Here is a 49,883-nt window from a genome sequence, read left to right on the forward strand (position 1 = left end):
GGCCCCCCGTGTAAGCTGCCGCCCCGTGCAAGTCCGACTGCTCAGCGTCCTTCTCGCGGTGGCGCTCGCCCCGGTGGCGGAAGCCTCCGAGGATCCGCTCCTGCCCTGGCTCCAGGCCCGGGTGCGCGAGCACAACGCCTGGTTCGCCGCTCCGCCTCCTTCCCCCGCCACGGCCGAGGGCCTGACCGGCACGTCCGCCCTGTGGCGCGAGCGCAAGGGCGGCGGCGCGGGCCTTCCGAACTTCGTGCCCCCCACGTCGCTGGCGCCGCTCATCCGCGCGGTGGAGGCGGGCGTGGTGAACATCACCACGGTGGGACCGGGGGCGCTGCCGGGCGCGGTGAAGCGCTCCACCGGCTCCGGCTTCGTGCTGACGCCCGATGGGCTCGTCGTCACCAACAACCACGTGGTGGCCAACGCGCAGGGCCCGGTGATGAACCCGTCCCGCCCGGGCGTCACGGCGGGAGAGGGCGGCCCGCGCGAGGTGCCCCTCCAGCAGGTGTCCGTGCGGCTGGCGGATGGCCGCGAGTTCCCCGCGGAGGTGGTGGGCCGCGACGCGTCCACGGACGTGGCGCTCCTGCGCTTGAGCGGGGCGGGACTGGGGAGCCTGCCGGCGGTGTACCTGGGGGACTCGGACGAGCTGGAGGTGGGCGACTGGGTGGTGGCCATTGGCAACCCGTTCGGCCTGGACCACTCGGTGGCGCACGGGATGATCTCCGCGAAGGAGCGCGTGCTGGGCGTGGGCCAGTTCGACGACTTCATCCAGACCGACGCGCTCATCAACCCCGGCAACTCCGGCGGCCCGCTCTTCAACATGAAGGGCGAGGTGATTGGCGTGAACACCGCCATCATCAGCGAAGGCCAGGGCATCGGCTTCGCGGTGCCCATCAACCTGGTGAAGGACCTGCTGCCCAACCTGCGGGAGAACGGGAAGCTGGAGCGCGGGTGGTTGGGCGTCGTCATCAACGAGGACGGCGAGGACTCGGCCACCACCGCGCCGGTGGTGAAGGACGTCTACCGGGGCAGCCCCGCGGCCGCCGCGCACATCCGCCCGGGAGATCGGCTGATCGCCGTGAACGGCCGGCCCATTGGCAGCTACCTGCAGCTGCTCCGGAAGGTGGCGCTGCTGGCGCCGGGCACCGAGGCGAAGCTGACGCTCCTGCGCGAGGGGGCGACGCAGGAGGTGGCGGTGCGGCTCGTCGCGCGGCCCGCGCAGGAGGCCACGGAAGGGCTGGCCCACCGCACCGGCAGCAGCACGAACGACCTGGGCCTGGTGCTGCGCGATTTGACGCCGGAGGTGGCCGCGCCCCTGGGCTACGAGGCGTTCCTGGGCGCGCTGGTGTCCGGCGTCGTCCCGCGCAGCCCGGCGGAGCAGTCCGGCCTGCGCGCCGGCGACGTCGTCACCGAGGTGAACCGCCGCCGGGTGAAGGACGCCGCCGGGGTGAAGGCCGCCCTGGAGCGGGGCAGCGCGGGGGCCAGCATCCTCCTGCGCGTGCAGCGGGGCGACGCGCTCCAGTACATCGCCATCGCCCGCTGACGGACGCCTTCCGCCTACTTCTGGTTGGCGTCCTTGCCGTTGAGCCACAGGCCCATCTGCCCGCCGCTGCGGCCCTCGGTGACGAGCACGCCCTCGACGCGACTGTTGACGCCGTAGATCTTCCCGCCGCCCTTCTTGGGCAGCGTCCACACGCTCTGCGGCGTGAAGACGACCTGCACGCGCACGCCCCGCGTGCTGAACACGCGCGCGAAGGTGCCGCCGTTCCACATCTCCGGCGCCGTGCCGCTCACCACCAGGTTGTTCATCACCGGGTTGCCCTGCGCGTCCGTCTTCTTCGGCGCCCCGTGCGTGACGGCGTACTTCCCGCCCCCGAAGAAGGGCGTGATGTTGATGGTGTACTCGCTGGTGCCGGGGTTGAAGTCGCCCGCGGACAGCATGGTCGCGTCGTCCTCGGTGATGATCATGTACAGCTTCTTGCCGGTGTACTTCTTGCGGAAGGCCTCCGCCTGGGCCTTGCACTGGGGGTCCACGAAGGCCCCGTCACACTCGCCCACGTACTTCTCCAGGAAGGCCCCCAGGCTGCCCAGGGCCTCGGAGTCGTCGCGCAGCTTCGCGAAGCGCGCGTCCACGTCGGCCAGGGCGAGCGTGGGCACAAGGAGGGCAAAGGCGGCGGCCAGGATGCGGTTCACGAAGGGAAACTCCTGAAAAAAGGGGGATGACGCCTCGGGATGGTGCCACTCCGGCCGCGCCGGGGGCAGCGCTTTCCCATGGGTGAGGCCAAGTGGGGCGAGGTGGATGTAGGTGGAGAAGTTGCCTACATCTGGCTACCGTGTAGTTTGCCCCTGTCACCCCCTGTTTCGGAGGCACCCCCCGTCATGAACACCCAGCCGCAGGAACGCCGCACCCACCTCCGATTCGACAAGATCTTCACGGTGTACCTGTCGACGCAGGACGGGATGATGCGGGGCATTGGCCGCAACATCAGCGCGCGGGGCATGTTCATCGAGGTGCGCGACTCCCTGGGCCTGGGGGAGAAGCTGAAGGTGACGTTCGCGGGGGAGGACGGCACGGAGATGACGTGCCTGTGCGAGGTCCGCTACCAGGTGGCGCTGGCCTTCGGGCGCAAGGACGGGCAGCAGGGCAACAGCCGCGGCGTGGGGCTGCGCATCGTGGCCTACGAGACGATGGACGACGCGCCGCTGCTCCTGGTGGACCGCGAGCGGGTGATGCACTGAAAAACCGCGGGGCACGGCCCTTCCCCTGACTGGAGGGAAGACACCGTGCCCCGGGCGTGGGACCTGGACTGTGGCGACGCGGGGCTACTGCGAGAAGCCTTCGAGCAGGTAGTGGGCCTCGATGCGCTTGAGCGCGAGGATCATCGCGGCGCAGCGGCTGTCCACGGCCTTGCCGATGCAGTACGGGCGGCTGTCGTGCATCTCCGTCTTGCGCGGCTGGTTGCGCGAGATGTCGCGGATGATGCGGTAGTTGCGCTTCATGGCGCGCTCGAGGCGCTGATCGACCTCCGCCTCGCTCCAGCGCTCCATGCGCTTGTTCTGGATCCACTCGTAGTAGCTCACCGTCACGCCGCCGGCGTTGGCGATGATGTCCGGGATGAGCTCGATGCCGCGCTTCTGCAGGACGCGGTCGGCCTCCGGGGTGGTGGGGCCGTTGGCGCCCTCGGCGATGAGCTTGACCTTGAGGCGCTCGGCGACGTCGGCGGTGATTTCGCCACCCAGGGCGGCGGGGACGAGGATGTCCGCCTGCACGTCCCAGAGGTCCTTCTTCTCGATGCGCTGGGCGCCGGGGAACCCGATGACGGAGCGCTTGAGGTTCTTGGGGTCGGCCACGTAGGCGGCCAGCGCGTTCACGTCGATGCCGTCGCCGTTGAAGATGGAGCCGTCAGCGTCGTTCACCGCGAGCAGGCGCGCGCCCATGTTGCCCAGGATGATGGCGGCGTGGCTGCCCACGTTGCCGAAGCCCTGGAGGACGAAGGTCTTGCCCTTCACGCTCTCGCCGCGGTCGGCGTAGTAGTCCTCGATGCAGAACGCGACGCCCTGGCCGGTGGCCTTGCCGCGGCCCTCGGAACCGCCGATGCGCACGTCCTTGCCGGTGACGATGCCGCGCAGGTTGTGGCGCTCGCGCTCACCGTCGGAGAACTGGCGGTAGAGCAGCGCCATGATCTCCGGGTTGGTGCCCACGTCCGGCGCCGGGATGTCGATGTTCGGCCCGATGAGGCTCTTGAGCCGGTACATGAAGCGCAGGGTGATGGCCTCGATCTCCTCGCGGCCGTACTCGCGCGGATCCATCTGGATGCCGCCCTTGCCGCCGCCGAAGGGCACTTCCGCGATGGCGGTCTTCCAGGTCATCTCCGCGGCGAGCGCCTTGAAGAGGTCCAGGGACACCTCGCGGTGGTAGCGCAGGCCGCCCTTGTAGGGGCCACGGGCCTGGTTGTGCTGGACGCGGTAGGCCTTGAAGCGCTGCGACTCACCGGGGACCAGCTGGTACACGAGCCCGTCCGGCAGGCGCAGGTGGCCGTGGCGGATGGCGACGTCGGAGCCCAGCAGGGCGCGGCCGTTGAGGATGATGTTGCCGTTGGCCAGGCGCTCCAGGCCCTCGGGGTTGCGCACCTGGGTCACGGACAGGTCGGAGAAGGACTTGGCCTCCTCGGGAAGCAGGGGGACGAGCCGGTCCTTGAGCTTCGCGGTGACGTAGAAGATGTGCTCGTAGTCGGGCTCTTCGAGCTCCAGACGCACCCGCTTGTCCAGGCCGATGAGATCCGCCGCGTAGTGGAAGATCTCCATCGCCTCCGTGTAGATGGTGCGCTTGGGCGAGGGGGCCGGGGCGCGCATGAAAGTCTCTTCGCTGGCCATGATGGAATGTGCTCCTTGAGGGCCCACCCTGAATGGGGGCCACAGGCGAAAGCCGGGCCCTTATGCGCACAGGCTCAACAGGGGGTCAACCGCTGCGGAGCCCGCCATTTCTCCAAATTGTGGAGAAATCCCGCGCACTTAGGCGACGCGGTGTGTCACTCCGCCGGATGCGCTGTGTCATGCGTGTCAGGCCTTCTGGAACGAAGAAGCCGGGGTGACGGCGCAGGGGCGGGCAGGCTCGGAAATTCTGCTTGCGGGCCCGAAAACCGGATGGTACTTACGCGCCGCTTTCACGCGTCGCGCCGACATAGCTCAGTTGGTAGAGCAACTGATTCGTAATCAGTAGGTCTCCGGTTCAAATCCGGATGTCGGCTCCAGAAGAAAAAGGCCGGTTGCCCCTGGGGCAGCCGGCCTTTTTCGTTTCCAATGCTTCTCCGTCGTGGCGTGGCCTCATTGCGTCCGACCCTGAAGGAACAGCGAAGCTGACCCTCGGGGATGGCTACGGGGGGGCTGGGGGCTCCTGCTTCATGCTGCGTCCGAGCAGGTTCGCAAGCCCGGAGTGGGAGACCTGATGCACTCCGAATCCCCACATGAAGGCGAGCAGGCGATCATTCAAGCCTCCCCACGCTGGCGCCTCCATCCAGAGAACCTTCATGCCCGAGAGGGCCGCCATTCCCAACACGAGCACCAGGACGAGCAGGTCCAGGGTGGCGAGTTGCCGCTCCAGCTGCGCACGCCCTTCCGCGGGGGGGGTGCCCTCCAGCCTGGGCACGAAGAGCCGTACTTCCTCGAAGAGCGATGGGAGGACCTCCTCCGCCGGTTGCGCAATGCCGTCGTCCTGGGTCTCCGGCGATGAGAAGGACACCATCGGTCCCGCATGGGCTCCTTCCGCCGCATGGGCGCCGCGGGCTGCATCCAGCGCGGCGGATGCCGGTGAGCTTCTCGGAGCCTCTCGGAGCGAGGAGACCTCCTCGAAGGCGCTGCGGGCTTCATCCAGCGCCTGCATGGACTCCGGCAGTTTCCGCTCGGAAGCGCACCGCTGGACGCGCTCCGCGGTGTCTAGCACCTGCTGCCAGCCCTTGCGCTGCTCGGGCGGCTCTTCGCCTACGCGCTGAAGCCGGGTGCGTGCCTGGTCGGTCAGTGCGCGCCCGAGGGTCATCAGGTAGCGCGTCAGGCCGCTTTCGTAGGCCGCCACTGCTGCTTCCACGGAAGGGGGCGGGACCTCGCGAAGCGGCTTCAGCAGCAGGGTGACCTTGTCCCTGAGGGATACCCATGCGTCATGGCCGATCCAGGAGGGCGCCGGTGTCCGCAGGCTCTCAGCGAGCCTTTCCGCCAGCACGGAGGCCTGAGCAAGCCGGGCGGCATCGAGTTCCTCGAAGGCGGAGCGCAGATCCTGGTCCAGCAACTCGCCCACCTTGTCGAGGCGTGGCCCTACCTGCAACTCGAGCTGCAGGGCCAACTCGGAGGAAGGCGCCGACGCCAGCGCGTGCAGCTCCGCACGGAAGAGCGCCAGCCGCTCGGAGAGGTGCTGCCGCATCCGTGCGTCCAGCTCGGAGGGAAGGCCGGCCAGCGTGGTCTCGGCGATGCTCAGGTCCTCCGAGGTGGTGCGCGGCTCGCGAAGAGAGCGCTCCACCGTGCCGAGCCGGGCCTGGGGCTCGGCTCGCAGGTCCGCCGGGCGCATCTCGTCGATGGCTCGCCGCAACCGCAGCCAGTTCCGGGTGCAGGCCACCTTCCTCTCGAGGAGGTCCAGCCGCCCTCCGATACCACCGAGGACTGCCCGGCCCGAGACGTCCGCGAGCACAGCGTCCACCTCCTGCATGACGCAGGCGAGGAGCTCCTGGTCCCTGGAGGAAGGTGCCGGCGAGGCCTTCAGCTCCTCCAGCGCCCGGGCCAATCCCAGCACCCGGTGCTGAAGCACCATGCGGGGGCGCTCGTGCGCCACGTACTTGCGAACCAAGAAGGACAGCACGACGCCGAGCGCGATGATCAGGAAGGCCACAAGGGCGTGCTCCCGGAGGTAGAGCACGAAGGGCAGGTCGACGGCCGGGGCGTCCGCGGCGCTGACGCGGAGCGTGCCCTCATAGCGGCCGGGCCCGGGCAGGCCGGAGAGCCGCAGCCGCAACGGAAGCGTCATCCTTCGGTCGAGCACGAAGGGGACCTCGATGGGCTGACCCTTCGCATCCAGGACGCTCGCGTCCGCGAGGACCTGAAGCGCGGCGTCCTCGGACCCATCCTCCTGGAGGACCAGCCGCGCGAGCACCGGAGGAGAGAGGATGACAGGCCTACCCTCCTTCTCATGCAGGGTGAACTGGAGGGTGGCCTCGCCCGGACCTCCGAAGAGAGGCGTATTCCCCCGCACGGGTGCCACGTCGACGCCGACGTTGAGCGCTGGCCGCGGACGGCTGAAGACGAGCCGGGCTGAGGATGGTGCGGCTCCCTCCTGGAGGAGTGTCAGCGTCGCCTCATAGGTGCCTGGAGCGGGGATGTCCGCCTCGAGTTTGAGGGGAACGGAGCCTCCGGGTTCCACCGAATGCTCCTGGAGCGCCTGTCCGTCCGCGCCCACCACGCTCAAGGGGGACACCTGTGCGCCTGATTCATCTCTCAGTCCCGTGACCAGCAGTCGCGCCCTGCTCACCGGCGCGTTCGCCGTCTCATCGAGAGAGAGCGGGTGCACAAGCCGGGACGCGCCGGGCTCCAGCTGGACTCGCAGCACCTTCCCGTCGAGTCCCCCGAGGCGGAGGGCTCCGATCCTGCCGGGCAGGGAGGCCCCGGGCTCGACCGCTGGGGCGTCCCCTGCCAGCAGCACCACCATCATGGATAGACAGATGCCCACGTGCCGTGCCGGCCGGTGTTGATGATTGTTCATGTGTTGATTTGATTTTCCGAAAGGAATTGGGTAGCAGTGGGTGATACGGTTTATTGAATGAAAGGAATTGGTCAGCCACATGAACCTTGAGCTGCTGTTGGCCCATGCCGATGACCACCGCCCCGTGCTGGAATCAGGCCTCCGCGCCGACTCCCTCCAACACGCCCCGGGCCCGGTCTTGCAAAACCAGACACCCACCCACCTGTGGGACCCGGGGGGAGATCCCAATGACCTGGCCTCCCAGCGCTGGGGAGTGATTGCACCCGAGGGCGCCGCCGGAGACAGGCTGCTCGCCATTCTCGAACCGCTGCGCCGCTGGCGCGCGCAGCAGCAGGGCGCTCCTACCCGCTGCTACCGCGTCCCCCCCGGGCTGGAGGGCCCCCAGGCCGTGCGCTGGAAGAACACCGTGCTTCGCGACGAGTCCATCCCCGAGCAGGAGTGGCCCCGTTACCTGCTGGTGCTGGGGGATCTGGATCAGGTGTCGCTGGAGCTGCAGCAGGCGCTCGGCAGTGATGTCTTCGTGGGCCGGCTTGCCTTCCGTGAAGAGCAGCAGCTCGCCGCCTATGTCGACAAGGTGCTGCGCTGGGAACGCGCGCCGTCCCCGGAGTCCCAGGCGCGCTCGCTCTTCTTCACCGCGCATGATGGCACCGCGGCCACCCAGGTGGGCTACCACCAGCTCGTCCTCCCCAGCCTCCAGGCTTGCCGCGCCCGCCAGCAGAAGGGGGACTTCCACGCCGACATCCACGAGGTTGGCGGGCCGGAGGACTGGTCTCCGCAGGAACTGCTGGAGCAGGCGGCCGCTGCGAGGCCCGGCGTGCTGCTGTCCGTGAGCCATGGGCTGGGCGCGCCGCGCCAGGGTTGGTCCTCCGCCACCGAGCAGCAGTCCCTCCAGGGCGCCATGTGCCTGGGGCCGGGCGAGCATCTGCGGGCCGCGGACGTCGCCTCGCGACCGTTCCTCCCCGGAGGACTGTGGGTGTACCTGGCCTGCTTCGGCGGCGGCACCCCCCACCACAGCCCCTACTTCCACTGGTTGCGGCGCCTCCAGGAGTCCGGCGCGCGCATCGGGCGGCCCGAGGCCGTGCTCGCCTCTTTGCCCAGAGCGGGCCAGCCCCCCTTCATCGCGGCCCTGCCGCAGGCCGCGCTGGCCAATCCCAACGGGCCCCTGGCCCTCGTGGCCCACGTGGACCTGGCGTGGAGCTATGGCTTCTCGGACGTGGACACCACGTCTTCTCGCGGACGTCCCTCGCGCTTCCTGGGGTTGCTGCGCGAGCTGGTGGAAGGACGCCGCGTGGGAGTGGGCCTGTCCACCCTGCTGCGTTTCGCCTCCGAGGCCAACCTGGAGCTCACCATGATGGAGGACCGGGACGCGACCGAGCTGGCCGCCGGGCGTTCCGCCGCGAGGGACAGCGCCCGGCGCGGGCACCTGTGGATGATGCGCCAGGATGTGTCGGGCTACGTGCTGCTGGGGGATCCGGCGGTGCGGCTGCCGCTGACCCCGGCCGTGGCCCGTGACGCCACGCCCTCCCTGCCCGAGGTCTCGGCGCTGCTGGGGCTGCCGGCGCCAGCGCTCGCCCCGGCCTCCAGCCCATTCCCCCTCGGGCCTGGTGTGCAAGCCATGGAGGAGGCCGTGGTGGAGATGATGACCGGGGCGGAGGCCCCCAGGGCCATCGCCACCCGGCTCGGGGTCTCGCTCGCCGAACTGCGCCACTGGGAGCGTGTCTTCCGAGACGCCGGCCGTGCCGCGCTGGCTTCGCTCTCCCGTTCCGGGGGGTAGGTGGAGCAGGAGAAGGGACGGGCGGGTGCTCACGGCTCCCGCTCCAGTGAGAACCCGAGCCCGGTGTTGCCCAGGGTCGCGGTGCTCTCGAAGGGGAGGTAGCCCTCCTTCTCCACGCGGAAGCGAACCTCCGCCTCGCGCTCGGCGCGCAGCTCGAGGTGGAAGAGCCCCTGTTCATCTGTCTCGACCCGGAGGGCGTCGTCCCGCTGGGAGAGCAGGAGCGTCACCCGGGCTCCCATCAGGGCCCGGCCCTCCTCGTCCAGCACCTGTCCGCCCAGCGGCTGCACCCTGGGCATGGCACGCACGGCGCTCGTGGTGAGCAGCCCCGCCGCCGTGGCGCCGAGCCCCAGCAGCAGCCGTCGCCTCAGCAGGGAGGCGGCCCGGGGTGGTTCGAGTGGGGAGAAGAGCTGGAGCGAGGCCCACTCCAGGCCGCCCGTCCGGAGCAGGGCGCGCCGGGCCTCCAGCAGCGCGGGGCGCACCGAGGGGGGGCCTTGCCAGTTGGCGTAGAAGGACTCGGTGAGGCGCACGGAGCCCGCGACCGACAGCGGCAGGCGCGAGGACACCACGGCCTCCAGGCCCACCCGGTGCAGTCCCTGCGCGACGCTGCCGAGCGCGTTGCCGGGCGCACCGGCGTGGCCCCCATAACAGGCGCACAGCACCACCAGTCGCAGCCACCCCGCGTGGGGTGCCAGCACACGTCGCAATGCGGCTGCGTCCACCACCTCGGGCTCGCCCTGTGCTCCGTCCCAGACCAGCCCGGAAGTGCCGCCCGCCTGCCGCGTGCCGTGGCACAGCAGATGGAGGGCGGTGACGGGACGTTTCGCCTCGACGGCCTCGCGCAGGTGCTGCTCCAGGGCGGTGAGCGAGAGCCGGGCCACCACGTCCTTCTCTGGCTCGAAGCCGTAGCGATGGCCGCGGGAGGCCTGTGTCAGGGCCTCGCGGTGCTCGCGCCAGGGCACTTCGCCAGCGGCGGCGGACCAGCCGAAAAGCACCCGGTCCGAGCCAGGAAGCCGCCGCGAGGGCAGGGGCGCGGGATGCACGCCAGGCCACTCGTACTGCACGAGGCACCCGGGCAGCTCTCCGAGGTGCTGCCCCGTGGTGCGCAGCGCCACCAGTTCCCACGGCAGGCTGTACAGCTCGGCGGCTCCGAAGCGGAAGGTGAGGTACACCGGACGGCCCGCCTCCACCGCTTGGAGGAGGGCCAGCTCGTGATGGGCCCAGCCTTCGTGGGTGCTCAATCCCTGCTCAAGGAAGGTGCGCAGCCGCTCACCCAGGTGCTGCAATGCACCAGGCTCCGGCCGAGGTCGCAGGAGCTGGGCCATCGCGCCCAGCACCTGCTCGTCCCAGGGGAACTCCGCGCTGCCGAAGCCCTTCGTGCTCCGGAAGACGTAGTCCTGGCGCATGCAGCGGAAGGCGTGTGGATCGCCTGCCCCTTCAGCGCGGGCGACCTCGATGGTCAGCGAGTACGGTGCCGTCTCTTCGGGGGGCATGGGAGTTGACGCCCGCTCAGGGGGAGTACACCTCGGTGGTAGCCCAGTAGGCTCCGCCGGCCCCCGAGATGAGCACCTGGCCATTGTCCATCAACGTCGCTGTGTGTCCGTCGTGAATGGCAAGCATGGTGCCGGCAGACGACCAGGTGCTGGCAACCGGGTCGTACAGTTCGGCCGCCAGGCTGGTGGCGCCGCCTGTGATGAGCACCTTGCCATCACTCAGCAGCGTCGCCGTGTGGTCGCTGCGGGCTGAGGTCATGGAGCCGGCCGACGACCAGGAGTCGGTGCCCGGGTCGTACAGCTCGGCGGTGTCGAGGGTTTGGCTGCCGTAGTACCCCCCTGTGATGAGCACCTTGCCATCACTCAGCAGCGTCGCCGTGTGGTCGCTGCGGGCCGAGGTCATGGAGCCGGCCGACGACCAGGAGTCGGTGCCCGGGTCGTACAGCTCGGCGGTCTTGAGGCGACTGTTGCCGTCGTATCCCCCTGTGACGAGCACCCTGCCGTCGCGCAGCAGCGTCGCCGTGTGGTCACCACGGGCAGAAGACATGAAGCGCAGCGGTGACCAGGAGTTGGCGACTGGGTCATACGTCTCGGTCGACGAGGTGTAGCCATTGCCGTTGCCACCCGAGGCGAGCACCTTGCCGTTGCTCAGCCGCGTCGCCGTATGGGTCTTGCGGGGCTCGGTCATGGGGCTGACCGACGACCAGGTGTTTGTCGTCGGATCGTACAGGTCAGCCGTCCGGAGATAACTGCTGCCGCTGTACCCGCCTGTGACGAGCACCTTTCCATTGCTCAGCAGCGTTGCCGTGTGATCGTCGCGGGCCGAGGTCATGAGGCCAGCTGACGACCAGCTGCGGGTGGACGGGTCGTACTTCTCAGCGGTTTGAAGGCGGCCGGTGTACGCCCCCCCTGCAATGAGCACCATGCCGTTGTCCAGCAGGGCCGCCACATGCCCGATGCGGGGCGAGATCATGGAACTCGTCGCAGCCCAGGCGCAGGGGGGCTTCTCGTTGATCCGCCCATCACAGTTGTCATCGAGCGGATTGGTGCAGTCCTCCGTCCGTGGGAGGACCTCTTCCGAGCACGTGCCCCAACTGGTACCCGCCGCATTGCACGTCTGCGCGCCCGCACGGCACTCACCCACCCCCGCAGTGCCTGCGGGCCCGCTGTAGCAAGGGCGGGCCGTACCGGGCTCGCAGCGCGAGCACTCCTCATCCACCTGACCATCGCAGTCATCATCCAACGCATTGCCGCAGGACTCGGCTTGGGGCCTCACCTCCGTGCACGCCCCCCATGTCCCGGAGTTGTCGCAGGTCCGGGTCCCAGCGAGGCAAACTCCTACCCCCGCTGTACCCGGCGGGCCGCTGTAGCAACGCTCGGTGATGCCTGGCCAGCACTGGCAGGCGACTCCATCGCAGTTCTCATCGTCGGGCCAGGAGCAGTCCTCGACCTCCGGGAGCACCTCCCCCTCACAGGCCGACCAGACTCCCCCCGCCAGGCATTGCTGTGCACCCGCCTGGCACTGGCCCACGTCCTGGCTGTTGTCGGGGCCCTGATAGCAGGAACGCCGCTCGCCCTCCTGACAGCGGGGACAGCCTTCGTCGATGGACCCATCGCAGTTATCGTCCAGCGCGTTCTCGCAGCGCTCGGGCTGGGGGAGCACTTCCCCCACACAGGAGTCGCTCCACCCGGCGCCCTCCGTATCGCAGTAGCGCTTCGCGGGCCGGCAGATTCCCTGGCCCACCCTGTCGCTGGGCCCCGAGTATGCGCAGTCGCGCGCGGTCCCCGGTGTACACCGTTGCGTGGCCACCCACAGGGTGACGGCAGTCGGTGGGGCGCCCTCCTCCTGACAGGTACCCGCCTCGCTGACCACCAACGAGGTGCTCTTGGCGCTGGCCTCCACCCGAAACTCCCTGCCCCGCATCACCTCCAGCAACGCCAGGCCTTCGCCATTCGTCAGCGCGCGGCTGATGCTCACATAGTCCACCCCCTGTGCCATCACCATGCGGCCCGCCACCGGCTGGCCATTCTTCTGTACCAACCGCACCGCCACACACCCCGTCTCCACCCACGCGGGCTCAGGCGCCTGCAAGGGATTGTCTTGAGCGGCCAGGGTCGAGCGCCACCAGAAGGGCAGGGCCACCTGGATCAGGGGCGGCGGGCTGCTGCCCAGGGAACACTGCCACCTGTCTTCCATGAAGAAGCACGTCTCACCCAGTGGCACCCAGAACCCACTGCGCCAATCAGGCCGCCAGAGAGGCACCGGCCGAGGGGTCTCGGCCAGGGCGCTCACGCGGCAGGAGAGCTCGGGCTCTTTCAGCGAATTGGCACGGATGGAGCGCGGCAACCCGCCGCCAATCTCGATGCGGCGAGCGAAGGACGAGACCTCGCCAACCCTGGACCGCGGCCGGGCGATCCCCGGCCCCTTCTGCTTGAAGACGAGCGCGAACATCCCCAGGCTCTCCAGACTCACGGGAGGCGCGTCAGGTTGGATCAGCCCCTGCTGCATGCCCGGGGCCCCCTGCAGTCCCCCATTCTCCAGGTCCACCGGGACGAAGAACGCCTCCACCTGCCCCTCAATCGACAGCCCCTCGGCATCCATCAGCGGGCCGCCGGGATGGACGGTGACCTGGATGCCGCCACGCTCGAACCGGGCGCCCTGGCTGGTGTCGAAGGTCGCGACGGGCTCTCCCAGAGGCATCAGTTGGAGGCCGGAGCCGGCCTGCACTCGCTCGCCCAGCGCCAGTGCCATGAAGGTGGAAACGAAGCCTGGGGCCTCCACCTGCAGGAGGTGTTTCCCCGGGGGCAGATCCTCCAGCAGCACCTGCCCGTGCGCGTCGGGCTTGAACCGCGGCCCTGGCGTGTTGGACTGGGCGCTCTTGCCTGTGTCCAGGCGCAGCTGCGCCTGCGGCACGGGCTCTCCCGTCACTGATTGGATCTTCAAGAACAGACTGGTATTGACGACCTCGGGCACCGGCGGCGGGTTCGAGGGCTCAGTGGGCGCGCATGACATCCAGGCCAGTGCCCCCAGCAGCACCGCCCCCTGGACCAGGAACTGACGGCGAATGCCAGCCACTCTGGCTGACGTGAGATTGAATCTCATGGCTTGTTCACCTGAAGGGTGTTCTGTGTTTGCACGATGAGCCCCACCGGCTCGGGTTGACCCACCACCACCGCCTGCTCCAGCTCGCCGTGGAGGAGGAACCGGGCCCGGGCGAAGAACCAGTCCAGCTCGCCCACGCGCTCGTGCCCGCGGGAGATGTTCCGGAGCGCCGTCACGGCCCCCTGCAGCCGGAGGCGGACGCCAAGACCTGGGGACGTGGCCCCGTTCAGCGTTCCCATCCGGGTGGAGGCGTTGAGGACTCCGGCCAGCACGCTCGTGAGCAGGCCGTCCGCGTCCGCCGGGGCCCTTGCCCAGGCCGAGGTGACGAGGTGGATTTCACAGGGGCAGCGCTCGGTGTAGCCGCGCGCACGCTCCCCGCGCAGGAGCACCCAGACCGCCGTCTTCGCCTCCTCCGGGGCTCGGTGGAAGCGCAGGCTCCGGCCCTCGAGTGTGTATGCGTCGCCTGGAGGAACTGGACGGCCGGGGGGAGACTCCACCTCCGCCACTTCGCCCCGGGCCTGCTCGGGCAGGAGGAACTCCTGGGTCTGCCCATCCGCGCTGAACTGGAGCTCCTGGGTGAACCAGGCAGGCTCGCGCAAGGCGCCAGGCTTTGTTCCCTCTGGCGGTGTCAGCGAGAGTCCTTCGGCGAAGAGGTCTACCCGCCGTGCCAGCTCCGCATCCGGAGCGGGACCGGGCCCAAGCGTCACCTGGAGCCGAGGCAGGAGGGTCTGGAGCGCATCCCGGTAGAAGGCTTCGACAGCGGCCAGCATGGCTTCTCCCATTCCGTACTTCCAAGACGCCAGTGAGCTGGGTTTGTGATTGCGAATCGTGGAGCGCCGACAGTGTGCGACCCGGTCGCTGCAGGGACGGCTCTTTGCTGCCAGGAACAGCTCTAGCTGGGGGTGAACAGCTCGTACGTATCGCTCCGGGGGCTCGTCACCCGGAGCGCGGAGAGGGTGAGCTCCCCCGCAACCTGGGAGCGGACCACCACCTCCAGGGGCGTCCCGGCCTGCGGCCCGGGCAACCCACCCAACGTCCGCTCATCGAGCGAGACCCGTCCCCGCGCATCCGGTACGACCGGAAGCACGTGGGTGCCCCACCGCAGGAGCACGCTGGGGGGCGGTGGCGTGGCCGGCTCGAAGAAGCGCGGACGGCAACACGCCCAGGGCTTCAAGGGAGGGGCCTGAAGCGGGGGCGGCTCGCGCTCCAGCCAGGGGCCCTTCTCCAACTGGTAGAGCGCCCCCAGCGGTGCCGCCGCGGCCGAGGGAGGGGGCGCCGGTGGAGCGTCCAGCGTCCACAAGACCTGGCCCTCCGTGAGGGTGAGCACCACCCACCAGGTGCCTTCCACGGTCACCGGCGAGGGAAGGTCCACGGGCAACCAGCGCGCGCCCCAGGGCGGGTCGCCCTCCGACTCCAGCTCGAACTCCACGGTGGTGGAGTTCAGGGAGACCTCCGCGGGCCGGTTGCCCACGTCGGAGTGGAGTGTCACCGTCCCCCGGGCGGCCCGCGAGAGCAGCCGCAAGTGGAGATCGATACCCAGCAGCGCCTCCTTCCTCCGGACAGTGAAGGCCTGCGCCGCCACGAAACCCGGGCCACAGAGCTGGGCCTGCTCCGGCAGCGAAGGAGGTGCCGGGGTGAGCGGGACGCGCTCCTTGCGCGATTGAGCCTCCACCGTCAGCTCGACACTCCGGAGCGGCCGATCCGTGGGGACGTCAATCGGGCTGACCACCTCACCTCCGTAGGGGAGGGAGCCGCTCCACTGGCCGGAGCCATTCTTCCACGTGGTGACCACCACGGCGGTCTCCAGGGAGAGGCGGGCGCGCCGCAGCCTACCGGCCGCCGAGGAGCGCAGGTGCACCTCCACGGGGCCTCCCTGGAGACCTGCTGGCCAGGCCTGGCGCAGCGCGATGGACAGCTCGTCCCGCAGGATGAGCTCCTGTCGGGGGGGAAGCGGCTGCGGGTACTGGAAGAAGGGGCTTTGCGTCCCGATACAGGCCCAGAGATCCGCGGGCCTGGCGGCGGCCTTGAGCAACACGCCCTGAACGGAGGCGCTGGACTCCTTCAAGGGATTGCCGGACCCGGCGCCCGCATCCTCCACCAGCTCCAGCATCAGTCGGCTCGCCATCAGCGCGGGCAGCTGCTGGCCCTCTCTCCCCAGCGGGATGACGTCCATGGGGAGCGGTGGGAACCAGGGCCCTCCGTCCGAGACCTTGAGCCGGCCCCGGCGATTGGCGGTGGGGCTGTCAATCTGGAGGAAGGTCAGCGGCCGGCGCACCCCCCAATCCACGGTGAGCCAGCGGATTTCCCCGTCCGTGGGCAGGCAGGTTCTGCCAGCGCTGGTCGCCACCGCGGCCGGCGGTACCCCCTTCATCAGGTCCAGGGTGACATCGTCCCCTGGCATCTGGAGGCACAGCTCGGCCCGGAGCAGCTCCACTCCAGGCGGGACGTCCAGTGTCAGGGTCGGGCCCAGGCCATCCACTGGCAGGGTGGGGCCCGCCGGGACACTCTTCCCGTCGTATCGCAATGTCACTCCAACGCGTATTTCAGACATTCGTCACCCCCCTTGCCAGCTCAGGGCGTCTCCGCTTCCACTGTCTGGCTTTCAGGCTGCGGCGCCGCGGTCCCGGCGCTGCTCTCCGCCATCAGCTCCCTCATCACCTGCCTCGCCCCGTCAATCCGCAGCAGCGTTTGCGTGAGGCTGGTGCGCTTCGTGTCCAGCTCCGCCAGCAGCTTCTGCCCCTTCTCGTATTCAGCTTCGAGCGTCCGCAGGCGCTCCTCGAAAAACCTGTTCATGACGCCCCCTGTTCACCAGCCGATGGCGAGGAAGTGGAAGTGACGATAATAACCAGTGCCGAAGCCATCACCCAACCGGATGAGTGCCGTGGAACGGTCGACGCCCAGGATCACCGCGTTATCCAGGGTGCTGGGCGTATTTTGCACAGGGCCCGCCTCCCCCATGTAGGAGGCCTGGGTTGCGACCATCGTGGGAGCGGCCGAGAAGGGAGGGTCGAAGGTGATCAAGAACGTACCCGCCGATGTGTTCTGGGCTCTCTGCGACTTGAAGCCTGCCCCCTGGACGGCATTGCCGTTTGAATGAACGGACCCGCGGACGATGCGGATGATTTCCTGATTCGTGGACCGCACCAGTTGGTTATTGTTGACGAGTATTTGATCGCTCTGGACGGTGAGCGCGCCGCGGATGCCGACATTGCCATTCTTGATGACCAGTCTGTCGGCGCCACATTGCCAGAGGCTCAGCGTATCTTCCGCGTCGTTGTCAATGCCGATGCGCAGCGTCGCATCCTCGCCGGTCGTCACGAAGTAGCGGATGAAGGCGGAATCTCCGCCGCCTCCTCCGGGATCGGTGGGGAACATGATCCCATCGCCCGGGGTGTTTCCCACCTTGGGAACGATGGGGCCTCCCGAGACCTGCAGCTTCCTGCCCACGCTCAAATCGCCCGTGATGGCGCCTCCGGCCACGGCAAGCTTTTCATTGGAGAGGGTGTTGAGCCGGTTGGCGACGTCGACATCTCCCACCATGAGCTTCTTGCTCACGCTCAGCTCACCCGTGATGGCGCCTCCCGCCACGGCGAGCTTTTCATTGGAGAGGGTGTTGAGCTGGGTGAAGACATCGACATCCTTCACCGTGAGCTTGACGGCCGCATGGAGCTCATTGACCCTGACCGTCGAGGTGGGATCGATTCCGCTCCCCGTGATCTTCTTCCCATCCTCCCCGCCGGAATGGGTGTGCGAGCGGATCTCCGTGCGTACCTGGACCTGCATGTTGTTCCAATTGTCGGCGAGGATCGGATCCCCTGGCTTGGCTGGGTAGTATGGGTTGCTCATCGGGCTGGCTCCTGGTGAGGGTAGAAGGGAAGGGTGAGAGGGATTACTGGAAGCTCGCTCCGCCCATGCGGGTGCGGTCGAAGAAGCCGGAGAAGGTGAGGCGTTCGGTGGGCTCGCGCAGCACCTCCTCGAACTCCAGGGACGGCCCGAAAGAGGAGAGGGTCTCCTTCGGCTCGAGCCGCTCCGAGAACGTGGAGGCCCACCTCATCTGGGAGCGCTCGGTCACCTCGACCTGCTCCGCGGGCATGAACAGCCCCAACTCGATGCGTGGGCGCACTCCGGAGGCCCGTCCATAGTCGAGCGCGGCCGAAAGCTCCCGGATGAGCCCCGTCAGGCCGGGAACCACTCCTTCCTCGTCCGGCTCCTGGCAGTGGCGGGGGAGGTAGTCGACCGGGATCCGCAGGGTGAAGGTGGCCGGGGTGAGCTCCGTCCAGCGGAACTCCAGGTCCACCTTCAGGCCCGCGGGCTTCACTGGCAAGGCCTTGCGCACCTCGGCTTCCGCGTTCGTCCAGCCGGCCAGGTAGGAGCGGAGCTCTGTCTGGGAAAGGGTTCCGACCACCCAGTGGTTCTCTCCGAGCGCCAGCGTGGGCAGTTGCGGGTCGCGCGCATTGGCGGTCGAGAACTGGGTCCGCTTCCCGTCGAAGCGCGAGCTGGGACTCACGGCGTTCAGCCCCGCGAACCGGGTGGGGTTGGCGGTGATGAGCGGCTCCTGGGACGGCACGCCATCAATGAGCGGGGCGTGCCCGTGGCGCAGGAGCAGGGTGCTCCCCCTGGGCACCTGCCCGAGGTAGATGACGTCCTGGCCGGACTCCTGGTGGGTGAAGATGGGGACCGCCACCGTGTCGTTCGTGGCCGTCAGGGAGAGCTCTGGGATGGTCGTCTCCAGTCCCCCATTGCGGGTGAAGAGCCGCCGCCCCGGATCCACATCGAGGAACTGGACCCTCCTGGCGGTGGGAGGGGTATCGGCAAGCTCCACCCGCAGCTGACGGGCCGAGCCATCAGCCGAGGTGACGGTGAACCGGCCAACGGCGGTGTCCCCCATCCATTCGATGCGCGGGGGCTGTGCGGCCCGGTAGACGAGCGAGACCAGCCGGAGCAGGGCCGGAGTGGTGCTCAACCCGGTGCGGTGGACGGCCAGCAGCGAGGCCATGTGCACGCGGAAGTCGTCGCTGCTCTCGCCCCTCCCAGGGTACAGGCCGAAGAGTGCGGCCAGCCGGCCCAGCTCCGAGCCCGTCTTTCTCGCCAGCGACTCCCCCGGTTCGAACCCCCGCGCCAGTGTGTACCAGCGTGAGTGCATGAGCAGGGTGAGGCTCTCCTCCATCCCCTCCAGCTCCCGGCCAAGGAGCTCGAACAGGCGATGGATGTTGGCGCCGTCCCGCAGAAGCAGGGGCAGGTACTCCATCATCTGGCGCGCGCGCTCCTCCGCCGTCATGCCTGCTCCATGGTCTCCACGCTGGCCAGCACCAGGCGTGGGGTCTTGGCGGTGGGGTAGGGCGCCCCCTTCTCGGTGAGCGTGACGGTGGCCCCATCGGTCGTGGTGACGACCAGCGAGAGCAGCTTGACCACCCCTGCGCCCTGCTTCAGGGCTGCTTCCAGGGGGGGCCAGACGATCTCCGGCTTGTCGTTCCCGGCCTTCTCCCCGCCGGCCAGCAGCGCCTCGTACTCCTCGAGGGTGGAGCGGATGGCCTGTTGCACGGCCTCGGCCGGGCGACGGTCACTCACGGAGCGCGAGACCACCAGGTGGAGCCGGTACACCGGAGGCCGCAAGCGGGAGATCCTGGGCGGCCTTGCCTTGAGGTCGAAGGTGGCCTTTTGCAGCGCATCCATCCGCCAGTCGCGCGCCGCTCCGTACTCCCGGCTCACGTCCTCGGCCACCAGCTCGAAGCCTCCCTTGCCGCTGGGTGCCCGGACGAAGGTCTTCATCTGCAGCTCGCTCACCTGGCGCACTCCCGGGTGGGCGAAAAGCACTGCCTCCAGCCTGCGGCGGGAGACATTCTCTCCCGCCTGGAGGGTCTCGATGAACGAGGCCAGCGCGTCCCGGAGCGCACCCGCCAGGCGCTCGAACCCACCCGCGTCAAGCTCCGGATCCGACGGCTCCACCAGGAACTCGGGTTGCAGATAGATGCTGCGCGCGTACCTGAGCTGGGCCCGGATCCCCGCCGCCTTGGTGAGCCGGATGGCCTTCTCCACCCGCTGCACCGCCTCCGGATTCTGTTCGAACCCGGCATCGGAGATGATGACCTCCACCACTCCAGGTGGCCCATCGGAGGGCTCCTGCACGGTGACCCGTTGCACGCCTTGCTCGCGGACCGCCGCCGCGAGCGCCTCCAGGGTGCCCTTGCTTGTATCCCGGAGCGCGGCCCTGGCGCGAGCGCGCAGGCTGTCGTCGGTCTCGTCCTCGCTGTGACGCTGCAGGGGCTCCGGGTTGGTGACCGCCTCGATGCCCGGCAGTGGGCGTGGCATCACGGTGAGGCTGCCAGGGTTGATGACCTGGAACTCCGCCGCTTCCTTCGTGTCCTCCTGGGCCTGCTGCACCGGCACCACGACCCGCGTCTCTCCGCGGCGGAGCACCGCGTCCTCCAGGGCCTCGAAGATGGGCAGGGGCTTCGAGTCCAGGGACACTCCTGTCACCCGCCATCCCGCGGGGATGTCGATGTCTCCCGGAGCGGGAGTGCTACGGCGGAGCTCGACCTTTCCGAGCAGCAGGCCCGCGCGTGCCCGGCGGATCCCGAGCAGCTCCACCACGTTGTCCAGCGCATCGCCTTCCGCGGTGTCGAGGTAGCCCGCGCGGTGGGCCAGCTCGAGCGTGGCGTAGAAGGTGGCCATCTCCCGCGCGTAGGCCTCCGTCAGGATCCGGAGCACGCTGCCAGGGGTGGTGTCCATGCGGGCGCCGAAGGAGCCGAGCAACCGGTCCACGATGGCGCTGAAGCTGTTCTTGTCCGAGGAGAAGAGGGTGTCCATTGCAGTGCCTAGAAGGAGATTTCCCAGGAGAGGTTCAACACCATGTTGGCGCTCCGGTTGACCTCGTCGAAGCGCACCCGGTTGAAGAGGATGGTGTTCTTGCCCTGGGTGATTTCGATTCCTGCCTCGGTGAGGGGCTGGACCTGGCCCGCCGGGAGCGCAGGGAGGATGCTGGAGACGGTGGCCCGGATGAGGGACGCCCCCGTGTTGGAGGTGACGGCCTCCACCTCACGGGATGAGGCCTCCGCCCGGTCCACCTGTCGCCCGAGCACCTCGTCGCTGGGCTGGGCGTCGCCCTTTCCCGTACCCACCGCGATGGCCCACTGGATGGGCAGCGCAGTGGCCTTGCCCAGCAGCAGGTTGGCCAGCAGCCGCTTGCCGCTGAGCGTGATCAGGTTGTGGACCCGGCGCCGCTCCAGCAGCGCGCCGCCCGTGTCGCGCAGCTCGAGTGTCAGCACCCCATCCATTGACTGCTCTTCCCTCATGTCCATGGCGCTCTTCCTTGTCCTTTCATGTCATCGCTCCGCCGGCTCAACCCAGGTCGACGGATACTCCCAGCGACAGCGTGTCCCCGGTGCTCGCCACCACGGTGGCCTCGAGCTCCACCACGCCCGGCGGACTCCGGCGTGGGCGCACGACGATCGAGGAGACCTCCTCCACCCGGGGGTCCTCCTTGAGCGCCTGGCGCGCGTAGCGGCGCAGCAGCTCCAGGTTCTGCCGGTCCAGCGGCTCGCCGATCAGCTCCTTCACCTGGCTGCCGTAGCGCGGGTGGCCCAGCTCCTCCAGGTCGCCCCGGGAGATGATCAGGCGCAGGATGAGGGCCTGCTCGAGCGTGGCCAGCCCCGTGGTGGTGACGGGCCCGCCGCTGCCCCAGGCGATGTCGGCTCCGCCATTCGCAAAGAACTCCACCTTCAGGTCCGTGCCGAGGGAATCACTCATCACATCAACCTCCCCGGCGCCGCGGTGGCCGCGGGCGTGCTGGCGATGCCCGGAGTGACCTTGAGCCGGGTGATCAGCTCGCCGAGCGCCCAGGCCAGCACGTCGGCGATGGCGCCGGCCAGGTCCGGCACGTCGCGGCCGCGCAGGCCTTGTGCCTGCGCGAAGCCCAGGACGAGCGGCCGCAGCACCGGCCCGGCTGGAGCCGGTCCCATCAGCATTCCCGGGGCCGCTGTGGCGAAGCCGGCGATCGCGAGTCCCGGCGCCACCTTCACCTGGGCGGTGAAGAGCAGGAGTGCCTGTCCAATGGATTGAGCAAGCACCTTCGCCAGCGCGGCCTTGCCCTTTCCGTTCAGTCTCTTCGAGGAGAGCGCTCCCAGGGCCAGGGGCTCGAGCTGCGCCGGGCCCGGGCCCCCCGCGGGAGGAGGAAGCAACATGCCTGGACCGGTGGTGCTGCCCGAGCCCGCGGGAGGAGGTGCCGCCGCCGGGATGCCGGGCAGCACCATGGCCATGGAGACAAACAAGGTGAGGGATTGGCCCAGCAGCTGGCCCAGCGCTCCCGCCAGGTCCGGCGCGTTCGCACCCCGGATGCCAGCGGCATCGAGGGCGCTGTTGGCCTTGTTCTCGATTTCGGAAGATGAAGGTGCCGGCATGATCAACCCTTGGCCTTCACCGTCTTCGAGCCGACCAGCGGCTCCCCGGTGAAGTAGCACTTGTGGCTCTTTTCGGTGATGACGCCACCACCGCTCTTGCCCAGATCGATGTTCCCGGACGCATCCACCGTGCAGTCCTTGCACTGGAGCTGGACGTTGCCTTCCACCTCGACCTTGAGGTCCTTGGGACCCTTGATGGAGATGGTGTCCCCCTCCAGCAGCGTCACCACCGTTTCGCCAGCGGTCAGCACCACCGAATGGGCCTTGTCGATGGCGATGGACGTCTTGCCACCCGGCGGGGAGACCACGCGCCACTCGTCCTGGGCATGCTCCGGCGGCGAGGTCTTCTCCGAGTAGAGCCGGCCCACCACGATGGGGCGGTTGGGATCGCCACCCACGTAGGAGAGGAGAACCAGGTCACCCACCGCGGGTGCGCTCACCATGCCGATGTGGGGCGTGGCGATCGGCACCTTGCGCAGCTCGAGGCCGTCCTCGCGCAGCTTCACGTCGCACTCGTGGTTGTGGGTGTCTCCCTCCGCGTGGGGAAACGCGCTCGTCACCACGCCCACGTCCCCCAGGCGCAGCAACTCCAGCTCGGCCCGGACGATGGCCTGGATGATGGTCACCAGGTCGCTCATGTGGGCCTTCCTTGTGCGCCGCTCTCCAGGGCCGGAGCTCCGCTCGCGAGCCCGGCGCGGGTGGGGGGGCCGTCCAGCCGTTCGCCGTAGGTGGAAAGGGTGGCCTTGAGCCGCAGCACACTGTCGCGCAGCCGTTGCAGGGCCTCCTGGGGGAGCATTCCCTGAATCACCCGCTCCACGGCCCTGCGCACCTTGTCGAAGAGCTGCACCGCCACCTGGGCCGAGGTCGCCAGCGGGGCCAGGGCGCCCATCCCTGATTGCTGGAGCTGTTCCCCGGAGGCGCTGAACAGCTGGTCGAGCTGGGTGACGGAGGGGCCTACGGATTCCAGGAACCGCGGCACGCCCGCCACCTGCTCCAGTTTGCCAAGCCACTCCACCAGCGTGTCGAGGACGTTCCCCAGCGCCTTCAGTGCGCCCTTCACCGGCTGGGAGATTCGCAGCTCCGCCACCAACTGGAGGAGCGCGTCGACGGTGTCCGTCTTGAGCAGGGCCTCCAGCGAGACCACCAGCGCGTCGATGCCATCCATGATCTCTCGTGCGGTGCTCATGTCGGGGGACCTCCGGGCTGTTCAAGGGAGGCCACTGGATCGAACCGTGAGACCCGGGTCGCCAGCTCACCCGCGTCTCGGGCCACCTGCTGGAGCTTGGACAGGAAGTCGCTGGCGCCGGCGATGCCCTTCACCACGGCGGCCGCCGCTCCCAGCTTGAGGCCCGTCATCTGTTCCAGGAGCGGGACACCGTCGGCGGCCAGCTTCTGGACGAACTCGCCGATGCTTCCCGAGTTCTTCAGCGAGTTCACCAGGCCCACGATCTTCCCAGGGTCCATCTTGCCCAGCGCGCTCAGCACGGTGCTGAAGTCACGGCCGGTGAGCGAGCCCCGGATCTTGTTGAGCACGCCACCCAGCTGCCCGGCACTGAGATGCTTGAGCAGGGAGGAGTCCTTGCGCACGGCGGACATCAGGGTGTCGGGCTTCTTCAACACCGAGGCCGCGGCGAGCGCGCCCTTGTTCCACTTCCCGGCGGTCGCGGCGACCTTCTTGCTCACCGCGGCGGTACCCGCCTGGGCGGTCGCCGGAGGCTCCACGTATTCCCGGACGCGGAGGAAGAAGGCGTGGCGCTGGGTGTAGCCCGCGAGCTGCTTCACCTGGAAGTCTGCGATCAGCACCTGGGTGAGATCCGCGCCGGCCACGGCGTCGGCCGCGAAGGACAGGGGCTTGGCCTTGTCCTGCGCCTGCCGCAGTTCCTCCACGCCCGCCAGGGTGTCCTCGCCGACGAGCACGCCTTCCATCACCACTGTCACCGGCTCGCGGCCGAGGTCCTGAAACACCGCTCCGGCCTGTCCCGGGGCGCGCTGCTGCACCAGGGTCCGGGTGTCCTCGGTGTAGATGTTGGCGAGTCCGGCAAGCGCGATCTTCCCAATCCGCACTGGCATCCTAGAACTCCATCCGGGTGATGAATCCCGTGCGCAGGCCTAGGCTGTGCCGTACACCGCGCACCCGCAGCACCTTCCCCGCCACCAGCGCCCTTGCCGGGTGGTTTGTGGGAACCTCGTCGATCTTCACCAGCGCTCCGGGCTTGAGCGCGGGGCTGCCCAGCACCTCCACGAAGCCTCGCAGCACCCGCGAGCCCACCGCCGCCATCCGTGCCTGGGCTCGCGCCGCTGCGTCCCCGCCGGAGCGCACCGCGCCGTCGCGCACCGTGCGCGGGGTCTTGCCCAGGCGGCCTGCTTGCACCGCCCCGCTCGCGCCGAGGCTGGCCTTTCCACTCACCGAGGCCAGGTCGCGGACGAGCCAATGGCCACGGGCGGTGCCCTGGACGCTGGCGGCCCCTTCGCCCCACACGGTCATGCTGTCGAAGGAAGGCTGGACCTGGAGCAGCTCCGCCTTCAACACCTGCTTCGGATAGGCGAAGGTGTGGTCCGCCCCACCCCGGCGGGGGCTGGCGAAGTGCACCTTGCCGGCACCGTCCGTGTAGAGGTCGAAGCCGCACTGCTCGGCCAGCCGCCGCAGGTAGTGCAGTGCGCTCGGGCCCTGGTGGAGCAGGTAGCTGGGGAGCCTGGGACCGTCCTCGATGGTGCCCACTCCCAGATTCGCCTTCCGTACCAACTCCCTGACGATGGAACCGGCGCTCATCTGCTCATAGGCTTCGCTCACCTCAAGCCGGGCGAGCCTGGTCAGCCCGTCGACTCCCTGCACCCGGGCACTCTCCGGTGTGACCCGCGTCGAGAGCACCTCTCCGGTGAAGACGGTGGCCCTTCCACTTCCCGCGTCGAGAGAGACCTGTGCCGCCTCTCCGGGTCGGGGGGGCGCGCCGGTGCAGACCAGATCCAGGGAGCACCACCCGCCAGCGCCATCCATGGTCAACCCGCAGGTGAGCGAGCGCAGCAGGCTCGTGCCCTTCTGGGGCTGGCTTGATGCGACCAGCGAACCCACACTCACCTCATAGGAGATCCTGGCCATGTGCTCAGACCTCCAGGCCATGCCGTCGTGCGGCGTCGCGGAGGAGGTCCACCAGGGCATCCTCGAGGGTCGTGAAATCCACCGGGGTCCCCACTCCGCTCGGCTCCAGGTGCACGCTGACGTTGAAGGTGTTCCTCACCGCCGCGCTGGTGGGCTGCGAGGCGCGCTCCTGGGGCAGGGACTGCGGCGCTACGGTCAGTGCTTCATGGGAGAGGCGATGTGCTTCGTTCCAGGCCGGCGCCATGCCGCTCACGACCTGACTCGCCAACGCGGTGACAGGACCGGAGCGATGCACGACCGCGATGGACGGAGAAGGAGAAGAGGAGGGCGCGGACGTGGGTCCGGCGGAGCCCGCGCTGGAGGGGAAGAGGCGCCGCGCCTCGCGCAGGGGGGGCCTGGCCCATACAGGGCGCGGAGCGGAAGCCGGGTCCTCCACGGGAAGGAGCGGCGCCGTATGGCCGGTCCCGGTTTCCGGGAGGAGCTCCGCACCCACGCGTCCGCTGGTGATGTCCTCACGTGAGACGGTTGTGTCCGTGACTTCTCGTGGGCGGAGCGCGATGACGGGCCGCGTGGCTCGCAATGATGCCGCAGCGGCTCGTTCCTCCTCCTCGCTGACGGAAGGAGGAAGAGAGGACGACCTCTTGATTCGGAGTGTCGGCGGCCCGGAGGGACGGCTTTCCACCTCGCGAGCGGGGCCCTCCCGCGAAACGCGCTCGGAGGCCGACGCCAGACCGTCGATCACCCGGCGGCCTTCTCCCTCCTGACGAAGCGCCACGCCAGTGGGGCCATGGAGCACGTGCGTACCTTCCGCCGCGGCGCTCGCATGCGCCTGGGCGCGCGGGGACAGGCCGAAGGGGCCGGGAGCGGTCCGAGCCGGAGTACGCGTCTGCATGGGGGCCGCCTCGAGGCGCCTGTGGGCTTGCGCGAGTGGCTCCTCGTCTCTACGGGCCTCCCACCCTGGAATCATGCGCCCGAGCGAGTCGCCCACCTCACGCATGGCCCGTTGCGCGGGCCGTGAGAGGATCTCCACGAGCTCTCCAGTGGTCATGGAGCGACGCATCAGCGCTCCTCCACTTGGATGACCACCGCGTCAGGATGGGCGGCGAGGCCCTCTGGGTGCGGCGCCGCGGGTGGCGCGTCTGCTTCCACCGCATCCAGCAGCGCGAGCAGCCGGTGTATCTCGGAGGCTGGCGTGGCCCACACCCTGGAGGGCGTCCATCCCAGCGCCCGACACAGACGCAGCAGGGTGCGAGCCAGCGCGCGGATGCCTGGGTTGCCTTCCTCGAGCAGCCGGTCCTCTTCGCAATCCCCCGACGTATTCAACGTCACCACCGCATCGAGCAGCGCGGTGGCGCTTGCTCCGTCGAGCTCCCTCCACGGACGGTCCGACGGCTCCAGGGCCACCACGCAGGTGGTGAGCATGGTGCTCAGGTAGCGCTCCAGGCTGAAGTGACGCACACCATCGGAATAGAGGGTGAGGCTCGCCTCCAGCGCCTTCGAGCGCTCGGCGAACGTCCACGAGCGCAGCCAGGCTTGGACGGCTCCCGTGCGCACCCAGCCCTCCGGGCTACTCCCGGGAGCCTCGACCGAGCCGGCACCGACAGCCCACCACAGGGCAATGGGCGCCAGCTCCTCGAACAGCTCCTCCGGCACTCCCGAGCGGCGCAAGAGCGCGCGCGAGAACCCATCGTGGTCGAACTCCATCCCACGACCCGCGAAGCGCACGAAGCGGTCGAGCGCCCACAGGTGGTCCTCGAGTCTCCACCGGGCGAGGTGGACGTACGCCCCGGTGGAGGACTCCACGCCGAGCGGGCCTTCTTCTCCTTCCAGGTGGATATGAAAGCGGTGCCCATCCACCACCACTTCGCGCCGCATGCTTGAGGGTTCCTGGACCATTCGCTAGCCCTCCCGGATCCGGGTCGCGCTGAAGGCGTAGGTGGTCGCTGCACTGCCGTGCGCGTCCAGCTGGAAGCCTTTGCCCTCCACGAAGCAGTCATCAAAGGAGAGCGTCCGGACGTCGTCGGTTCCCTCGGTGCGCTTGAGGTTGGCCACGATCTGGAACTTGCCGCGGTTGTCCAGCAGGGCGTCCAACGCGAGGCTGGCCGAGCGGACCACCAGCTCGCCGCGCACGGTGCGCAGACCGAAAATCACATCGACGCGTTCGTTGGAGCCGATTGCCCGAACGTCCTCGCGCTCGGTGACCACGCGGAACACGAGCGACTGGAGTCCCTCGACTGCCTTGCCATCAACGAGGAGGCTGCTGCGGTTCGCGGAAAATACGGTAGGCATTGGGATGATTCCTCATCACACCTGGACGGTGATGGTGGCGTAGATGTAGTCGATGGCTCGGACGGGTCTGACTGCCAGGCTGACCCGGACGATCCCCAGGGCGAAGTCGGCTTGCGACGAATAGACTTCCACCTTGAAGGCGGCATCCTTGCCGTCGGTAGAGGGGACGATCGCCCCCTCTTTCTCCATCTGCACCAGCGCCTCGGCCAGCTTCTGCTTGAGGGCGCTGCGGCCGTCGGTGTTGTTGAGCAGGCCAATGAAGAGGTCGCCAATCATCTTCATCTGCCGCACGGCCCGGTCGGCGATCCGGCGGACGTTGAGCTGGTCCCCGTCCGTGGTGAGCCCGCGCAGGATGATGACGCCCCTGCCGCGCTCCTGCACCACGGGAACGATATTGCTCGCGAGCAGCGCGCGCTGATCCTCGACCACCAGCGGGGGCAGGTCTGCCATGCCGGATACCGGCTTGAAGGTGGGCGAGTCGTAGTAGCGGAGACCGCCCACCTTGCCGACGACGCTGCCAACCACGCCATGGGGGGCCACCAGCACGAACCGGTCGCTGACCAGGTTGCTGGCAAGCGTCCTGGATGCCTCGAGCGTGCCGGTGGGCGGCACTTGACCGAAGCCGATGCGTCCCTTGCACTCGGCGCTCATGGCGATGCAGTGCGACAGCACCTTGCCGTAGATGCGGCCCACCGTCCTCAGGTCGGAGAAGTCCTGGATGGAGGCCAGCACCATGTCCACATCCGGCTCGTTCTGGAGCCGGTCCAGTGCCTTGGCGTAGTCGTCCAGGTTGGCGTCCTTGCCTCCGGAGAAGACGTAGTCCCCAGCCTTCGGCATCTCAATCGTGTCGGCTTCCACCATCACCGGCGCATTCGCCAGTGCGTTCACCAGCGTATCGGGCCGGAGATTCCGGAGGATGACCTTGTCACCGCCTGGCAGGGTGAAGGTGAGATCGAAAGCAGCGCCCTCCAGGGTCTGCCGCTCCTCGACCTTCACCTTGAGCACTTCGTTGGCCCACGTGCCAGGCGTGCGCGCAACAAGGGTGAAGGCGGTGGGCCCGCCGGCCGCGGCGGTGATGGTGGCGCGGGCCACCGCCCCCGAGTCCCAGGGCAGGGGAGAGATGACGAGCTCGGAGATGCCATTGTCGAGTGCCTGGCGCGCCTCAGGCAGACTGTAGGTGGACGCGAGCCCCAGGACCTGGGTGAACCGGGACCAACTGCTTGCGCGCACCACTTTGTCTATCTTTGGATCCGCGACGAAGCCGACCAGCCCCAACACCCCTGAGGGCGAGAGTTGCTGCGGGAGGACCTCCTTGACGACTGTCACCTGAACGCCGGGGATGATGAGACCGCCTGCCATGAAACCCTCCCAGGGGCTGCTGCGTTGGGATGAAGGGGAATGCGAGTGTCAGGTTTGGGTTCAGGCCGCCAGCGCTAGAAGACCCAGGGCCTTCACGGTGCTGAGGGTGTCCGGGCCCAGGGCTGTCTCCTTCGGCTCCTTGTTCGCCAGCGCCGCGCCAATCTTCCCGAGCAGGTCGATGATGGCCAGGATGTGCTCCTTGCCCACGGCGATGAAATCCGCCGCGATGGCCAGGAAGCGCCTGGCCGTCTCGGCGACCCGCAGCGCCGCCCCTTCCAGCATGTCCATGGTGGCACCCACGACGTCCATGCCCGCATTGAGGATGCTCGTGAGCTGCTTCAGGGTCTCCGCGTTGACGAACTGGCTCACCACCTCCTGCACCCGCGTGAGGATGTTGCCCAGCGCGGGGAGGATGGTGTTCTTGATGAGGTCGGGGAGCTTCGCGACCATGCTCCTGTAGTCGTTGCTCGTCAGCGCGCCATGGAGCTTGTAGAGCGCTCTTTCAATCGTGAGAGCGGAATTGACGGGGACGATGGTGACGTCTGGCATTGTCTCTCCAGGTGGAGGGTGGCGAGTGTGGCTTTGCTTCAGGGAGTGTGTCTTGCCCTGGTATTGGAAAGACGCACGGGTCTGCATGTTGTGAATACTTCGCTTCAACCTGTTGCCAGGGAAGCGCTCCAGCTGGGAGCTCAGTGGGACGGGGAGGGCTGCCCGTGGTGCCGTGAAGCCAGCCGGGTTCGGTTCAACTCCTGCAGTGCCCAGGCGTGGTCTTCCGCGTGCTCCTCGGGCGTGTACACCTCCAGCGCCCGCATCCAGGCCTCCTCCGCCTCTTTCAAGAGGGCTTCTCCGGCCTCTTCGGCGGTTCGGCCCCCCAGCTCGCGCAGCGCCTCACCCAGGTTGCACTGCACCAAAGCCCACCTCTGGGACTGGCGCTCGCGGGTGTACACCTCCAGGGCCCGCCGGTACGCCGCCACCGCCTCTTCCAGGTGCGGGCGCCCCTGTGCTCCTGCGACCTGGCTGCCCAACGTCCACAGCGCCGTGCCGAGGCTGTTGTTCGTGCTGGCCCATTCCTGCGGCAGCGCCTCGCGGGTGTACACCTCCAGGGCCTGCCGGTACGCCGTTACCGCCTCCTGCGCCTTCTGCCGTTGTGGCGCTTCCCCTTCGAGCTCGCCCTGCGTCATCCGCACGCCCCCCAGGCTCCACTGCACGTGGGCCCACTCCTGCGGCAGGGCCTCGCGGGTGTACACCTCCAGGGCCCGCCGGTAGGCCTCCACCGCCTGCTCCAGCAGTGGAACCTCCTCCTTTCCTCCCACTTGCCGCCCCCGTGCATGGAGCACGTCCCCCAGGTTGCGCTGTGCCAGGGCCCACAGCTGCGGCAGTTCCTCACGCGAAGTCACTCCCAGGGCTCGCCGGTGCGCTTGCTCCGCATCCTCCAGCAGCAGCTGTCCGTCCGCGCCGCCGTCATGCCTTCCTTGCAGGGTCAGCGCATTGCCCAGGCTGGACTGCGCCAGGGCCCACTGCTGGGGCTGATCCTCGCGAGTGAAGACCGCCAGGGCGCCCCGGTAGGCAGCGACTGCCTCCGTGAGCAGCCGCTGCCCCCGTGAGCCATCCGCGCGCTCCCACTGCCGCACCAGCGCGGCGCCCAGGCTGCACTGGGCTTCGGCCCACTCCTGGGGAAACCGCTTCCGGGTGATGGCCTCCAGTGCTCGCCGGTGCGCCGCCACCGCCTCCTCCAGCAACGTGTCTCCCGCGGCCCCCTCGGTCTGCCGGGCCTGCTCCTCCAGGGCCACCGCCAGGCTGCTCTGCACCCGGGCCCAGGCACGCGGCTGCTCGTTGGGCGTGTACACCTGTAACGTCCGTCGGTACGCGCCCACGGCCTCTGCCAGCAGCCGTGTGGCCGCGACCCCCTGCAGCCGTGTGCCCCGCGCCAGCAACGCAGTGCCCCGGTTGGCCTGGATCTCCGCCCACTGCCAGGGCTGGTGCTCGCGGGTGACGACCTCCAGCGCCCGCTGGTGTGCCTCCGCCGCCTCTTCCAGCAGGGGTATTCCACTCTGGCTCTCCCCCCGCTCGCCGAGATCCCGCAGCACGGCCCCGAGCTGACTCTGGGCCTTTGCCCAGGCCTCCGGCCACCGCTTCGGGGTGAGGACCTCCAGCATCCGGCGGCAGGTGGTTTCCGCTTCCTTCAAGTGCTCGCGCGCCGCCGTGCCTTCCGCCCGCCGCCCCAGTTCCTGATGCGCCCGCGCCCGGTTCACCTGGATCCGCGCCCACTGCTCGGGATTGTCCTCCGCGGACACGTACTTGAGCGCGCGCTCATAGGATTCCAGCGCCTTGTCGAAGGAGTAGCCGTTGAAGTACGCATCACCTCGCAGCGTCAAATCCTTGGAGGCCTCCTCCATGAGCCGCCGCTGCTCCTGCTCGAGCTCCTGGAGCTGGCGCAGCTTGCGTTCGGCCGCGGCCTCGGCCTGGTCCGCTGCCGCCGCGTAGTCGCCCCGCGAGAACGCCGCCAGCGCCAGCTTGCGTTCATCCCCGCGCGTGCGCTCCACGTCCGCCACCCACCGGTCCACCTCCGCCTTCACCTGGTGGGCGCCCAGGCCGTTGCGCCGGGCCCATTCGGAGATGTAGCGCCCCATGTCCACCTGCTGCGGCCGCTCTCGCTGGTCGACCTGCTCCTTCGAGCGCTCTGCGGCCTCGCGCAGGAGGCTTTCGATGCCTTCTTCGGACAGGAAGCGCCGCGAGCCGGCTGGCAGCAGCTTCACCTCCAGAACCTGATTGAGCAGGTTCTGTGGCACCAGGGTGCGGCCCTCCAGCGGCGTCCAGAGGCGGTAGCCCTTGAGCGTCACCTGGAGGAAGAGGGAGTCGCCCGGCAGCAGCGCCTCGGGGAGAAAGAGCTTGAAGACGCCATCAGAACCCGTGCGCACGGGGTTGCCGAACCCTTGCAGTACCACCTGCGCGCCGGCCGCTGGCTGTGTCTCGTCATTGCTCCCCACCTTCAGTACCTGCCCCCGCAGCTCCCTCGGCTCAGCCAGGGCCGCGGCGGGAGTCAGCAGGGCCACGGCCCAGGAGAGGGTCAGCAGCAGCTTTGTCATGGTTTGTGTCTCGGTGGGCAGGGCTCAGCGCTCTGCCTGGAGCATGGCTTTCTGGTTGTGCTCTTTGACGACGGTGTTGCAGGCAGCGATGACCTTCCGGAGGTACTCTTGATCCAGCGCGCAGCTCTGGAGGCTCTGCCGATCAATGAGATACTGGGACAGCAGCTCCGAGAAGGTGCTGCCTTCCCTGATGGACACGGGAGATGCACAGGGCTGCATGGCCATGTCGGGCGCACATTGAGGGGCCTGAACGACGATGGGTGCGCGATACGCACAGCCGCTCAGCGTGGCCACCGCCAGGAGCGCCTTCAGCGGATTCATGGTCGGGCTCTGCCTTCTGGAAAGTGGATGGAATTGAGGATACGGATCTCATCGTTTGGAGCCGCGATGCTCAGGCAGGTGAGCCCGGCTCGCTCCTTCTCGAGCTCGGCATGGAGGTTCCGCATCTCTTGTTCCTTCTTCAGGAGCTCGACCTGGAGTGCTCCGGCAGCCGCCTCCCTGGCTTTGAGCGTGCCGGTGAGTTCATCAGTGATCTGCTGACGTCTGGTTTCCACCGCGGCGAGTCGTTCGGGTGTGGTGGCCAGTGAGCTCCGCAATGCGAGCTTCTCGGACTGGAACGCTTGCCCCAGCTGAGTCACCTGGAGCGTGTGCCTGGCCTTGAGGGTGCTCAGTTCCTGTTCGAGCTTCTCGCGCATGGCCTGTTGAACAAGTTCGGCCTGACTTGCTGCTCTCTTGAGCTCCGCGAGTTCGGCTCGTGCTCCATCCATGGACCAGGCGCCCAACCGATACCCCACCAGTGCTCCGCCCTGCACGGCTGCCAACAAAGCAAGTCCATAGAGTGTCTTCACTGCGGCCTTCCGATGGGAGTGGGGTTTGCCAAGCCGAGCTCAGGTCAGAGCCTTTGCCGCGAGCTGGAAGTGCCGCCAGCGCTCCTCGAGTCCGTGCTTCCCGCCATTTATCTTCTTGGTGATGGCCTCGACCGCTTCGAAGCCCGCCCTGTCCGCGAGCCGGTTCAAGCCGTTCTCGTGCCAGAAGGCGGCGGCGACGAGCGAGCTCACATCGACCAGGAGGGCGAGATCGGGATTGTCGACGATGTTGTGGCCAATCAGCTCGCCATACTTCTTGTAGTTGCTCCGGCCCGTGATCTGGATGAAGCCGCGCCCCCGGAACCTGAAGCCGTCTCCAGGCTCGGTGTTCCCCAGGCGTGGCCCGAGCCGGGTGCTCTGGTAGGCGGTGTTGGCGATCCGTTCGGGGTTTCGCATTGACTCAAGGGCAAGCTGCTCGGTGAAGATGGTCGGCCACGTCCTGCGGAGCCCTTCCGCGCTGTAGTTCAGGTTCTCCTCTACCGGCCGGAAGCCCGATTCATGCGCGAGCTGCGCGAGGAAGTGCGCCACCCGGCTCCGGGAATTGATCTCGAACCGGGTTGCCGCGGCTTGCAGGTGCCGTGCGACAGTCTCGGCGTCGTTGGGATCGAGCTTCGGCTGGAGGGTGCAGAGCAACTGTCTGGTAATCATGGCGCGCGCCCTTTGAGTTTGAGCATGTCCAGCTCCTGGGTTTCCCACCAGGAGGACGCAATGGAAGGAAGGATGTGAAAGCCTTGTTCACGCCTCCGGTGCCTGTCCGTCTACTGAGCAGGTGCGCGGCAAGGCCTGTCAGGACGAGCATCCACGGGATTCAGCCAGGCGGCCTCATGCCGTCTCGGCGCAAGCCTCCCGGAGATGGCGGTAGGCAAGCTGGATGCGTTTGCGCACATTGCAGTCTGTCAGCTTCAGTGTCGCGGCAATCTCTGGATAGGACATGTCCTGGTGGAAGCGCATGACGAACGGAGTTCGCAGCCCGGGAGGTAGCCTTTGGACATGGCTGTCCAGCGCCCGTGTCCGCTCGCGCGCAAGAAGCACCTCCTCCGGAGAGAGCGACATGTCCTGGACGACCGTATGAGGCCCCTCCTCCGTGGAGTTCTGCTCTTCGAAGTCCACGGGGCCGGCGAAGCGCCTGCGGTACCGATGCATGTCCATGCAGGTGTTGTAGAGGATGCGGATCAGCCAGGCCCGTTCATTGACGACGGGCGGGCATTCGCGCGAGAGCTGCCGCAGGGCGTTGAGCAGCGTGATGCTCACCACGTCTTCCGCGTCGGAGTGCTGGCCCCCCAGCATTCTCATACACTGCTGGAGCAAGATGGGCCGGTGGAGCCGCCAGCGCTGCCAGAAGGCGTCGGGGATGAACGGAATGGCCCGGGAATTGGAAGGATGTCCTGCGTGCGAAGCGGAAGGGCAGGGAGTGCTCATGGTAGATGGACGGGTGAATCACCAAGGGTGGCTGGAAACGTGTGGGATTGCAGCGAATCGCGGAGTCGCATCAGCGCACGCGACACCCGGACGCGGAGCGTGGCGGGGTGGTTCGAGCAGCGCAGGGCCATCTCCTCGTAGGAGAGTTGCTCGAAGTAGCGCATCATGAGGGCTTCGCGTGACTGGGCCGGCAGTCGCCGCAGCTCCGCCCGGAGGCTGGCATGGGCAGCCTCACGCAGCAGGACCTCCTCGGGGGTCTCCTGAGAGTCCTGCGCCTCAGGCATCACCTCCTCCTGCACCATGTATCGCTGCCGGAGCCTGACTGCCTTCAGCGTGTCCAGGCAGCGGTGGCGAGCGATGGAGTAGAGCCAGACGCGAAAGGAGGAGTGGCCGGAGAAATGAGGCAGGTCGACAAACGCTTGCAGCAGGAGCGTCTGGTAGACGTCGCCGGCCTTGTCCCTGTCCCCCAGCAGGCGCTCACAGTAATGACGAAGGCCGGCGCCATATCCTCGGGCCAGGATGTGGAGCACGGTGTCCCAGGCGCCTGCTGAATGGGCGCGCCAAGCGCTTTGTTCGATTGGCTTTTGAGGAAGACGGCCGGGCTCGTGGCTTGATGGCGCGCTGCGTCGTGTTGATGGCGGCGGACCAGCAACAGCGCTTGTTTGAAGTGGGGCGCCTGAACCCGGGCAGGTGTCGTGCGGAGGACTCTTAGATGGGGACTTGGCCAAAGCCCTTTAGAAGGCGACGCACTGTCGGTTTCGTAACCGCGGCTTTGGTGGTTTTGGACCTCGCCGCTTGGCGAAGCCGCAGCGCGCTTGACGCTCCCTGGACCTCCCGTCTGGGAAGGGTGCAGGTAGGCAAGCCCGCCGACCCGGCGCCCAAGGGAGGGGGCGTGTAACACAGGGGGCCATCAATCGCCTTCAGGTGGGAACCTTCTCCCTCCGAAAAGGCCCCATGATGAATTTGCTCCGTTTGCGGCTGCGATGGACGCTTGCTGCGACCATCTGGTTCCCCCTGTTCCTGTCTGGAATCTCCTGGGGCAACCCAGGCCTCGGGGCTACGACAACCGGTGATGCCACGTCCGCCGCCACGGAGCCCCTTGTCTCCATCACGCTGCTGCACGTCAACGACGTGTACCATCTGGCGCCGGTGGACCAGGGCCGCCGCGGCGGGCTGGCGCGCGTGGCCACGTTGTGCAAGCAGGTGAAGGCCGAGTCGCCGCACGTGCTCATCCTGCTCGGCGGGGACACCCTGTCCCCCTCCGCTGAGTCAGTCACCACTCAGGGCCGACACATGGTGGATGCGTGGAATGAGCTGGGCCTGGACTATGCAGTGCTGGGCAACCACGAGTTTGACTTCGGCCCCGAGGTGCTGCGTCAGCGCATGCGGGAGTCACGCTTTACATGGCTGGGTGCCAATGTGGTGGACCGCAAGACGGGGAAGCTCTTCGATGATGCCCTGCGGCCCTTCGCCATCCGTGACATGGGCGGAGTCAAGGTTGGCGTGCTGGGATTGGTGTTGCCCGGCACGGCAGGATTCCCCAAGGCCGGATCGGGACTCGAGTTCCAGGAGGTGTGCGCGACAGCGAAGCGGCTTGTTCCGAAGATGCGCGCTGAGGGGGCGCAGGTCATTGTCGCTCTGACCCACCTGACCATGCAGGAGGACAAGGCGCTCGCCCGGTGCGCGCCCATTGATCTCATCCTGGGTGGGCATGAGCATTCGCTGCTCATGGCTGCTTCACAGGGCACGCCCATCTTGAAGATGACGGCGGACGCGCGGGAGTTGGGGCGTATCACCCTGCAGGTGGGCGCCCGGAGCGGCAAGCTGGGGAGCATCGACTGGGCGGTGCTGCCGGTGACGGATGCGGTGAAGGGGGACGAAGCTTTTACCCGGAAGCTGCGCGAGCGCCATGGGGAGTTGCTCACCCGGTTGGACCAGCGCGTTGGGGAGACGAAGGAGAGCCTGCAAGCAGGCACCGCCGCCAATCGAACCCGGGAAACGAACCTCGGCTCCTTCCTGGCGGATGCCTACCGCGAGGTGACGGCAGCAGATGTCGCGCTGGTGAACGGGGGCTTCATTCGCGCGGACGAGGTCTTCTTCCCTGGACCCCTGACGGAGCGGGACCTGCTGTCCATCGCGCCCTTCCAGGAGCAGGTGGCCGTCGTCCAGGTGCGCGGAGCCGTGCTGCTTCAGGCCTTGGAGAACGGGGTCAGCCTCAGTGCCGAAGACGAAGAGCCGGGACGGTTCCCACAGGTGTCAGGCCTGCGCTTCGCGTTCGATGTGTGCCAGCCCGCGGGCCATCGCGTGGTGGACGTCACCGTCGGAGGCAAGCCGCTGCGCCCGGAGGCCACCTACACGCTCGCCACGAACGAGTCGCTCGCCGCCCATGGGATTGATGGTTACGGGATGTTGAAGGGCACTCCGGCCCTGACGTTACCTGGCGGGAGGAAGCTGCCAGCGGCGCGGGAGCTGCTGCGCCAGTCCTTCGCGGCCCCGGGAGGGATTGCTCCGAAAGTGGATGGCCGTATCGAGCGGCGGAAGGCCGGCCAGCGGGAGGACCAGGTCAGGATCCCACCTGTCTGTCCAGCCAACGAGGGACGTGTTGTCAGTCCAGGCGAGCGGGACAAGCACGCCCCCTGAAGGGCGCCATGTCGCACCAGCGCTACTACCCCTTGGTCACTCAAGGGCCTGTTGACACGATGTGGATGCCACCGGCGGCGTGCCGCCGGTGTGGGTCCTGCGTGACCTTCTCCCTTGCGCTTGAGCGAGACGAAGTCCGGCTGCGGCATGACAGCCGGAACCCCAAGGGCGCTTCGGCGAGGGATTGACTGTTCAACAGAGCACCTGAAATGTTAGCCTAGCCCCGCCATTCGAGAATTCGTCGAAATGACAATGAACTCCTTGATTCGCCAGCGGAAGTCCCTCTTCCAGTCGTCAGTCAAGCTGCTACCCCCCGGGCCGGTTCCTGGAGAGCTCCCGTGCCGGAGTGGCCATTGATTGGTTGCGGCGAGTTCGTCTGGTGCTCGGTGTTTGGCGAGACCCTCCTGGACGGCAACGCGACCCTGGTTCTTCGGGTCGCGGACTGGCCTGAGGACGCGGCCCTCCTGGAGCTCGCCCGATTCACCCAGGTGGGGGAGTCCACGTTCTTCCTCTTGGGCGAAGCGGGGTTGGAGGTCCGCTGGTTCTCGCACAAGCAGGAGGTTCCCCTCTGTGGTCACGGCGCCCTGGCCCTGGCATCCGTCCTGGCCCCCTCCTTTGACGACGTGGACGAGGTGGAGGTCGTGAACCTCAAGGGGCGCTTGGCCTTGCGCGCGCGCGCGCAAGGGCCGGAGCTTCTCCTTGCGAGGACGCCACTCCGGGAGCTGCCCAGGACCTCGATCGACGTGGGGATCGAAGTCGAGGCGCTGTTCGATGCGGGGCGGGACTACCTCGGGGTGGTGAGCGACGTGGATGCGCTGGCACGCTATCGCCCGGATCCGCTCAATCTGGCGGCACTGGACAAGATTGGCTGCATCCTCACCGCGCCAGACGGGCCTGATGGGGTCGCCTTCCGGTTCTTCGCGCCCAGGGTGGGCATCCTGGAGGACCGCGCCTCCGGCTCGACCCTCCCTGCCTTGATGGAGTTCTGGCGAAGGTCCAAAGGGGACTCGCTCCGCTTCCGGCAGTGCTCCGGAGCCAGTGTCATGCTCCATGGCGCGATGCAGGGAGACCGCGTCCGGGTGTCAGGCAAGGTGATTCAGGTCGCGCGGGGGACGCTGCTACGGGAACTCGGGACCCGGAGCTGAACACTGGAGGAGGACCCATGGATGCACGTGACCTACAGAAGAATGAGCTGGTGAAGCTCACGATCCACGCTTCGTTGGATGTGCTCTCAAAGCATTCCCAGCCCTTCATCCCGCTCTTCACGCATGGCACGCTGGAAGTGGAAATCTACAAGCCAAGTGGCATGGACTTCCAGCAACCCCACGCGAAGGACGAGGTGTACATCATCGCCACGGGCACCGGGCACTTCCTCCACGAGGGAGAGCGCACCTCCGTCCAGGTGGGTGACATGTTGTTTGTCCGCGCCGGAGCGCGGCACCGGTTCGTGGACTTCTCCGAGGACTTCTCTACCTGGGTGGTCTTCTACGGGCCGCCGGGCGGAGAGCAAGCCACCCCCGTTCGTTGAGAGCACCAAGCCCGGCATGTTCGAACAAGAACTCTACCTCCTTGCGACCAACTACACGCTCGGCGAGCAGCAAGGACACTACAGTGATCTGCGGGAGTTCCCGGCCCTGCTGGAGAAGTCCAACATGGAGAACAACCCCGAACTCTGGGGTTGGGGCGGCTATCACGCTTCCTCACGGACCTATCTGGAGCTGGCGGCGACGGCGGCGAAGCGGACGCTCGAGCAGAGCAGGTGCGCCCCCGCGGAAGTGGACGCCCTCTATCTTTGCGGCTCGGCCTTCCCGAACGATTTTGTCGCCCAGAACGTAGGGCTTGGGAGCCTGCTCTCCGGGCTGGGGCTGGTGAACGCCGTGCCCAGGGCCGTGCAGGGCGCGGGGTGCGCCTCGCTGCTGTCGGGCTTGATCTGCGCGTTGCAGGCGCTGCGCAGCGGGGCCTGCCGGAACATCCTGATGGTGGGGGTGGATGTCTTCGGCGCCGATGCGGCGCGATTCTACGAGTTCTGCCTCCTGAGTGACTCGGCTTGCAGCTTCCTCATCTCCTCGACGCATCCAGGCGCCTACAGGTTCCTGGACGCCCAGCTCATCTCGGATCCCGAACTCATGGCGAACACGGCCGGCAATTCCTTCTCGAGACAGAGCCAGCTGCACGCCAGGTCCATGGCCCGGCTGACCGCCAGCTCCAGCGTGAAGGTGGAGCAGATCAGCCGCCTCTTCGCGAGCAACCTGTTCCTCCCCATCCAGCGGATGTACGCGGCCGTCGCGGGTTACCGGAAGAAGCAGCTGTACACCGACAACGTGGCCCGGATCGGGCACTGCTCCTCGGCGGATTCGATCATCAACCTGACGGACCATGCGGGGAAGCAGCCTCCCGGCCGGGGCGAATACTTCATGCTCCAGTCCTCCGCCCACGGGCACGTGGCCAACGTGCTGCTGCAGGCCCAATGACATCCCGCCGGGCCTCCAACTTGGGGGAGGCCCTCGTTCGAGCGTTGTGGACGCCGCGAGGCGGAGAGTGCGCATGACACGGATCGAGACGCAGAAGACCCTCGCGGACATCCTGGAGACCGGCCTGCGCGCGCATCCCGACCGGATCGCGGTGGACGCCCTCCAGCGCAGCCTGACATTCGCGGAGCTGGACGCGCTGTCAGGGGCCCTGGCCCAGCAGTTCCAGCAGCGCTGGGACGTGCGGCGCGGAGACCGGGTGGTGGTGCTGGCCCAGAAGTCGCTGGAGATCGTCGCCGCGGCGATCGCCATCTGGCGCGCGGGCGCGGTCTACGTCCCCATCGACGTGCAGAACCCCGCGAAGCGAACTGAATACATCCTCCAGTCCGTCAAGCCGAAGCTGGTCATCTCCAGCCAGGCCGCGCTGGACCGGTTCGCGCAGGTGCTGGGGGACCTTCCGACGCTGTCCTACGAGGCGATCAGCGCGCTCCCCCGGCATGCGGGCGCGCCGGTGGACCCGCCGGTGGGCCTGGAGGGCGACGATGACTGCATGATCATCCACACCTCCGGCTCCACCGGGCACCCGAAGGGGGCGGTGTTGCAGCATCGCAGCACCCTGGTCTACTTCCACAACCACAACGAGTACCTCGGTTTCGGGCAGGACAGCCGGGGGATGAACAACGGCCCGTTCCATTTCGACGTCGCCATCCAGGACACCTTCCTCCCGCTGTATTTCGGGGCCACGGTGCTCCTTCACGGCGACCTCTTCCTGAGCCGGGTGATGGCCAGCCTCATCGAGAAGAAGGAGATCACCCACCTCATCGCGGTGTCCTCGGTCCTGGATCTGATCTCCAAGGACGAGGCGTGCATGGAGGGGCTGCGGCACTCCCGGCTCCAGGTCCTGGTGACGGGCGGCGAGCTCTGCGACCCGAAGCTCATCAACCGGTGGCTCACCCTGAAGCCGGACCTGAAGGTCCTGTATGGCTACGGCCCCACGGAGTGCAACTCCCTCTGCACCACCTATGTGGTCCGCCAGCCGGACCCTCAGCGGACCCGGCCCTATCCCATCGGCAAGCCCTTCACCGGGATGAAGGCAGTCCTCCTGGACGAGGATCGCCAGGTCATCCACGCCCCCCAGACGACAGGCGTGCTGGCGATGGCGGGGCCCCAGTTGATGAAGGGGTACTGGGATCTGCCCGAGGAGACCCAGAAGGCCCTCATCGAGTTCGAAGGCGAGCGCTTCTACGTCACCGGGGACCGGTGCCACTGGGACGAGGAGGGCAACCTGCACTTCGATGGCCGCAATGACACCGAGGTCAAGCTCCGGGGCCGGCGTATCAACCTCAATGAGATCCGCGACGCCCTGCTGGCCCATCCCCAGGTCCGCTACGCGGTCGTGAACACGGTGGTGCAGGACGGGGTCGCGGAGCTCTTCTCTTTCGTCTACAGCGACCCGCCTGCCACGCCGACCCATGCCGAGCTCGAGGCCTGGTTGAAAGAGCGCGTGCCTGGCTACATGATGCCGCGCTACATCTGCCTCGCGAATGGACTGCCCAGGACGTCCACGGCCAAGGTCAGCGAGCGAGACATCGTGAGCAGCGTGGTGGGCGTGATCGCGAAGGATCCTTCGAAGACCCACCTGGTGCTCGACGCCCAGGGCGGCTTTGACAATCCAATCCAAGTCAGGTGAGTATGATGCGACCGGAGCTCCGGAACACAGTCATTGATGAAGTGATGAAGCGGGTGCGGGCCGGCATGGCGGCTCCTCCCGACGATGGCGCCGAGCTGGCCTCGCTGGGTATCGACTCCATGGACATCATCACGATCCTGACGAACCTGGAGAAGCGCGCGGGCCTGGACTTCGACCGCATCGTGGGGCTGACCCCTCCGAAGACCCTGGAGGATCTGCTGACGATGGTGGAGGGGGCCTGCGCCTGACGCAGGTGGGGAAGAGGGGGCCGTGATGGACGGTGTTGCGCTGTCTCTTGCTGCGTGAGCCGGATCGCCGGGCGGTCACATCGCCTGGCGACAGAACGGATGAGAGGGAACCTTGATTGACTGCTTGATTATTGGCCCGCATGACCCCGACTTCGAGAAATACATCCGAACGTTGAAGTTCTCGTTCGGGAAGAACTCGGGGGCCTACCAGGACCAGGATCTGACGTTCGTCACCCACCAGGGGAAACCCTACCGGGCGATGGACATGCTCAACCTCATCAACGGCGACCAGCTCAGCCATCCGCTCAGCAACCTGGACTTCCTGTGGCCGACGATCGCGGTGCTGGGGAGCTTCCTCGACAAGCACGGCTGTACGTTCGACTACATCAACCAGTTCCACTTCGAGAAGGAACAGCTGCGTCAGAAGCTGCTCAAGAACGAGTACCTGCTGGTGGCCATCACGACGACCATCTACGTGACGGACTTCCCCATCAAGGACATCGTGGAGTTCGTCAGGACGTACAACAAGAAGGTCCTGATCATCGCGGGCGGGCCGTACATCAAGAACCGGATCACCGACAGCTCCCCCCCGAAGCTGGACCTCGAGTTCAACGGGATGGGGGTGGACCTCGTCGTGAACTCCTCCGAGGGCCAGATGGCGCTCGTGAATGTCATCAACGCGCTGAAGCGCGGGCAGTCCCTGGACGGGATCGACAACATCATCTACCGCAAGGAACTCCGGGAGCGCTGGGGACAGCCTGCCGAGGGGAGCGAGGCGGGCGCGCCAGGGGGCTCCAGCGCCGAGCGGTTTTTCGTCTTCAATGGCACGAAGGTGGAAGACAACCCGCTGGAGGAGAACCCGGTCCGGTTCGAGCTCTTCGGTCCTGGAGCGGTGGGGCGGTTCGTCTCCCTGACCACCGCCAAGTCGTGCCCCTACGCCTGTGCGTTCTGCTCGTTCCCCGTGCGTGCCGGGAAGTACAAATACCTGGAAGTCGGGCTCGTCGAGCACCAGCTGGATCGCCTGAAGGCACTGGGTGTGGACACCGTGACCTTCCTGGATGACACCTTCAATGTCCCCAAGCCGCGGTTCCGGGAAATGCTCCGGATGATGATCCGCAACCAATACAACTTCAAATGGAACTCCTTCTACCGGAGCGACCAGGGCGACCGCGAGACCATCGCGCTGATGGCGGAGTCCGGATGCGAGGGCGTGTTCCTCGGCATGGAGTCGGGCAGTGACACCATGCTGGAGAAGATGAACAAGACCTCCCGGCGCAGGCACTACGCCGAAGCCATCCCGCTGCTCAGGGAACACGGCATCTACAGCCACGCGAACATGATCATCGGGTTCCCTGGCGAGACGCCGGAGACGGTGCAGGAGACCCTGGACTTCCTCCAGACGTACCAGCCGGACACCTACAAGGCCCAGCTCTGGTACGCGGAGACGAATACCCCCGTGATGCAGAAGAAGGACGAGCTGCGGCTCAAGGGGTTCGGCTTCAACTGGTCGCACCACACGATGGATTCCAACCAGGCCGCCGGGTGGATCGACCACATCGTCCGCGAGGTCCATGCGTCCGCGTTCCTGCCGCAGGAGGGGTTCGGCATCTGGAGCATCTTCTACCTGCAGCGTCTGGGAATGCCCCGGAGACAGGTGCTCGACTTCCTCCTCGCCTTTGGCGCAGAGGTTCGCAGGAAGCGCATGGTGCCCGAGGTCCAGGAGATCTCCTCGGGCAGCCTCAAGACGTTGTTCGAGCTGGGCCGGATCGGGAAGGTCCTGGGCCAGCACGCGAGTGTAGCGACCCTCTGAGTGGCAGCGAGGACGTCCCCATGAGAGTTTACAAGCAGATCCCGAACGAGCTGGAGACCGGCCTGGAGGCCGAGGACGTCGCCCCCAGCCAGAGCGACACCTTCGAGCGGCATGAGTCGGGGGTCCGGTCGTATTGCCGCACGTTCCCGATGCTCATCGACCGGGCGCAGGGCTCGTACGTGTACGACGTCGACGGCAAGCGCTACCTGGACTTCCTGTGTGGCGCCAGCTCCCTGAACTACGGCCACAACCCGCCCGAGCTGAAGCGCGCGCTCGTGGACTACATCGCGCAGGACGGGGTGGTCAACGCGTTGGACTTCCACACCCGCGCGAAGGAGCGGTTCCTGCGCGAGTTCCACCGGGTGATCCTCAAGCCCCGGGAGCTGGACTACCGGGTCCAGTTCTGTGGGCCCACGGGGGCGAACGCCATCGAGGCGGCGCTCAAGCTGGCAAAGAAATACACCGGACGGAAGTCGGTGGTGTCCTTCTCCAATTCCTACCACGGCATGAGCGCGGGAGCCATGTCGGTCTCCTCCTCGTTCCGTCGTCGCAATGAGGAATATCTCTCACCGGCCTGGGTGAACTTCCTGCCCTTCGACGGGTTCACCGGCCAGGAGAACGAGATCGAGTTCATCCGGGCGATGCTGACCCGCCCTGGCAGTGGCTACGGGGTGCCCGCCGCCTTCATCCTGGAGCTGGTGCAGGGCGAGGGGGGCGTCAACGTGGCCAGCAAGCCATGGGTCCAGGCCCTGTACCGGCTCTCCCGGGAGCTGAACGCGCTGTTCATCGTCGACGACATCCAGGCGGGGTGTGGACGCACCGGCCGGTTCTTCAGCTTCGAGCACTTCGAGGTCGTGCCCGACATCGTCTGCATGTCCAAGTCGATCAGCGGCTACGGCTTCCCGATGTCCATCCTGCTGCTCAACCCCACGATCGACGTCTGGGCGCCGGGGGAGCACAACGGAACGTTCCGGGGCTTCGCCTACTCCTTTGTCACCGCCACGGAGGCGCTGCTCCAATACTGGGACCGCCCGGACTTCGCCAGGGCCCTGGGAGAGAAGTCGCTGCTGCTCGCGCGGTCGCTCGAGCAGCTCCGGGCGCGGTACCCCGACGCCGTCGAGCGCATCAACCAGCTGGGCCTCGTCTGCGGCATCAAGTTCCGGAGCGCGGAGGCGGCCCAGCGGGTGCAGCGCCACTGTTTCGAGAACGGCCTCATCGTGGAGTCATGTGGACCGGACTCCGCGACCCTCAAGCTCCTACCGCCGCTCACCGCGGGGATGGATGAGCTCGAGGGCGGCCTGCGGACGCTGCTGGCCGCGATGGAGACGGCGTGACATGCATTTCGACTTCGCCGTCGTGGGCAATGGCCTGCTGGGGGCGGCGGTCCTTCACGCCCTCAGCCAGGAGTCCCGACGGGTCGTGGGGTTCGGGGCGCCCTATGGCGCCCAGGCCCGCTACTACTCCAGCCACGAGGACGACTCACGCCTCGTCAGGACCCACCACGACGACGCCTACTGGGAGGAGCTGACGACGCGCAACCTCCAGCTGCTGCGCCAGGTGGAGGAGGCGACGGGCGTGACGGTGTTTCGCCCGCTGCCTGTCTACTACCGCCGGGGAAGCAGCGCCGCGCCGCCAGGCTCCAGCCTCCGGGCCGTAGCGACAGGGCCGGGCCGCGCGCACGACCTCTTCGACGCGGAGGACGTGCACGGAGGCATCGTCCACCCGAAGGAATACATCCGGGCCCTGAACGCGCTGGCCGTGAGCCGTGGCGCGCGGCTCCACGCCGCGGCTGTCGACCGCGTCGTCCGGGAAGGGGAGGGCTACCGCCTGGTCCCGCACGACGGGGACAGCGTCACCGCGGACGTCGTCATCAGCACCCGCGGCGCGTTCTCGGAGGAGGCTCCGGGGACCTCTGGCGCGACGCTGGTGGGCAAGGTGCTCATCTACTGCGCCGCGCCCCGGGGGGCGGAGCAGGGCGCGTACTGTTTCATCGACTCGCGGCCGGGCGCGTCCGTCTTCAAGGACCGCTACGGGTTCGTCCAGTACCGGAGCGAGGGCCGGGAGGCCCTGTCGAAGTTCGGCTTCACCGAGGCCCGCTACTGGCGCCTGCGGGACCCGGAGGATCTGCGCCGGTGGTTCCAGGGGGGGTACCAGGACTACCCGTACCTGCGGGAGGCCCTGGGGTGCATCGAGGACTTCACGGGCGGTGGGCACCGGGTGGTGGACATCAAGCCCTGCGCGTTCACCGTGACCCCGGACGGCAAGCCGCTCATCCGCCGGGAGCACAACCACATCACGATGACGGGCTGCAATGGCAGCCTCGCGAAATGCAACCAGGCCTTCGCCCACGACGCGCTGGCCCAGCTGGGGCTGGGCACGGCGGCGGGCAAGGCCTTCCACTGATTCCCATCCATCACGGGGAGAAGCACCATGCACATTCAGCGCAAGAGCGACGCGACGGTGAAGTTCGAGTACGGCACGGACCTGCGGAGGATCTATCCCTGGAAGGGCATCCAGGATCCGCTCTACTGGGGGTCGGCGATCGCCTCGGTGCGGCCCGGGGAGTGCACCACCCCCCATTCCCATGACGAGTTCGAGACGTTCATCGTCCTGTCGGGCAAGGGAGAGATGCAGATCGAAGCCGAGCGGGAGGTGATGACCGCCGGCGACATCGTCTTCATCCCCAAGGACCATCATCACCAGTTCCAGAACCTCTCCAACGAGGAGCCCCTGGTCTTCATCAGCATCTACTGGGACTCGCCGGAGGCCCGTGAGCAGATCCTGGGCCACCTTCTGCAGAAGAAAGCCGGCTAGCCCCGTCAGGTACTGGAGGTCGACATGTCACGCATGACGCTCATCATCGCACCGCCGCCGACGCCCAACGGGGATCTCCACGTGGGGCACATGTCAGGTCCCTACCTGGCCGCGGATATCTACAAGCGCTACATCGGTCAGCACGGGAGGACGGCCCGCTACACCGTCAGCACGGACGACAACCAGTCCTATGTGGACACGACCGCCCGGCGCCTCAAGACGGACGTGCCGTCGCTGCTCGCGAAGTCCCGCGCGGAGGTCCGGGATTCGCTGCTCACCTACAGCATCGGCGTGGACCACTTCGGCGAGCAGGATGCGGCCTACCCCGGCTTCGTCACGGCCTTCTTCGAGAAGCTCCTCGCGGCGGGGTTCGTGGAGAACGCCGACGTGGAGGTCTTCTACGACACGAAGCGCCACACCTATCCGGTCGAAGCGTACATCTCCGGGCGCTGCCCCACCTGCCTGGACTCCACGTGCGGTGGCATCTGCGAGGCCTGCGGGCACCCCAATGCCTGCACGGATCTCCTCGAGGTGAACACCCCGGACCTGGAGGTCCGGCGAGAAGCGCGGCTCATCTTCCGGCTCGAGCCGTTCCGTGCCGAGTTGGAGGAGCACCTGCTGCGGGTCATGAAGACGCACCGCCCGGCCCTGAAGGCGTTGATTGCCTCGATGCTGGCCAGCCCCCTGGCGCCCTTCGTGCTGTCGTACAAGACGGGGCGGGGCATCAGCGCGGGCTTCGCGGGCCTGCCGGACCAGCAGCTCAATGTCTGGGCGGAGATGTATCCGGGGCACTTCTACTTCCTGACGAAGGCCGCCGGGAAGGTCCAGGGCGATGACGACTACGTCCAGGCGATGGGGTTCGACAATTCCTATTTCTATGTCTTCGTGCACGTCGCCCTGGCGCTCGCGGGACGCAGGTGCGGGGTGGACTGGCCGCTCCCCAAGGCCTTCATCACCAACCAGTTCTACAACCTGGACTCGGCCAAGTTCTCCACCAGCAAGGGTCACCTGGTGTGGGCGCGAGACCTGGCGAGGGAATACAACACCGACGTGATCCGCCTCTACCTGGCGCTCCACGGCCCGGAGTTCCAGGAGGCGAACTTTTCGCTGGGAGCCTTCAAGGAGGGCGCCGCGGAGCTCACCGGCCGGGTGAACGGCCTGGTGGCGGCCTTCAACACGGCCCGGAAGACCGCGCGCGAGGGCGTGGGAGATGGGGGCATGCTGGCCAGGCTCAATGCCGTGCTGTCCACCGAGCTGCCGGCGGGCGACTACGCCGCCTCCACCCTGGCGCGGCGGGCCTTGAATGGCATCGCCCTGATGAAGGACTCGCTGGACAAGGGATACCTGGGCCTCGTGCCCTTCGTGCCGGCCCTGCTGGCGCTGGCGCTCGAGCCGTTCTGCCCGCTCTACGCCCAGGCCATCCGGCGCCAGCACCGGCTGACGGCGGAGACCTGGAACGACCTGGCGCCGACATCCGAAGACCAGGCCCTGCCCGAACTGCTGGTGAAGAAATGATCCACGACGTCATCGGCGTCGGCTTTGGTCCGTCGAACATCGCCCTGGCCATCGCGATGGAGGAGCGCGGGTTCCAGGGCAAGGTCCTGTTCCTGGAGCGGAACGCGGAGGCGTCCTGGCAGCAGGGGATGCTGCTGAGGGGCAGCGACATCCAGAACAACCCCCTGCGGGACCTGGTGACGCCGGTCAATCCGCGGAGCCAGTACACCTTCGTCAACTACCTGCACCAGAGTGGCCGGCTCTTCCACTTCCTCAACCTGCCCCTGGCCCACCCGCTGCGACGGGACTACTACGACTACATCCAGTGGGTGGCCAGACACTTCCAGAACGTGAAGTACGGCATCTCCGTGTCCGGGGTGGAGGTGGTCGACCTGGAGGGCCGGCGGCTGTGGAAGGTCACCAGCGCGCAGGGCTCGCAGTACCTGGCGCGGACGCTGGTGATGGGTACGGGGCGCAACCTCAACATCCCCGACATCCCGGGCGTCGACAGCGACAACGTCATCCACCTGGTCGACTACCTGCACAGGATTGGCCAGTACGGGAAGGATGCGCGCATCTGCGTGCTGGGGGCCTCCCAGAGCGCGGTGGAGATCCTCCTGGACCTGCTGGGCCGGGGCCACGAGCACATCGACTCGGTCCACCGTAGCTTCTCCTACTGCCTCAAGGACACCAGCGCGTTCAGCGACGAGGTCTACTTCCCGGAGTTCGTGGACTACTACCATGCGCTGCCGCACGGGAAGCGGTCAGAGCTGGACAAGCAGGTCCGGCGCACCAACTACTCGTCGGTGGACAAGGATGTGTTGGATGCCTTGTACGTGGCGCTGTACGAGGACCGGATCACGAGCCGCGAGCGGGTGACCCTTCGTCGCAACCATGCGGTGGATGAGATCAACCCGGAGGGTCGCAAGGCCTTGCGCATCCGGGACGTGTACACGGGCAAGGCGGAGGAGATCCCCTGCGACCTGGTCATCCTGGCCACCGGCTTCCTGGACGTGGGCCGCAGCGGACGGGAGGGCCTGCCGCGGCTGCTCAAGGACCTCTCCGGCGACTTCTCGTGGCAGGAGAACTACCTGGACGTGGAGCGGAGCTACCGCGTCACCCCTCGCGAGGGGGCCGCCCTGCCCGATCTCTACCTGAATGGTCTTTGCGAGTCCTCTCACGGGCTCGGGGACGCTGGCTCGTTCAGCCTCGTCTCGCTGCGCGCCAAGGACCTGCTCGACAGCATCACCCAACGGAGCTGACATGCGCGTTGCCTTCACGACCTTCGCGATCTTGAAGAAGCCTTACGGCAACCCCGAGGTGCAGGAGTTCGACGACCGCACGCCGGCTGTCTTCCTGGAGGCGGAGAACGCCAGCGGGTTCATCGCCCGGGCGAGGGAGTCCTCCAGCTCCGAGCTGTCGAACTTCCACCGGGACTGGGGACACTGGGGGAAGTTCTGCGTGCCCCGTTTCTACACGCTGGGGCGGGAGAACGAGAACGACCAGCGGGCCTCGACCCTGTCAGTGTGGAAGGACCTGCAGTCCGTCCTCGCGTTCGCCTATTCAGGCCTGCACATGGAGGCGCTGCGCAAGCGCAAGGAGTGGTTCCTGGAGCCCGCGTGGCCCAGCTACGCCATGTGGTGGGTGGAGGACGACCATGTCCCCACGTGGCAGGAGGCCTGCGAGCGGCTGGAGCTGCTGCATGACCAGGGCCCGACGCCCCAGGTCTTCGACTTCAAGAAGTGCTTCGACGCGCAGGGCAACGCGGTGGATCTGAAGGGTCTGCGGGACGCCTCGCGTCGAGCCGGCTGAAGTCCGCCGGACGTCGAAGGGGCCGCTGCCTCCCCTCCCGCCTGCTTCGGGTCAGCGCGGGGGGGCCTGCCTGATGGTTGTTGGTCCTTCAGGCGAAACATGCGTCGTCCGTTTTCCGCGAATGGCAGCCGACAGGGCCCGACGTCAGGCTTCATCGCGTGCAGGGCGGCAATGCCATATCGCAGCATCCAGGTAACCCTGGGGCGCGGGGCCCCGCCTCGGGTTCGTGCGGTCAGGGCCGCCCCCCTTGTAGATCCTGAACACTCTTATCTATCTTGAAAAGCGTGGATCCTGGTGACGCCCCCGGAGCTGGCTTCCCGCGGGCGCGTCGGGCTCACGCTCAAGGACGAAAACCCGCATGTCACGTCGAGTCCTCATCGCTGGTCCGGCCAGCCTCCTCGCAAGCCATCTCGCGGCGCTGCGGCTGGCGTCCTCGGAAGATACGCTCGTGCTCCTCGTGCAGGGGCCGGAGGGGTCGTGCTGGGCCGAGGAGGACGCCCTGGCGCTGGTGCGCCACGCCGTGGGCCAGGGGGGCGCCGCGGACGCGGTGGAGGCCCGCTGGGCGCCCTTGTGCGCGCGCGTCCACGGTCCCCGGGGCGAGGGCCTGGCGCTTGGCGAAGCCCTCCGGGACTGCGCTCGCCTGGACGAAGCCTGGTACCTGGAGGATGGCGCGCGCCCCACGCCTGGCGACGCCGTGCCGCGGCACCTGATCCCGGCGCTGGCGCGGCTGGGGGTCACGGAGTTCAACCACGTGGGCCCGGTGGGGGAGGGGTTCGAGGCGCGCCACCGCGACACGG

Annotated in this window: 46 protein-coding genes and 1 tRNA gene; 18 read left to right on the forward strand and 29 right to left on the reverse strand. The window is 67.7% G+C overall.

Annotated elements, in window-relative coordinates; all coding sequences use genetic code 11:
• Window positions 1–25: 25 nt before the first annotated feature.
• Window positions 26–1,534 carry a trypsin-like peptidase domain-containing protein gene (locus D7V93_RS01440; RefSeq protein ID WP_120641615.1) on the forward strand — a complete coding sequence of 503 codons (1,509 nt, stop codon included), beginning with the start codon at window positions 26–28 and terminating at the stop codon, window positions 1,532–1,534.
• Between the two features lie 14 nt (window positions 1,535–1,548).
• Here D7V93_RS01440 and D7V93_RS01445 read toward each other — a convergent pair whose 3' ends face one another.
• On the reverse strand, window positions 1,549–2,184 hold the full coding sequence (locus D7V93_RS01445) for a DUF6066 family protein (protein WP_120641616.1): 636 nt from the start codon (window positions 2,182–2,184) through the stop codon (window positions 1,549–1,551).
• A 186-nt stretch (window positions 2,185–2,370) separates the two neighbouring features.
• On the opposite strand from D7V93_RS01445, the gene D7V93_RS01450 reads away from it, so the two are divergent.
• Complete coding sequence (locus D7V93_RS01450; protein ID WP_120641617.1) at window positions 2,371–2,730, forward strand: PilZ domain-containing protein; 360 nt, start codon at window positions 2,371–2,373, stop codon at window positions 2,728–2,730.
• Window positions 2,731–2,814: 84 nt separating this feature from the next.
• Here D7V93_RS01450 and D7V93_RS01455 read toward each other — a convergent pair whose 3' ends face one another.
• Entirely contained in the window at window positions 2,815–4,365 is a 1,551-nt protein-coding gene (locus tag D7V93_RS01455; protein WP_120641618.1) for a Glu/Leu/Phe/Val family dehydrogenase, read from the reverse strand.
• Window positions 4,366–4,666: 301 nt separating this feature from the next.
• Here D7V93_RS01455 and D7V93_RS01460 point away from each other — a divergent pair.
• A tRNA-Thr gene (locus D7V93_RS01460) sits at window positions 4,667–4,742 on the forward strand.
• 122 nt (window positions 4,743–4,864) lie between these two features.
• Here the strand turns inward: D7V93_RS01460 and D7V93_RS01465 are convergent.
• Entirely contained in the window at window positions 4,865–7,312 is a 2,448-nt protein-coding gene (locus D7V93_RS01465; RefSeq protein WP_147450995.1) for an amino acid adenylation domain-containing protein, read from the reverse strand.
• Window positions 7,313–7,484: 172 nt separating this feature from the next.
• Here D7V93_RS01465 and D7V93_RS01470 point away from each other — a divergent pair, with 172 nt between their 5' ends.
• Window positions 7,485–9,005, forward strand: a complete 1,521-nt coding sequence (locus tag D7V93_RS01470) for a C25 family cysteine peptidase (RefSeq protein ID WP_158623612.1) — start codon at window positions 7,485–7,487, stop codon at window positions 9,003–9,005.
• A gap of 29 nt (window positions 9,006–9,034) precedes the next feature.
• On the opposite strand, the gene D7V93_RS01475 is transcribed toward D7V93_RS01470, so the two are convergent.
• The 26 genes from D7V93_RS01475 to D7V93_RS01600 form a co-directional block, all read right to left on the reverse strand.
• Window positions 9,035–10,495 carry a CHAT domain-containing protein gene (locus D7V93_RS01475; protein WP_158623613.1) on the reverse strand — a complete coding sequence of 487 codons (1,461 nt, stop codon included), beginning with the start codon at window positions 10,493–10,495 and terminating at the stop codon, window positions 9,035–9,037.
• A gap of 16 nt (window positions 10,496–10,511) precedes the next feature.
• On the reverse strand, window positions 10,512–13,598 hold the full coding sequence (locus D7V93_RS01480; protein WP_147450996.1) for a Kelch repeat-containing protein: 3,087 nt from the start codon (window positions 13,596–13,598) through the stop codon (window positions 10,512–10,514).
• A complete protein-coding gene (locus D7V93_RS01485; RefSeq protein WP_120641623.1) occupies window positions 13,595–14,380 on the reverse strand; it encodes a hypothetical protein in 786 nt (261 codons plus the stop codon). Before D7V93_RS01485 ends, D7V93_RS01480 begins: the two co-directional genes overlap by 4 nt.
• A gap of 110 nt (window positions 14,381–14,490) precedes the next feature.
• Entirely contained in the window at window positions 14,491–16,128 is a 1,638-nt protein-coding gene (locus D7V93_RS01490) for a hypothetical protein (RefSeq protein WP_147450997.1), read from the reverse strand.
• A 41-nt stretch (window positions 16,129–16,169) separates the two neighbouring features.
• A complete protein-coding gene (locus D7V93_RS01495; protein WP_120641625.1) occupies window positions 16,170–16,391 on the reverse strand; it encodes a hypothetical protein in 222 nt (73 codons plus the stop codon).
• A gap of 12 nt (window positions 16,392–16,403) precedes the next feature.
• On the reverse strand, window positions 16,404–17,444 hold the full coding sequence (locus tag D7V93_RS01500) for a hypothetical protein (RefSeq protein ID WP_147450998.1): 1,041 nt from the start codon (window positions 17,442–17,444) through the stop codon (window positions 16,404–16,406).
• A gap of 43 nt (window positions 17,445–17,487) precedes the next feature.
• On the reverse strand, window positions 17,488–18,876 hold the full coding sequence (locus tag D7V93_RS01505; RefSeq protein WP_120641627.1) for a hypothetical protein: 1,389 nt from the start codon (window positions 18,874–18,876) through the stop codon (window positions 17,488–17,490).
• The gene (locus D7V93_RS47245) at window positions 18,873–20,405 is read right to left on the reverse strand and encodes a baseplate J/gp47 family protein (RefSeq protein ID WP_120641628.1); all 1,533 of its coding nucleotides are present in this window, start codon (window positions 20,403–20,405) and stop codon (window positions 18,873–18,875) included. Before D7V93_RS47245 ends, D7V93_RS01505 begins: the two co-directional genes overlap by 4 nt.
• An 8-nt stretch (window positions 20,406–20,413) precedes the next feature.
• Entirely contained in the window at window positions 20,414–20,896 is a 483-nt protein-coding gene (locus tag D7V93_RS01515) for a hypothetical protein (RefSeq protein WP_120641629.1), read from the reverse strand.
• A 40-nt stretch (window positions 20,897–20,936) separates the two neighbouring features.
• Window positions 20,937–21,344: a GPW/gp25 family protein gene (locus D7V93_RS01520; protein WP_120641630.1), complete on the reverse strand. Its 408-nt coding sequence runs from the start codon at window positions 21,342–21,344 to the stop codon at window positions 20,937–20,939.
• A complete protein-coding gene (locus D7V93_RS01525; RefSeq protein ID WP_120641631.1) occupies window positions 21,344–21,994 on the reverse strand; it encodes a hypothetical protein in 651 nt (216 codons plus the stop codon). The genes D7V93_RS01520 and D7V93_RS01525 overlap by 1 nt, the downstream gene beginning before the upstream one ends.
• Window positions 21,995–21,996: 2 nt before the next feature.
• On the reverse strand, window positions 21,997–22,632 hold the full coding sequence (locus D7V93_RS01530; RefSeq protein WP_120641632.1) for a phage baseplate assembly protein V: 636 nt from the start codon (window positions 22,630–22,632) through the stop codon (window positions 21,997–21,999).
• A complete protein-coding gene (locus D7V93_RS01535) occupies window positions 22,629–23,180 on the reverse strand; it encodes a hypothetical protein (RefSeq protein WP_120641633.1) in 552 nt (183 codons plus the stop codon). The genes D7V93_RS01530 and D7V93_RS01535 overlap by 4 nt, the downstream gene beginning before the upstream one ends.
• Complete coding sequence (locus D7V93_RS01540; protein WP_120641634.1) at window positions 23,177–24,064, reverse strand: hypothetical protein; 888 nt, start codon at window positions 24,062–24,064, stop codon at window positions 23,177–23,179. The genes D7V93_RS01535 and D7V93_RS01540 overlap by 4 nt, the downstream gene beginning before the upstream one ends.
• Window position 24,065: 1 nt before the next feature.
• Window positions 24,066–25,091, reverse strand: coding sequence for a contractile injection system protein, VgrG/Pvc8 family (locus D7V93_RS01545; RefSeq protein WP_120641635.1), 1,026 nt, complete (start codon window positions 25,089–25,091; stop codon window positions 24,066–24,068).
• A gap of 4 nt (window positions 25,092–25,095) precedes the next feature.
• Window positions 25,096–25,344, reverse strand: a complete 249-nt coding sequence (locus tag D7V93_RS01550) for a hypothetical protein (RefSeq protein ID WP_147450999.1) — start codon at window positions 25,342–25,344, stop codon at window positions 25,096–25,098.
• Window positions 25,345–26,150: 806 nt separating this feature from the next.
• A complete protein-coding gene (locus D7V93_RS01555; protein ID WP_120641637.1) occupies window positions 26,151–26,966 on the reverse strand; it encodes a hypothetical protein in 816 nt (271 codons plus the stop codon).
• Between the two features lie 24 nt (window positions 26,967–26,990).
• Complete coding sequence (locus D7V93_RS01560) at window positions 26,991–27,305, reverse strand: hypothetical protein (RefSeq protein ID WP_244237052.1); 315 nt, start codon at window positions 27,303–27,305, stop codon at window positions 26,991–26,993.
• A 90-nt stretch (window positions 27,306–27,395) separates the two neighbouring features.
• Entirely contained in the window at window positions 27,396–28,739 is a 1,344-nt protein-coding gene (locus D7V93_RS01565) for a phage tail sheath protein (RefSeq protein ID WP_120641639.1), read from the reverse strand.
• 60 nt (window positions 28,740–28,799) lie between these two features.
• Complete coding sequence (locus tag D7V93_RS01570; protein WP_120641640.1) at window positions 28,800–29,288, reverse strand: hypothetical protein; 489 nt, start codon at window positions 29,286–29,288, stop codon at window positions 28,800–28,802.
• A gap of 140 nt (window positions 29,289–29,428) precedes the next feature.
• Complete coding sequence (locus tag D7V93_RS01575; protein WP_120641641.1) at window positions 29,429–31,825, reverse strand: tetratricopeptide repeat protein; 2,397 nt, start codon at window positions 31,823–31,825, stop codon at window positions 29,429–29,431.
• A 24-nt stretch (window positions 31,826–31,849) separates the two neighbouring features.
• Window positions 31,850–32,146 carry an Rz1-like lysis system protein LysC gene (gene lysC / locus D7V93_RS01580; protein ID WP_120641642.1) on the reverse strand — a complete coding sequence of 99 codons (297 nt, stop codon included), beginning with the start codon at window positions 32,144–32,146 and terminating at the stop codon, window positions 31,850–31,852.
• The gene (locus D7V93_RS01585) at window positions 32,143–32,673 is read right to left on the reverse strand and encodes a hypothetical protein (protein ID WP_147451000.1); all 531 of its coding nucleotides are present in this window, start codon (window positions 32,671–32,673) and stop codon (window positions 32,143–32,145) included. Before D7V93_RS01585 ends, lysC begins: the two co-directional genes overlap by 4 nt.
• A 39-nt stretch (window positions 32,674–32,712) precedes the next feature.
• Window positions 32,713–33,339 carry a glycoside hydrolase family 19 protein gene (locus D7V93_RS01590; protein WP_120641644.1) on the reverse strand — a complete coding sequence of 209 codons (627 nt, stop codon included), beginning with the start codon at window positions 33,337–33,339 and terminating at the stop codon, window positions 32,713–32,715.
• 174 nt (window positions 33,340–33,513) lie between these two features.
• Window positions 33,514–34,110: an RNA polymerase sigma factor gene (locus D7V93_RS01595; protein ID WP_120641645.1), complete on the reverse strand. Its 597-nt coding sequence runs from the start codon at window positions 34,108–34,110 to the stop codon at window positions 33,514–33,516.
• Window positions 34,107–34,640, reverse strand: coding sequence for an RNA polymerase sigma factor (locus D7V93_RS01600; RefSeq protein ID WP_158623615.1), 534 nt, complete (start codon window positions 34,638–34,640; stop codon window positions 34,107–34,109). The genes D7V93_RS01595 and D7V93_RS01600 overlap by 4 nt, the downstream gene beginning before the upstream one ends.
• 424 nt (window positions 34,641–35,064) lie before the next feature.
• On the opposite strand from D7V93_RS01600, the gene D7V93_RS01605 reads away from it, so the two are divergent.
• From D7V93_RS01605 to D7V93_RS01670, 14 genes are all read left to right on the forward strand, one after another.
• A complete protein-coding gene (locus D7V93_RS01605) occupies window positions 35,065–36,750 on the forward strand; it encodes a bifunctional metallophosphatase/5'-nucleotidase (protein ID WP_120641647.1) in 1,686 nt (561 codons plus the stop codon).
• A gap of 338 nt (window positions 36,751–37,088) precedes the next feature.
• Window positions 37,089–37,895, forward strand: coding sequence for a PhzF family phenazine biosynthesis protein (locus tag D7V93_RS01610; protein WP_158623616.1), 807 nt, complete (start codon window positions 37,089–37,091; stop codon window positions 37,893–37,895).
• A 17-nt stretch (window positions 37,896–37,912) separates the two neighbouring features.
• Window positions 37,913–38,278: a cupin domain-containing protein gene (locus D7V93_RS01615; RefSeq protein WP_120641649.1), complete on the forward strand. Its 366-nt coding sequence runs from the start codon at window positions 37,913–37,915 to the stop codon at window positions 38,276–38,278.
• A gap of 16 nt (window positions 38,279–38,294) precedes the next feature.
• Complete coding sequence (locus D7V93_RS01620; RefSeq protein ID WP_120641650.1) at window positions 38,295–39,221, forward strand: beta-ketoacyl-[acyl-carrier-protein] synthase family protein; 927 nt, start codon at window positions 38,295–38,297, stop codon at window positions 39,219–39,221.
• 73 nt (window positions 39,222–39,294) lie between these two features.
• Entirely contained in the window at window positions 39,295–40,908 is a 1,614-nt protein-coding gene (locus D7V93_RS01625; protein WP_158623617.1) for an amino acid adenylation domain-containing protein, read from the forward strand.
• A 44-nt stretch (window positions 40,909–40,952) separates the two neighbouring features.
• Complete coding sequence (locus tag D7V93_RS01630) at window positions 40,953–41,156, forward strand: phosphopantetheine-binding protein (RefSeq protein WP_158623618.1); 204 nt, start codon at window positions 40,953–40,955, stop codon at window positions 41,154–41,156.
• Between the two features lie 112 nt (window positions 41,157–41,268).
• A complete protein-coding gene (locus D7V93_RS01635; protein ID WP_147451001.1) occupies window positions 41,269–42,966 on the forward strand; it encodes a radical SAM protein in 1,698 nt (565 codons plus the stop codon).
• Between the two features lie 20 nt (window positions 42,967–42,986).
• On the forward strand, window positions 42,987–44,300 hold the full coding sequence (gene ectB, locus D7V93_RS01640; protein ID WP_120641654.1) for a diaminobutyrate--2-oxoglutarate transaminase: 1,314 nt from the start codon (window positions 42,987–42,989) through the stop codon (window positions 44,298–44,300).
• A 1-nt stretch (window position 44,301) separates the two neighbouring features.
• The gene (locus D7V93_RS01645) at window positions 44,302–45,369 is read left to right on the forward strand and encodes an FAD-dependent oxidoreductase (protein ID WP_158623619.1); all 1,068 of its coding nucleotides are present in this window, start codon (window positions 44,302–44,304) and stop codon (window positions 45,367–45,369) included.
• Between the two features lie 27 nt (window positions 45,370–45,396).
• Window positions 45,397–45,780: a cupin domain-containing protein gene (locus tag D7V93_RS01650; RefSeq protein WP_120641656.1), complete on the forward strand. Its 384-nt coding sequence runs from the start codon at window positions 45,397–45,399 to the stop codon at window positions 45,778–45,780.
• Window positions 45,781–45,804: 24 nt separating this feature from the next.
• Window positions 45,805–47,295: a class I tRNA ligase family protein gene (locus tag D7V93_RS01655; RefSeq protein WP_120641657.1), complete on the forward strand. Its 1,491-nt coding sequence runs from the start codon at window positions 45,805–45,807 to the stop codon at window positions 47,293–47,295.
• Entirely contained in the window at window positions 47,292–48,536 is a 1,245-nt protein-coding gene (locus D7V93_RS01660; RefSeq protein ID WP_120641658.1) for a SidA/IucD/PvdA family monooxygenase, read from the forward strand. Before D7V93_RS01655 ends, D7V93_RS01660 begins: the two co-directional genes overlap by 4 nt.
• A 1-nt stretch (window position 48,537) precedes the next feature.
• On the forward strand, window positions 48,538–49,086 hold the full coding sequence (locus D7V93_RS01665; protein WP_120641659.1) for a DUF3291 domain-containing protein: 549 nt from the start codon (window positions 48,538–48,540) through the stop codon (window positions 49,084–49,086).
• A gap of 358 nt (window positions 49,087–49,444) precedes the next feature.
• Window positions 49,445–49,883 (forward strand): hypothetical protein (locus tag D7V93_RS01670; protein WP_147451002.1); only part of this gene is annotated, 439 nt, incomplete at its 3' end.

Source organism: Corallococcus llansteffanensis (assembly GCF_003612055.1).
GTDB lineage: Bacteria > Myxococcota > Myxococcia > Myxococcales > Myxococcaceae > Corallococcus > Corallococcus llansteffanensis.

Excerpts from the sequence above, each read along its gene's own strand:
- D7V93_RS01450 (WP_120641617.1), top strand. The coding sequence starts at position 2,371 with ATGAACACCCAGCCGCAGGAACGCCGCACCCACCTCCGATTCGACAAG.
- D7V93_RS01455 (WP_120641618.1), bottom strand. The coding sequence starts at position 4,365 with ATGGCCAGCGAAGAGACTTTCATGCGCGCCCCGGCCCCCTCGCCCAAG.
- D7V93_RS01465 (WP_147450995.1), bottom strand. The coding sequence starts at position 7,312 with ATGTGGCTGACCAATTCCTTTCATTCAATAAACCGTATCACCCACTGC.
- D7V93_RS01475 (WP_158623613.1), bottom strand. The coding sequence starts at position 10,495 with ATGCCCCCCGAAGAGACGGCACCGTACTCGCTGACCATCGAGGTCGCC.
- D7V93_RS01480 (WP_147450996.1), bottom strand. The coding sequence starts at position 13,598 with ATGAGATTCAATCTCACGTCAGCCAGAGTGGCTGGCATTCGCCGTCAG.
- D7V93_RS01485 (WP_120641623.1), bottom strand. The coding sequence starts at position 14,380 with ATGGGAGAAGCCATGCTGGCCGCTGTCGAAGCCTTCTACCGGGATGCG.
- D7V93_RS01495 (WP_120641625.1), bottom strand. The coding sequence starts at position 16,391 with ATGAACAGGTTTTTCGAGGAGCGCCTGCGGACGCTCGAAGCTGAATAC.
- D7V93_RS01500 (WP_147450998.1), bottom strand. The coding sequence starts at position 17,444 with ATGAGCAACCCATACTACCCAGCCAAGCCAGGGGATCCGATCCTCGCC.
- D7V93_RS01505 (WP_120641627.1), bottom strand. The coding sequence starts at position 18,876 with ATGACGGCGGAGGAGCGCGCGCGCCAGATGATGGAGTACCTGCCCCTG.
- D7V93_RS47245 (WP_120641628.1), bottom strand. The coding sequence starts at position 20,405 with ATGGACACCCTCTTCTCCTCGGACAAGAACAGCTTCAGCGCCATCGTG.
- D7V93_RS01515 (WP_120641629.1), bottom strand. The coding sequence starts at position 20,896 with ATGGACATGAGGGAAGAGCAGTCAATGGATGGGGTGCTGACACTCGAG.
- D7V93_RS01520 (WP_120641630.1), bottom strand. The coding sequence starts at position 21,344 with ATGAGTGATTCCCTCGGCACGGACCTGAAGGTGGAGTTCTTTGCGAAT.
- D7V93_RS01525 (WP_120641631.1), bottom strand. The coding sequence starts at position 21,994 with ATGCCGGCACCTTCATCTTCCGAAATCGAGAACAAGGCCAACAGCGCC.
- D7V93_RS01530 (WP_120641632.1), bottom strand. The coding sequence starts at position 22,632 with ATGAGCGACCTGGTGACCATCATCCAGGCCATCGTCCGGGCCGAGCTG.
- D7V93_RS01535 (WP_120641633.1), bottom strand. The coding sequence starts at position 23,180 with ATGAGCACCGCACGAGAGATCATGGATGGCATCGACGCGCTGGTGGTC.
- D7V93_RS01540 (WP_120641634.1), bottom strand. The coding sequence starts at position 24,064 with ATGCCAGTGCGGATTGGGAAGATCGCGCTTGCCGGACTCGCCAACATC.
- D7V93_RS01545 (WP_120641635.1), bottom strand. The coding sequence starts at position 25,091 with ATGGCCAGGATCTCCTATGAGGTGAGTGTGGGTTCGCTGGTCGCATCA.
- D7V93_RS01555 (WP_120641637.1), bottom strand. The coding sequence starts at position 26,966 with ATGCGGCGCGAAGTGGTGGTGGATGGGCACCGCTTTCATATCCACCTG.
- D7V93_RS01565 (WP_120641639.1), bottom strand. The coding sequence starts at position 28,739 with ATGGCAGGCGGTCTCATCATCCCCGGCGTTCAGGTGACAGTCGTCAAG.
- D7V93_RS01570 (WP_120641640.1), bottom strand. The coding sequence starts at position 29,288 with ATGCCAGACGTCACCATCGTCCCCGTCAATTCCGCTCTCACGATTGAA.
- D7V93_RS01575 (WP_120641641.1), bottom strand. The coding sequence starts at position 31,825 with ATGACAAAGCTGCTGCTGACCCTCTCCTGGGCCGTGGCCCTGCTGACT.
- lysC (WP_120641642.1), bottom strand. The coding sequence starts at position 32,146 with ATGAATCCGCTGAAGGCGCTCCTGGCGGTGGCCACGCTGAGCGGCTGT.
- D7V93_RS01590 (WP_120641644.1), bottom strand. The coding sequence starts at position 33,339 with ATGATTACCAGACAGTTGCTCTGCACCCTCCAGCCGAAGCTCGATCCC.
- D7V93_RS01595 (WP_120641645.1), bottom strand. The coding sequence starts at position 34,110 with ATGAGCACTCCCTGCCCTTCCGCTTCGCACGCAGGACATCCTTCCAAT.
- D7V93_RS01605 (WP_120641647.1), top strand. The coding sequence starts at position 35,065 with ATGATGAATTTGCTCCGTTTGCGGCTGCGATGGACGCTTGCTGCGACC.
- D7V93_RS01615 (WP_120641649.1), top strand. The coding sequence starts at position 37,913 with ATGGATGCACGTGACCTACAGAAGAATGAGCTGGTGAAGCTCACGATC.
- D7V93_RS01620 (WP_120641650.1), top strand. The coding sequence starts at position 38,295 with ATGTTCGAACAAGAACTCTACCTCCTTGCGACCAACTACACGCTCGGC.
- D7V93_RS01625 (WP_158623617.1), top strand. The coding sequence starts at position 39,295 with ATGACACGGATCGAGACGCAGAAGACCCTCGCGGACATCCTGGAGACC.
- D7V93_RS01630 (WP_158623618.1), top strand. The coding sequence starts at position 40,953 with ATGAAGCGGGTGCGGGCCGGCATGGCGGCTCCTCCCGACGATGGCGCC.
- ectB (WP_120641654.1), top strand. The coding sequence starts at position 42,987 with ATGAGAGTTTACAAGCAGATCCCGAACGAGCTGGAGACCGGCCTGGAG.
- D7V93_RS01645 (WP_158623619.1), top strand. The coding sequence starts at position 44,302 with ATGCATTTCGACTTCGCCGTCGTGGGCAATGGCCTGCTGGGGGCGGCG.
- D7V93_RS01650 (WP_120641656.1), top strand. The coding sequence starts at position 45,397 with ATGCACATTCAGCGCAAGAGCGACGCGACGGTGAAGTTCGAGTACGGC.
- D7V93_RS01655 (WP_120641657.1), top strand. The coding sequence starts at position 45,805 with ATGTCACGCATGACGCTCATCATCGCACCGCCGCCGACGCCCAACGGG.
- D7V93_RS01660 (WP_120641658.1), top strand. The coding sequence starts at position 47,292 with ATGATCCACGACGTCATCGGCGTCGGCTTTGGTCCGTCGAACATCGCC.
- D7V93_RS01665 (WP_120641659.1), top strand. The coding sequence starts at position 48,538 with ATGCGCGTTGCCTTCACGACCTTCGCGATCTTGAAGAAGCCTTACGGC.